This is a genomic window from Streptomyces sp. AC1-42W, assembly GCF_003248355.1.
Classification (GTDB): domain Bacteria; phylum Actinomycetota; class Actinomycetes; order Streptomycetales; family Streptomycetaceae; genus Streptomyces.
Genome location: NZ_QKWY01000002.1, coordinates 3,024,981 through 3,082,651 on the forward strand (window position 1 = coordinate 3,024,981; position 57,671 = coordinate 3,082,651).

Below are 57,671 nucleotides of genomic sequence, written 5' to 3' on the forward strand. Positions count from 1 at the left end.
CAAGCAGCGGCTGCTCGCCTTCGAGAACGGCACCGAACGGAGCGCTCCGGCGCTGTTCTGAGCGGCACGGCGGGGGCCCCGCACACGCCTGCTTGGGTTCAAGGGCCCCTCGCCGTACGGTTCTCCCGCCGGTCAGCCGGTGAAGATCTCCACCGCCGTCCAGATCGCCAGCCCCAGCATGCACAGGCCGCCGATGCGCTGGACGGTCTTGAGCGGTACGCGCTTGGCGATGAACCGGCCCGCCAGCAGCGCCAGCGCGGACACCGACATCAGGGCGGCGGCGGAGCCGATCGCGGTGGACCAGGTGCCGTTGCTCGCCGCCAGGTTGGCGGTCGTGATCTGCGTGAGGTCACCCCACTCGCTGATGAACACCGCCATGAACGCCGTCGAGTACACCGGCCAGAAGCCGGTCACCGTCTTCGGGCCCTCGTCGTCGTCCTCGTCGTCACCGCCGCCGCGCAGCAGCATGAAGGCACCGAAGGCGAAGAGGGAGGCCGAGACGAGCTTGACGATCCAGTCGGGCAGCAGCCCGAGCAGCCCGCCCGCGCCCACCGCGATGGCGACGTGCACGATGAACGCCGAGGAGGTGCCGAACCAGACGTAGAGCGGACGCATGCGCGTGCCCATCGCCAGCGACGCGAACATCGTCTTGTCCGGGAGTTCGGCGAGGAAGATCAGCCCGAAAGCGGTGATGATCGCCAGGGGGTCGAGATGCATTCCGGGTGGCTTTCTGTACGAGCCGGGCCCCGGATCTCCGCGAAGTGCCGCTCGGGCGTTTCGGAGGACCACTCGGCCCGGCATGACGGCACCGCCCACGGGGCGTGGGCGTGTCATACCTGACCGAAGGTCTCGCCCACCCGTGATGATCCCGATCCACGAGCCCGGCCACCGGGAACCCGGGGGTTCCAGTGTGTCGACGACCGGTTTGCGGGGCTACTCCCCTTCGCAGCCGTTCATGTTACCGGAAGAGCGCGAGCGGCCCCGACGCGGTCCAGGAAACCGGCGATCAGCGGGGCGATGTGCGGGAGGTGGTCCTCCAGCGCGAAGTGCCCGGTGTCGAAGAGGCGCAGTTCGGCGTCCGGGAGGTCGCGCAGATAGGCGCGGGCGCCGGGCGCGGGGAAGAACATGTCGTGTGCGCCCCAGACGATCAGCGCCGGCGGGGTGTGCGTCCGCAGCCACTCCTGCCAGCGCGGGTAGAGCGCCAGGTTGGAGTGGTAGTCGAAGGCCAGGTCCAGCTGGGGCGTGGTGCGGCCGGGCAGGTCCAGGAAGTGCTGGTCCAGCGTCCAGCCGTCCGGCGCCACCAGCTCCGGATCGGCCGTCCCGCCCTCGTACTGGCCGCGGGTGGCGGGCAGCGTCAGCAGGGAGCGTACGGTGTCGGCCGCGCCGGGGGTCTCCCGCCGCAGCCCGATGAAGTCGCGGGCCCGCGCGGACAGCCCCTCCTCGTACGCGTTCCCGTTCTGCACCACCAGGCCGGCGATCCACTCCGGGTGTCGGGCGGCGAGCCGGAACCCCACCGGCGCCCCGAAGTCGAACACGTACATCGCGAAGCGCGTCAGCCCGAGGCGCAGCACGAAACCCTCCACGATCTCGGCGAGCCGGTCGAAGGAGTACGTGAACGAGCCGCCGGCGGACGCGGAGAGCGGGGCGTCGCTGTGACCGAAACCCGGATAGTCCGGCGCGATCAGCCGGTAGCGGGCGCCGAGGGTGTCCATCAGCCGGCGGAACTGGTGCGAGGCCGAGGGAAAGCCGTGCAGCAGGAGCAGCGGCGGGGCGTCGTCCGCGCCGTCCACCGGGATCGACTCCCGGAAGAAGATCCGCACGCCGTCGACCTCGATGTGCCGGTGGCGGATCTGCGGAACCGTCTGGATCGCCATGTTCACATGCCTCCTCGATGGAATGACGCATTAGCTCTCCGAGGAGTTCTACGAGGTGGCCCACTAATGTGTCAAGTGAGTGAGTTAGCATTAGTGGCATGACTGGCCCTGAGCCCTTGACCGGCGAACCGCTCGCCCTGGACCTGCTGAACACGCTGCCGTACGCGGCCGGGGGAGAGCCGTACGACCATCTCGCCGACGCCGGGCGCCTGCGGGCCTGGCTGGCCCTGGAGGCGGACCGGCTGCCCCGGGCCGCCGGTGAGCACACGGCGGACGCGGCCGACGCGGCGGCCCTCCGCACCCTGCGGAGCTGTGCGGCGCGCGCCCTGGCCGCCGCCCGCCGGGGGGAGCGGCCCGACGCGGCCGACCTGGACGCCCTGAACGAGGCGCAGCGCGCCGCCCCCGCCGTCCGCTTCGCGGAGTGGGACGGCGCCACCGTGACGGCGGAGCCGCGCCGCTCGGGGCCGCTCGGGACACGGCTCGCCGCGGCGCTCGCCGAAGAAGTGGTCCTGCTGCTCGCGGACCCGGCCGTGCGCAAGGTCAGGAAGTGCGAGGCGGACGACTGCACGATGCTGTTCCTGCCGGCCCACCCCCGGCGCCGCTGGTGCTCGGCCGCACGCTGCGGCAACCGGGCCCGGGTCGCCCGCTACTACGCCCGCCACAAGGAGGACCGCCCCGGCTGAGGGGCGGCCGCCGCATGCGCCGGTGTGCGGTCAGCCCTGGACCTCCGGGGGCCTGGGCTCGTCCTCGCGCAGCAGCTCCTCGCGCGCGGCGGTGCGCGCCTCCGTGCGGTGGCCGCGGGCGATGTAGTCGCGCACGACGAGTTCGACGGCGTCCTGCGGATTGCCGACCCCCGCGAGCACCATCACTTCGACCACGAGTTCCGCATCGAGACTGACCGCTACCTTCGCCATGGCGCGACGGTAGCAGGCACACCTGGACCGCCCGGCCCGAACCCGCAACCCGGCCCGGCCGGGCTCGGGTGCGGCCTGCTCTGCGGCCCGGTCTCAGCCGACCGGGAGGCCGTCCTCCAGCTCCACCGCGCCCGTGCCGGTCTCCAGCGCCCGGAGCGCCGCCCGCACCCGGTGGGCGCGCGCCCCCTTCAGATAGTCGTCGATCTCCGCCGGCTCGACGAGCTTCCACGACAGCAGCTCCGACTCCTGGAGCCGGATCGCCCGCAACCGCTCGTCGTCCAGCACACCCCCGTCGTACACGTACGCCACGATCGGCGGCCGGCCGGTGCCGCGCGCCCAGTCCACGGCCAGCAGCCGGCCCGGCGCGATGTCCAGGCCGATCTCCTCCAGCGACTCGCGCCGCGCACCCTGCCTGGGGCTCTCCCCGTCCGCCGACTCGACCGTCCCGCCGGGCAGAGTCCAGCCCTCGCGGTAGTTCGGCTCGACGAGCAGCACCCGGCCCGCCGCGTCCCGGAAGACGCAGGCGGCACCCACCAGCACTTTGGGAAGACCGGCGATGTACGTGGCGTAGTCAGTAGAGGTCACACCGTCAGCGTAGGCGCAGTTTGATCGATCAGACCATGGGCACGGAGGGGGTGCTGCGGATAGGGTCGGGGCGGCGCGACTGCCTGTTCGAATGCAAAGGGAATCAAGGTGACGGACGGAGCAGTGATGGAGACCGCACGCGTACTCGTCGCGGCGGACAAGTTCAAGGGCTCGCTCACGGCGGTGCAGGTCGCCGAGCGGGTGACGGCCGGGCTTCGGCGCGTCGTCCCCGGAGTACGGGTGGAGACCCTGCCCGTGGCGGACGGCGGCGACGGCACCGTGGCCGCGGCGGTGGCCGCCGGCTTCGAACGCCGCGAGGCGCGCGTCACCGGACCGCTGGGCGACCCCGTCACCGCCGCCTACGCGGTGCGCGGCACCACCGCCGTGGTCGAGATGGCCGAGGCGTCCGGCCTCCAGCATCTGCCCGCCGGGGTCTTCGCCCCGCTCACGGCCACCACGTACGGCTCCGGCGAACTCCTGCTCGCGGCGATCGGGGCAGGCGCCCGGACCATCGTGTTCGGCGTCGGCGGCAGCGCGACCACGGACGGCGGGGCCGGCATGCTCAGCGCCCTCGGCGCCCGCCTCCTCGACGCGGACGGCAAGCCGGTCGGGCCGGGCGGCGGCGGCCTCGCGGACCTCGCCGAGGCGGACCTCTCCGGCCTCGACCCCCGGCTCGCGGGCCTCGACCTGATCCTCGCCAGCGACGTCGACAACCCCCTCACCGGCCCGACCGGCGCCCCCGAGGTCTACGGCCGGCAGAAGGGCGCCACCGAGGACGACATCGCGGTCCTCGACGCGGCCCTCACCCACTACGCCTCCCTCCTCGGCCCCGAGCAGGCGCTGCTCCCCGGCGCCGGGGCGGCCGGCGGCATCGGCTACGGCGCGCTCGTCGCACTCGGCGCGCGGTTCCGGCCCGGGATCGAGGTCATGCTCGACGTCCTCGGCTTCGGGCCGGCGCTGGAGCGGGCGACCTTCGTGATCACGGGCGAGGGCTCCCTGGACGCCCAGACCCTCCACGGCAAGGCCCCGGCGGGCGTCGCGGTGGCGGCCCGCGCGGCCGGCGTGGACGTGGTGGCGGTCTGCGGGCGCCTCGCGCTGACGCCGGAGGCGCTGGCGGGGGCGGGCATCCGCCGTGCGTACGCCCTGACGGAACTGGAGCCGGACCCGGCGGTGTGCATGGCGCAGGCGGGGCCGCTGCTGGAACGCGTGGCGGAATCGATCGCCCGCGACCACCTGGCCTGACGCACCCCCGGCCCGGCGCGACGCACGAGGGCCCGGATGCCGTGCCGGCATCCGGGCCCTCGTGTCGTTCGTACCGTCCGCTACGGCAGCTGCGCCGCGCGTGCCTCGCGGCGATTGCCGCGGAAGGTGTTCACCCGGCGGGCGGTCGCGAAGAGCGGGATGACCGCACCCAGGACCACCTGGAGCGCGCAGCCGGTCTGCAGGAGCAGCTGGCCGCCGGGGGCGTCCAGCGCCCACGCCGCCAGGAACCCCATCGCGGCCACGATCCAGCCGAGCATCGCCACCGCGAGGACACCCCGCGGCTTCGGGTACTCGACCCGGCTGACCATCAGCCACGCCACCCCGATGATCGCGAGCAACGTCGGGACGAAGGGCAGCTCCAGGAGCACGATCGAGATGACCGTGAGCGCTCCGAAGGGGCTCGGCATGCCCTGGAACATGCCGTCCTTCATCGTCACGCAGGAGAACCGCGCGAGTCTGAGCACCACCGCCAGCAGCACCACGATCGCCGCGAGCGCCGAGACCCGCTGGTGCGCGTCGTCCGCGACCATGCCGTACACGAGGACGAAGTACGCCGGGGCGAGCCCGAAGCTGATCAGGTCCGAGAGGTTGTCCAGCTCGGCACCCATCGGCGAGGACCGCAGCTTGCGGGCCACGAGCCCGTCGAAGAGGTCGAACACCGCTGCCATGAGCATGAGGATCACGGCGGTGGCCGCGGAGTGCCGCGCCATGCCGCTCTCGTCGCTGCCCGTCAGATGCGGGATCAGGATGCCCGTGGTGGTGAAGTACACCGCCATGAACCCGCAGGTCGCGTTGCCGAGGGTGAGGGTGTCCGCTATCGACAGCCGCAGCGAGAGCGGCATGTCCTCGGCGTCGTCCTCCGCCTCGGCCTCCGGCACCCAGCCGGTCTGTGTATCCGGATCAATCACGGTCAATGCGAGTCACCCCTGCGGTGGTGGGCTGGCCGACCTCGACCGCCACGTCCACACCTTCCGGAAGGTAGATGTCGACGCGGGAACCGAAGCGGATCAGTCCGATGCGCTCACCCTGCTCAACCTTCGTGCCCTGGGGCACGTAGGGCACGATGCGCCGGGCAACCGCCCCGGCGATCTGGACCATCTCGATGTCGCCCAGCTCGGTGTCGAAGTGCCAGACGACGCGCTCGTTGTTCTCGCTCTCCTTGTTGAAGGCGGGAACGAAGCCACCGGGCACATGCTCCACCGACGTCACCGTGCCGGCCAGCGGCGCCCGGTTGACGTGGACATTCAGCGGGCTCATGAAGATCGCTACGCGAGTACGCCCGTCCTTCCACGGCATGATGCTCTGCACCACGCCGTCGGCCGGTGAGATGATGCGCCCCCTGGAGATCTCGCGCTCCGGGTCCCGGAAGAACCAGAGCATGCCCGCCGCGAGCGCGGTGGTGGGCACGGCCACGGCCGCCCAGCGCCCGGACCGGCGGGCGCGGGTCAGGCTGAGGGCGGCGGTGGCGACGGTCGGCAGGAGCCACGGCGAAGCTCCGCGTGCGATGCGGACCCGGCCGCGTGAGGCAGAGGAATGGCTGTCGGGCATGGATGACCTTCGTAGCGGATGAGGCCGCGCTGGCAACGGGGGACGGCGGCTTTTCTTCCGTCGATGTTATCGGTTGCCAGCCGCAACTGGGCAAGCCGGCAGCCGAGTCGGACGTCTGGAAGACACCGGTTAAGGAGGACAAGGTGTGATCTTCTTCGCGGCCAAATCGCCACGAAAGGGACAATCAACCCTGGAAACGGTACTCCTCGAGGAGCCGGCGCCCGATGATCATTTTCTGGATCTCGGCGGTACCTTCACCGATCAGCAGCATCGGGGCCTCGCGGTAGAGGCGCTCGATCTCGTACTCCTTGGAGAAGCCGTAGCCGCCGTGGATACGGAAGGCGTCCTCGACGACTTCCTTGCAGTACTCGGAGGCGAGGTACTTCGCCATCCCTGCCTCCAGGTCGTTTCGCTCCCCGGAGTCCTTTTTGCGTGCCGCGTTCACCATCATGGCATGAGCGGCCTCGACCTTGGTGGCCATTTCGGCCAGCTTGAACTGGATCGCCTGGTGCTGCGCGATGGGCTTTCCGAAGGTCTGGCGCTGCTGCGCGTAGGAAATGCCCAGTTCGAAGGCACGCTGCGCGACGCCGCAGCCACGGGCCGCCACATTCACCCGGCCCACCTCGACACCGTCCATCATTTGGTAAAAGCCGCGACCGGTGGTGCCGCCGAGAACCCGGTTGGCCGGAATTCGCAGTCCGTCCATGATGAGCTCGGTGGTATCGACCCCCTTGTAGCCCATCTTCTCGATCTTGCCGGGGATCGTCAGTCCCGGGCGCACCTCGCCGAAGCCCGGTTCCTTCTCCACCAGGAACGTCGTCATCGACCTGTGCGGCGCCGTGCCCTCGGGGTGTCCTTCGTCACTCCGGCACAGCACGGCCACCAGCGAGGACGTACCGCCGTTCGTCAGCCACATCTTCTGGCCGTTCAGGACGTACTCCTCGCCGTCCCGGACGGCCTTGGAGCTGATCGCCGACACGTCCGAGCCGAGCGCCGGCTCCGACATCGAGAACGCGCCCCGCACCTCGCCCAGCGCCATCCGGGGCAGGAAGGTGTCCTTCTGCTCCCGGGTGCCGTGCTGCTTGAGCATGTACGCCACGATGAAGTGCGTGTTGATGATCCCCGACACACTCATCCAGCCGCGGGCGATCTCCTCCACGCACAGCGCGTACGTGAGCAGCGACTCGCCCAGACCGCCGTACTCCTCGGGGATCATCAGGCCGAACACGCCGAGTTCCTTCAGCCCCTCGACGATGTCGGCGGGGTACTCGTCGCGGTGTTCCAGCCGGGTCGCGACCGGAATGATCTCCTTGTCGACGAAATCCCTGACCGTGGCGAGGATCTCCTGCTGGACCTCGGTGAGCCCGGCCGTCTGGGCGAGTCGCGTCATGGCTACTTCTCCACGTTCTTCTGCGAGGGCTGGCTGAGCTCCGGGCGGCCGGGCTGTTCCCCGCCCCGCTCCCTGATGTACGTCTCCGTGGGAACCATGACCTTGCGGCGGAACACGCAGACGAGCGTGCCGTCCTGCTTGTAGCCCTTGGTCTCCACGTGGACGATTCCGCGGTCGTTCCTGGACCGTGACGGCGTCTTGTCCAGCACGGTCGTCTCGCCGTAGATCGTGTCGCCGTGGAAGGTCGGCGCCACATGCTTCAGCGACTCGATCTCCAGGTTGGCGATGGCCTTTCCGGAGACGTCCGGCACGGACATGCCGAGCAACAGCGAGTAGATGTAGTTGCCGACGACGACGTTCTTGCCGAAATCCGTCGTGTTCTCCGCATAGTTGCTGTCCATGTGCAGCGGGTGATGATTCATGGTCAGCAGGCAGAAGAGGTGGTCGTCGTATTCGGTGACCGTCTTTCCGGGCCAGTGCTTGTAGACCGCACCGACCTCGAATTCCTCGTAAGTGCGTCCGAACTGCATCTCAGGCCTCCGGGGCTTCGAACTTGGACGTGCGCAGCATGCCGGCGGCCCGGCCCTTGCCCGCGACGACCAGCGCCATCTTGCGGCTCGCCTCGTCGATCATCTCGTCGCCGAGCATCGCCGAACCCTTCTTGCCGCCCTCCTCGGAGGTGCACCAGTCGTAGGCGTCCAGGATCAGTTCGGCGTGGTCGTAGTCCTCCTGGGAGGGCGAGAACACCTCGTTGGCCGCCTCCACCTGGCCGGGGTGCAGCACCCACTTGCCGTCGAAGCCGAGCGCCGCCGCGCGGGCCGCCACCTCGCGGTACGCGTCCACGTCGCGGATCTGGAGGAACGGGCCGTCGATCGCCTGGAGGTCGTGCGTACGGGCCGCCATCAGGATGCGCATCAGGATGTAGTGGTACGCGTCCGCCGGGTAGCCGGGCGGCTGCTGGCCGACGACCAGGGTCTTCATGTTGATCGACGCCATGAAGTCGGCCGGGCCGAAGATCAGCGTCTCCAGCCGGGGCGAGGCCGCGCCGATCTCGTCGATGTTGACGAGGCCCTTGGCGTTCTCGATCTGCGCCTCGATGCCGATCCGGCCGACCTCGAAGCCCATCGTCTTCTCGATCTGGGTCAGCAGCAGGTCCAGCGCGACCACCTGCTGGGCGTCCTGGACCTTCGGCAGCATGACGCAGTCGAGGTTCTGTCCCGCGCCCTCGACGACCGTGACGACGTCGCGGTACGTCCAGTGCGTCGTCCAGTCGTTGACCCGGACCACGCGGGTCTTGCCCGTCCAGTCGCCGTTGTTCAGCGCGTCCACGATGTGGTGGCGGGCGCCCTCCTTGGCGAGCGGCGCGCAGGCGTCCTCCAGGTCCAGGAACACCTGGTCGGCCGGGAGGCCCTGGGCCTTCTCCAGGAAACGGGGGTTGCTTCCCGGCACCGCGAGACAGGAGCGGCGCGGGCGCAGGCGGGAGGTGCCGTCCCGGAGGGACGCCTCTTGAGGGCGGTGGTGGGCGACGGGCGGGCGGTTAACGGGGGTGGTCATGCGGGGACCTCCAGAGGGTCGAGCTTGTTCGCTTTCCGGATCTCGTCGACGATACGGCCGATGATCTCCGTGATACCGAAGTCCTTCGGGGTGAACACGGCCGCGACACCCGTCCTGATCAGGGCGTCGGCGTCGGCCGGGGGGATGATGCCGCCGGCGATGACCGGGATGTCCCCGGCCCCGGTGCGGCGCAGCCGGACCAGTACGTCCGGCACCAGTTCGGCGTGCGAGCCGGACAGGATGGACAGGCCGACGCAGTGCACGTCCTCGGCGACGGCGGCCGCGACGATCTGTTCGGGCGTCAGGCGGATGCCCTGGTAGACGACCTCGAAGCCGGCGTCCCGCGCGCGCACCGCGATCTGCTCGGCGCCGTTGGAGTGCCCGTCCAGGCCGGGCTTGCCCACGAGCAGCCGCAGCCGCCCGACGCCCAGGTCCGCGGCGGTCCGCGCCGCCTTCTCGCGTACGAGGGCGAGCGGCGAGCCCTCCTCGGCGGTCACCGCGACCGGGGCGGACGACACCCCGGTCGGCGCCCGGAACTCGCCGAAGACATCGCGCAGCGCCCAGGACCACTCGCCGGTGGTCACCCCGGCGCGGGCGCACTCGACGGTCGCCGCCATCAGGTTCTCGGTGCCGGCGGCGGCCTTCTTCAGCGCGGCCAGCGCCTCGTCGGCGCGGGCCGCGTCGCGGTTGTCGCGCCACTCGTCGAGCGCGGCCACCACCCTGGCCTCGTTGGCCGGGTCGACGGTCATGATCGCCCCGTCGAGGTCGGCGGTGAGCGGGCTTGGCTCGGTCGTGCCGTGGATGTTGACCCCGACGATCTTCTCCTCGCCGGCCTCGATCCGGGCCCGCCGCGCGGCGTGCGAGGCGACCAGCTCGGACTTGAGGTAGCCGGACTCGACGGCCGCCATCGCGCCGCCCATCGCCTCGATCCGGTCCATCTCGGCCAGCGATTCGGCGACCAGCTCGTCCACCTTGGCCTCGACGACGTGCGAACCGGCGAAGATGTCCTCGTACTCCAGCAGGTCGCTCTCGTGCGCCAGGACCTGCTGGATGCGCAGCGACCACTGCTGGTCCCAGGGCCGGGGGAGCCCCAGCGCCTCGTTCCAGGCGGGCAGCTGCACGGCACGCGCGCGGGCGTCCTTGGAGAGGGTCACGGCCAGCATCTCCAGGACGATGCGCTGGACGTTGTTCTCCGGCTGCGCCTCGGTCAGGCCCAGCGAGTTGACCTGGACGCCGTAGCGGAACCGGCGCTGCTTGGCGTCGGTGATGCCGTAGCGCTCGCGGGTGACGCGGTCCCAGATGCGGCCGAAGGCACGCATCTTGCACATCTCCTCGATGAAGCGGACGCCCGCGTTCACGAAGAACGAGATCCGCGCGACGACGGCCCCGAACTTCTCCTCGGGCACCTGCCCGGAGTCGCGTACGGCGTCGAGCACGGCGATGGCCGTGGACATCGCGTACGCGATCTCCTGGACCGGGGTGGCCCCGGCCTCCTGGAGGTGGTAGCTGCAGATGTTGATCGGGTTCCACTTGGGGATGCGGCCGACCGTGTACGTGATCATGTCGGTGGTCAGCCGCAGCGAGGGCCCCGGCGGGAAGACGTGCGTCCCGCGCGAGAGGTACTCCTTGACGATGTCGTTCTGCGTGGTGCCCTGGAGCGTGCCCGGGTCGGCGCCCTGCTCCTCCGCGACGACCTGGTAGAGCGCCAGCAGCCACATGGCGGTGGCGTTGATCGTCATGGAGGTGTTCATCTGCTCCAGGGGGATGCCCTGGAACAGCCGGCGCATGTCGCCGAGGTGCGAGACGGGCACCCCGACCCGGCCGACCTCGCCGCGCGCGAGCACGTGGTCGGGGTCGTAGCCGGTCTGGGTGGGCAGGTCGAAGGCGACCGAGAGGCCGGTCTGACCCTTGGCGAGGTTGCGCCGGTACAGCTCGTTGGACGCCTCGGCGGTGGAGTGGCCCGCGTACGTCCGCATGAGCCACGGGCGGTCCTTCTGACGTTCGCTCATCTCTGAACCTCAGACGTTCCGGCTGTGGCTGACGGTCCGCTCCGCCGGCGCGTCACGGAACAGGTTGATCGCGTCCAGGTGCCTCTCGCGCATCTCGTGGTCGCGCACGCCCAGGCCCTCGCGCGGGGCCAGCGCCAGGACGCCGACCTTGCCCTGGTGGCGGTTGCGGTGCACGTCGTACGCGGCCTGGCCGGTCTCCTCCAGCGAGTAGACCTTGGAGAGCGTCGGGTGGATCTTGCCCTTGGCGACCAGACGGTTGGCCTCCCACGCCTCGCGGTAGTTGGCGAAGTGGGAGCCGATGATGCGCTTGAGCGACATCCACAGGTAGCGGTTGTCGTACTCGTGCTGGTAGCCCGAGGTCGAGGCGCAGGTGACGATCGTGCCCCCCTTGCGGGTCACGTAGACGCTCGCGCCGAACGTCTCGCGGCCCGGGTGCTCGAAGACGATGTCGACGTCCTCGCCGCCGGTCAGCTCGCGGATGCGCTTGCCGAACCGCTTCCACTCGCGCGGGTCCTGGTTGTGCTCGTCCTGCCAGAACCGGTAGCCCTCGGCGTTGCGGTCGATGATCGCCTCGGCGCCCATCCGCCGGCAGATCTCCGCCTTCTGCTCGCTGGAGACGACACAGATCGGGTTGGCGCCGCCGGCCAGCGCGAACTGCGTGGCGTACGAGCCCAGGCCGCCGCTCGCGCCCCAGATCAGCACGTTGTCGCCCTGCTTCATACCGGCGCCGTTGCGCGAGACGAGTTGGCGGTACGCGGTGGAGTTGACCAGGCCGGGAGCCGCGGCCTCCTCCCAGCTGAGGTGGTCCGGCTTCGGCATCAGCTGGTTGGACTTGACGAGCGCGATCTCGGCGAGACCGCCGAAGTTGGTCTCGAAGCCCCAGATGCGCTGCTCCGGGTCGAGCATCGTGTCGTTGTGGCCGTCCGAGGACTCCAGCTCGACGGAGAGGCAGTGCGCGACGACCTCGTCACCGGGCTTCCAGGCGTTGACGCCGGGGCCGGTGCGCAGCACGACGCCCGCCAGGTCGGAGCCGATGACGTGGTACGGCAGGTCGTGGCGCCTGGTCAGCTCGCTGACCCGGCCGTAGCGCTCCAGGAAGCCGAACGTGGCGACCGGCTCGAAGATGGAGGTCCAGACGGAGTTGTAGTTCACCGAGCTGGCCATCACCGCGACCAACGCCTCGCCGGGGCCGAGTTCCGGCACCGGCACCTCCTCGACGTGGAGGGACTTGCGCGGGTCCTTGTCCCGGCTCTCGACGCCGGCGAACATCTCGGCCTCGTCCTTGTGCACGGTGACCGCGCGGTACGACTCCGGGATCGGCAGCGCGGCGAAGTCGGCGGTGGTGGCCGCGGCGGAGCCGCTCTGCGCTTCGGTCTGCGACTGGATCGCGTCCAGGATTTCCTTCACGGGTGCCTCCGGCGGATGGGATCCCCTGCTCGGCTGCTGGGCCGAGAGTTCGGGGAAGCGTTGAGGGAACGCTGAGGGGCCCTGGGAACAGGGGGAACGGGTCTGGAGGTGTGCCGTCGGTTCGGCGGGGTGGAGCTCGGCTGTCTGCTCGGTGGAGCAGGAAGGGTCGCCTGGTGACGCAGGCGCCGGGCGCGCAGGCACGTGGCTTGCGGGGACAGCCGGCGTACGTGAGATCCCAGCACGCCGGCCGCCCGGATGCCCTCAACGTATGGCACTGCGTGACAGCTGGCAAGGCACTCGGTGCCAGTAATTTCCCTCAATTGTCAGTCGACTGCTACGCATGAGCAACGCGGGGGATGCTATGGGTGAGTTCGCCCCGGAAAGGGCATGCCGATTTGCCCGGATGACACATGATCGTTCATCCGGGCGACCCGGCTGTCCGGGGTGGGGAGCCCCGGCTCAGCGGTCCTTGAGTGCCTGCTGGATGGTGCGCATCACTTCGTCCAGCGGCGCGTCCGTGCGCGCCACGGCGACCAGCACCTCGCCCCGGGTCTGTGCCGAGGCGGCCGGCTGGGCGGCCCGGTCCTCCTTGGCCGTGCGGCCCGCGCCGATGCCGGTGCCGAAGGTGTCGCGCACGATGGCGAAGGCCTGGTCGAGCTGTGCCTCCACATCGCCCTGCCCGTCCGCCCGCAGCCAGCGGCGCAGCACATGGTTGTGCGCGGTGACGACGGCGGACGCGGCGACCTCGGCCAGCAGTGGGTCGTCGTTGCCGGGCTGGTGGTCGCGCTCGTCGAAGTGGCCCAGGAGGTAGCGCGTGAACAGCCGCTCGTAGCGGGCCACCGAGGCGATCTCCGCCTGGCGCAGGGTGGGCACCTCGCGGGTCAGCTTGTAGCGGGCGACGGAGACCGCGGGCTTGGCCGCGTACATCCGCATGACTTCCTTGATGCCCCGGCACACCGTGTCGAGCGGGTGCTCGTGCGCCGGGGCGGCGTTCAGGACCGCCTCGGCCCGTACCAGGGTGTCGTCGTGGTCCGGGAAGATCGCCTCCTCCTTCGACCGGAAGTGCCGGAAGAAGGTCCGCCGGGCCACGCCCGCCGCCCCAGCGATCTCGTCGACCGTGGTGGCCTCGTAGCCCTTCGTGGCGAAGAGTTCCATCGCCGCGGCGGCCAGCTCGCGGCGCATTTTGAGTCGCTGGGCCGCGGCTCGGGTGCCTGCGGCACTTTCCGGGACGTCGGGCGCGGCGGACACACGGGAGGACCTGGCGGGCTGGGACATGGTGTGAACGTACTGCATCGGCGCGGGGGAGCGCGCCTGCGGGGGCGGGCCGCCCGGAGGCCCGAGCAGCCCGCCCCAGCCGGCCCCCGCGTCAGCGCCGGGCATATTCGCGGAAGCCGCGCCCCGTCTTGCGGCCGAGGCAGCCGGCGGCCACCAGGTGCTCAAGGAGCGGGGCGGGCGCCAGGCCGGGATCGCGGAACTCGCCGTGCAGCACCTTCTCGATGGCGAGCGAGACATCCAGGCCGACCACGTCGAGCAGCTCGAACGGGCCCATCGGGTAGCCGCCGCCCAGCTTCATCGCGGCGTCGATGTCGTCCAGCGAGGCGTAGTGCTCCTCGACCATCTTGATGGCGTTGTTGAGGTACGGGAACAGCAGCGCGTTCACGATGAAGCCGGCCCGGTCCCCGCAGTCCACCGGGTGCTTGCGCACCTTCAGGCACACCTCGTGGACCGTGGCGTGCACATCGTCGGCGGTGAGCACCGTGCGCACGACCTCGACCAGCTTCATCGCGGGCGCCGGGTTGAAGAAGTGCATCCCGACGACGTCCTCGGGCCGCCCGGTCGCCCGCGCGATCGCCACCACCGGCAGCGAGGAGGTCGTCGTCGCCAGCACCGCGCCCGGCCGGCACACCTTGTCGAGCGCGGCGAACAGCTGCCGCTTGACCGCCAGGTCCTCGGCGACCGCCTCCACGGCCAGGTCCACCCCGGCGAACGCGTCCAGCGAGCCGGCCGGGGTGATCCGGGCCAGCGTCTCGTCCCGCGCCTCCGGCGTCAGCCGGCCCTTGCCCACCGACCGGTCCAGCGACTTGGCGATCCGGGCCTTGGCCAGGTCCGCCTTCTCCTCGCCGCGCGCGGCGAGCACCACGTCGTACCCCGCCTTGGCGAAGACCTCCGCGATGCCGGAGGCCATCGTCCCGGAGCCGGCGACGCCCACCGAACGGACCGGGCGCCCGGCGGCCTCCCCGCCGCGCGGGGCGGGCGTCAGCGCGTCCGGCACCACGGTCTGGCTGCCCGGCTCCGCGTAGGTGTAGAAGCCGCGGCCCGCCTTGCGCCCGGTCAGCCCGGCCGCGCCGAGCTGGCCCAGGACGGGCGCGGGGGCGTGCAGCCGGTCGTGCGAGGCGGCGTACATCGCCTCCAGGACCGTACGGGCCGTGTCGATGCCGATCAGGTCCAGCAGGGCCAGCGGCCCCATCGGCAGACCGCAGCCCAGCCTCATCGCCGCGTCGATGTCCTCGCGGGTGGCGTAGTTCGCCTCGTACATCGCGGCGGCCTGGTTGAGGTAGCCGAACAGCAGGCCGTCGGCGACGAATCCGGGCCGGTCGCCGACCGCGACCGGCTCCTTGCCCAGGGCGCGGGCCAGCTCCGTGACCGCCTCCACGGCGGGCGGCGCGGTCAGCACCGAGGAGACCACCTCGACCAGCTTCATCGCGGGCGCCGGGTTGAAGAAGTGCAGCCCCAGCACCCGTTCCGGGCGCTGCGACTCGGCCGCCAGCCGGGTCACCGACAGCGCGTTGGTGCCGGTCGCCAGGATCGCGGTGGGCGAGACGATCGCGTCCAGCTCCCGGAAGACCCGCTGCTTGATCTCGTACGACTCCGGCACGACCTCGATGACCAGCTCCGCGTCGGCGGCGGCCCGGAGTTCGGAGAAGGTACGGAAGCGGGCGAGGGTGTCGCGCCGCTCCCGCTCGGTGAGCCGGCCGCGCTCCACGGCGCGTGCGGTGGACGCCTCCAGCGAGGCGACGGCCCGGCGGGCGGCCGCGTCGTCGACGTCGATGCCGACGACCTCGCGGCCCGAGCGGGCCAGGACCTCGGCGATGCCGGTGCCCATCGTGCCGAGGCCGACGACGGCAATGGTGGAGAGAGGGGTGTCCATCAGGGGACTCCAGGGATGAGTGACGACTGAGGGGAGCGCACGGCGCGCGGGCGAGGGAAGGGCCGATGGGCCCGGCCGGCGCACGGCGTACGGGAGTTGCCTGTCGTGGTGCTCGGCACCGGGCATGATCCACGCACGGAACCGGAAGGAACCGTGCGTGATACGCACAGGACCGGAAGGAACCGGGCGTGATCCACGCACGGGACCGGAAAATGGCGACGGACCCTGTCCCGGGGTCGCGTCTCGCGAAGCTGCCGAACCGACAAGACTCCGGGTGGCTGCGTCACCAGGCCACCGGAGCCGGCGGGAGAATGTCCCGCTCACCTGAGCTTAACCGGCGGGTAACGAGCGCGCCAGCCCTCGTCAGTTGTGGTCCCCCTCACACGAAACCGCCCTCCCAGTACGCAGAGTGCCCGCCTGTACGCTGAACGTCATGGACGAGGAGTTGCGGTCACTGGCCCACCGATCGGCCGAGGAGGCCGCGGCGGCGGGGGAGTCGGCGGACCACCGCGCCCTGCTCGCCGCCGACGACCCCGAGGCGCTGGCGCTGGTCCTCGTCGAGCGCGAACGCCCGCTCTGGGCCCGTGAACTCGCCGCCTTCCGGCTGGGCTGCGCCGGGGACCGCCGCGCCTTCGAGACCCTGGTCCTCCTCCTCAACCACCGCGACCCCGAACGCTGCGTCAGCGCCGCCCACGCCCTCGCCCGCCTCGGCGACCCGCGCACCCCGCGCGCGGCGGCGGCCCTCGCCACCAACCCCCTGCGCACCGCCTACGCCCTCCACCCGGTCCGCCTCCTCGCGGCCCTGCGCGCCCCCGAATCCGCCCCCGCCCTGGCCGCGACGCTGACCCGGCTGCTCGGCCCGGACGAACCGCACTGGCGCGTGGCGCTCGCCTGCGTGGAGGGCCTGGGCGGCCTCGGTGACCCGGCCGCCCGCCCGGCCCTGGAGGCGGCCCTGCCGCACCCCCGGCTCGGCGCGGCGGCGAGCGAGGCGCTGGGGCGGCTGCGGGCGGAGTGAGCGGCCCGCCGGGACCCGGTGTGTTTACGATGTAAACGGCGTGAACTCCGCGAGGTCGCGGCGCCCCTCGTGTACGCTTCCACGAGGCGCCGACCCCCTCGCATCTCCGGGCAGCACGGCGGCCACCATGGGGAGGCGCGGTCCCGGGCGGAACCGCGTGGGAGCGTGCGGAGGAGAACCGGTGGAGCAGGACACGGGCGAGGGCGCCGCCGCCGGCATGGACGTCTTCGGCGTGCACCGCGCGCTGATCGAGGACTACCACTCCTTCACCAAGGGCGGCACGGTCATCCGCGACGAGCGCGTCAGCGCCTTCGTGGAACGCGACCTGGCGGCCAAGTCGCAGTGGCCCGACCCCTGGCTCTCCCTGAACCCCTTCTTCGAGAGCGGCGGCACCGTCCTCGAACTGGCCGGACAGGGCGTGCTGCACGCCGAGTGCGCCCGGATCTTCCAGGCGAACAAGACCCCCGGCGGCACGGACTGCGACGGCCGCCCGCTCACCCTCCACCGCCACCAGCGCGAAGCCGTCGAGGTCGCCCGCTCCGGCGCCTCGTACGTCCTGACCACCGGCACCGGCTCCGGCAAGTCCCTCGCCTACATCGTCCCGATCGTCGACCGGGTCCTGCGCGCCCGCGAAGCCGCCGGGCCGCAGGCCGGCAAGCGGGTCCGGGCGATCATCGTCTACCCCATGAACGCCCTCGCCAACAGCCAGCTCAAGGAGCTGGAGAAGTACCTGCGCGACGGCTACGGCACCGGCCGGGAACCCGTCACCTTCGCCCGCTACACCGGCCAGGAGGACGACGCCCGCCGCAAGGAGATCCGCGACGATCCGCCGGACATCCTCCTCACCAACTACGTGATGCTGGAGCTGATGCTGACCCGGCCGGCGGACCGGGCCCACCTCATCGCCATGGCCCGCGGGCTCGACTTCCTCGTCCTGGACGAGCTGCACACCTACCGGGGCCGCCAGGGCGCCGACGTCGCCCTGCTCGTCCGCCGGGTGCGCGAAGCCTGCCGGGCCACCGAACTCCAGTGCGTCGGCACCTCGGCGACCATGTCGACCGAAGGCGGCCCCGAGGACCGGAAGAAGGTCGTCGCGGAGGTCGCCGCCACCCTCTTCGGCACCCCGGTCCGCCCCGAACACGTCATCGACGAAACCCTGGTACGCGCCACCGGACCGGCACCCGCCGCCGTCCCGGCCGAACGCCTCACCGCCCCCGCCGCCCCGCACACCTACACCGAACTCGTCCGCGACCCGCTCGCCCGCTGGATCGAGACCCGCTTCGGCCTCGCCACCGACGAGGGGACCGGCCGCCTCGTCCGGCAGCGCCCCGCGAAGATCGAGGACGCCGCGGAGGAACTCGCCGCCGAGTCCGGCGTGGACCCGGGCAGCTGCGCCGACGCCATCCGGGCCACCCTGGAAAGCGGCTCCCGAGCCCGCCACCCCGTCACCGAACGCCCCCTGTTCGCGTTCCGGCTGCACCAGTTCCTCGCCAAGGGCGACACCGTACACGTCACCCTGGAGGACAAGGAGACCCGCCACCTCACCCGCTCCTACCAGGTCGAGCAGCCCGGCAGCGGCGGCAAACCGCTGATGCCCCTCGCCTTCTGCCGCGAGTGCGGCCAGGAGTACCTGACCGTCTGGCGCGACGAGCAGGACGGCGACGTACGGTACGCGGCGCGCCGCGACACCGCCGCGAGCGGCGGACGCCGGGGCGACGGCTACCTCTACATCGACCCCGACCGCCCCTGGCCGGCCGACCCCCGACAGGCCGTCGCGGACCGCCGGCTGCCCGAGTCCTGGCTGGAGACCGACGACCGGGGCCAGGAGACCGTCCGCAGGAACTACCGCGACCGGCTGCCGCGCGCCGTCCGGGTCGACGCCCACGGCTTCGAGGGCCGGGGCGACCTGGAGGCGGCGTTCATCCCGTCCCCGTTCCTCTTCTGCCCGCACTGCCAGGTCGCCTACGAGCAGACCCGCGGCCGGGACTTCGCCAAGCTCGCCACCCTCGACCAGGAGGGCCGCTCGTCGGCGGCCTCGCTCATCTCGGCCTCCGTCGTCCGCTCCCTCGAAGCGGTGCCGGAGAACGCGCTCGACAAGGAGGCGCGCAAGCTCCTCGCCTTCGTCGACAACCGCCAGGACGCCTCCCTCCAGGCCGGCCACTTCAACGACTTCGTCCAGATCACCCAGCTGCGCGGCGCCCTCCACCGGGCCGCCCTGGACGCCGGCGAGGACGGACTGCGGCACGAGGAACTGGCCTCCGCCGTGGCCGGCGCGCTCGGCCTCGCCCCGGCCGACTACACCGGCGAGAGCGAACTCCCGCCGGGGCTCGCCCGCAACGCCGCCCGCACCCTGCGCGACGTGATCGCCTTCCGGCTCTACCTCGACCTGGAACGCGGCTGGCGCATCACCATGCCCAACCTCGAACAGACCGGGCTCCTGGAGATCGGCTACGAGGACCTCGACTGGATCGCCGGCAAGCAGGACCGCTGGACGCACACCCACGCCGCCCTGCGCGACGCGGACGCGGCCCTGCGCGCCGAGATCATGAAGGCCCTCCTCGACGAGATGCGCCGCGCCCTCGCCATCGACGTCTCCTACTTCCGCGACGACTTCGACACCCTGCGCCGGGCGAGCGAGGAACGGCTCGTCCACCCGTGGGTGCTCTCCGCCGCGGACAGGGCCGTGGTCGGCACCGCCTACCCCGGCCCCTCCCGCCCCGGCCTGGACCGCAGCGCGCTGTTCCTTTCGGCCGCCGGCCGGTTCGGCAAGTACCTCCGGCGCACCGACCGGGCCTTCCGCGACCTGCCCAAGGACGACCTCCAGCTCGTCGTCGCGAACCTGCTCACGGTGCTCGAACGGACCGGCCTGGTGAACGAGGTCACCGCGACCCCGCAGCGCGGCGGCCCCCGCTTCGGCCGGCCGGCCGGCCCCGCCGCGACCGGCTACCGGGTCGCCGCCCAGTCCCTCATCTGGCGCGCGGGCACGGGGGAGCGCGGCGCCCCGGACCCGCTGACCCGTACGTACCGCAACGGCGACGGGCCCCGCGTGAACACCTTCTTCCGCGACCTCTACCGCGACGCGGCGGGCGACCTCGCCGGACTGTACGCCCGCGAACACACGGCCCAGGTCTCCCCCGAGGAGCGCGAGAGGCGCGAGGAGGCGTTCCGCAGGGCGGAGCTGAAACTGCTCTACTGCTCGCCCACGATGGAACTCGGCGTCGACATCTCCTCGCTCAACGCCGTGCTCCTGCGGAACGTGCCGCCCACCCCCGCCAACTACGCGCAGCGCTCCGGACGGGCGGGCCGCAGCGGCAGCCCCGCCCTCGTCACCACGTACTGCGCCACCGGCAACAGCCACGACCAGTACTACTTCCACCGCTCCGCACGCATGGTCGCCGGCGCCGTCGCCCCGCCCCGGCTGGACCTCGCCAACGAGGACCTGGTCCTCTCCCACCTCCAGAGCATCTGGCTCGCGGAGACCGGGCTGAAACTGGGCCGCGCCCTCCCCGAAGTCCTCGACGTCTCGTACGCGCGCACCGGCGACCGCCCCGCCCCCGCCCTGGAACTGCGGCCGCGCGTCCTCGCCGACTCGCTCGACGCCGGAGCCCGGCACCGTACGGTCGAAGCCGCCCTGCGCGTCCTCGCCCCGCTGCTCCCGCAGTTCGCCGAAACCACCTGGTGGTACGACGACTGGATCGAGGACCGTGTCCGCACCGCGCCCGAGCGCTTCGACCGCGCCTTCGACCGCTGGCGCCTGCTGTTCCGGGCCGCGCTCGACGACCAGTACATCCAGAACAAGCGCCGCCTCGACTACAGCCTCACCGAGGGCGAGCGCATCCGCGCCAATACCCGCCGCCGCGAGGCCGAGACCCAGCTCAACCTCCTGATGAACGAGAGCGCGGACAGCAAGTCCGTCCTCTCCGACTTCAACCCCTACCGCTACCTGGCCTCCGAGGGCTTCCTGCCCGGCTACTCCTTCCCGCGCCTCCCGCTGGCCGCCTACATCCCGAAGCCCGGCGGCCGGGGCGACGGCGACTACCTCCAGCGCCCCCGCTTCCTCGCCATCCGCGAATTCGGACCCGGCGCGCTCATCTACCACGAGGGCGCCCGCTACCAGGTCACCCGCGTCCAGATCCCCCCGGACGCCTCCGGCGACCTCGCCACCACCGAGGCACGGCGCTGCGCCGGCTGCGGCTACCACCACGACCCGGCCCTGCGCGCCGACCGCTGCGAGATGTGCGGCGAACCGCTGGGCGCCGCCACGTACGGCCTGCTCCAGCTGCACACCGTGTACACCACCCGCCGCGAGCGCATCTCGTCCGACGAGGAGGAGCGCCGCCGGGCCGGCTTCCGCCTGGAGACCTCCTACCGCTTCCAGGACCACGGCACCCGCCGGGGCCGCCTCGACGCGACCGTGCGCGACGCCGCGGGGGAGCGGTTCGCCGAGCTGGCCTACGGCGACTCGGCGACCGTCCGCGTCACCAACACCGGGCGGGTACGCGCCCGCGAGGACGACCCCGCCGGCTACTGGCTGGACCTCGCGGACGGCCGCTGGATGAACGACCGCGACGCCGCCGACGCCTCCGGGGACTCGGCCGAGATGCCGGTCGTCGACGGCGACGGCAACGAGAAGCGCGGCAAGAAGCGCGTCATCCCCTACGTCGAGGACCGCCGCAACATCGTCGTCCTCACCCTGGACGAACCCCTGCCCGAAGCCGTCGCGCTCTCCGTCATGTACGCCCTGGAACGCGGCATCGAGGCGGCGTTCGAGCTGGAGGACTCCGAACTGGGCGGCGAACTCCTGCCGCCCGACGACGGCCCCCGCGGCCGCATCCTCTTCACCGAGGCGGCGGAGGGCGGCGCGGGCGTCCTGCGCCGCCTCCAGGCCGAACCCGACGCCCTGGCCAGGGCCGCCCGCAGAGCGCTGGAGATCTGCCACTTCGACCGGGACGGCAACGACCTCGGCGGCCCGCACGAATCCCGCGCCTGCGCCCGGGGCTGCTATGAATGCCTGCTCACCTACGGCAACCAGCTCGACCACGCCGCCCTGGACCGCCACGCCGCGCGCGGCCCGCTCCTGCGCCTCGCCTCCGCCACGGCCGGGCGCCGGGACCGGGGCGAATCCCGGACGGAACGGTTCGAACGCCTGCTGGAAGCGCGGCCCCCCGCCGAGAGCGCCCCCGCCGACCGCGCCACCGCAGAGGGCGCCCCCGACCTCCTGGACTGGCTCCGGGCCCAGGGGCTGCGCCTCCCCGACGACGCCGACACCCTGATCACCGAGGCGAACGCCCGCGCCGACTACGTCTACCGGCTGCCCGACGTCAACGTCGCCGTATTCGTCGACCTGCCCGGCACGCCGCCCACGGGACTGCGCGACGAGGACGCCGAGGAACGCCTCTACGACGCCCGCTGGGACGTCATCCGCTTCCCGCACGACGCCGACTGGGCCGCCATCGCCGCAGCCCACCCCAGCTACTTCGGAACCGCGGCCGACTGACCGCACACCACGAGGACTCGAACACCCACATGGCACTCACATACTCCGCCGGTTCCCTGGTGACGGCCCGCGGCCGCGAATGGGTCGTGCTCCCCGAGAGCGACCCCGACATGCTCGTCCTGCGCCCGCTCGGCGGCTCCGACGACGACATCGCCGCCGTCTTCCCCGCCTTCGAGGACGTCAGGGGCGCCGCGTTCGCCGCCCCCGAACCCTCCGACCTCGGCGACCAGCGCGCCGCCGGCCTGCTGCGCACCGCCCTGCGCATCGGCTTCCGCTCCGGCGCGGGACCCTTCCGCTCGCTCGCCGGCATCGCGGTCGAACCCCGCGCCTACCAGCTCGTCCCGCTCCTCATGGCGCTGCGCCTGCCGACCGTCCGCATGCTCATCTCCGACGACGTCGGCATCGGCAAGACCGTCGAGGCGGGCCTCATCGCGAGCGAACTCCTCGCCCGGGGCGAGGCGACCGGCCTCGCCGTCCTCTGCTCACCCGCCCTCGCCGAACAGTGGCAGAGCGAACTGCGCACCAAGTTCGGCATCGACGCCGAACTCGTCCTCGCCTCCACCGTCTCCCGCCTGGAACGCGGCCTGGACCTGGGCCAGTCCCTCTTCGACAAGTACTCGCACGTCGTCGTCTCCACCGACTTCATCAAGTCCACCCGCCACCGCGACGACTTCGTCCGGCACTGCCCCGACCTCGTCGTCGTGGACGAGGCCCACACCTGCGTCACCGCCGACGACACACCCGCCGCCGGCCAGAACCAGCTCCGCCACGAACTGCTCCGCCGGATCTCCGCCGACCAGGACCGCCACCTGCTGCTGGTCACCGCCACCCCGCACAGCGGCAAGGAGTCCGCCTTCCGCAACCTGCTCGGGCTCGTCCGGCCCGAACTGGCCACCGCCGACCTGGACTCCGAGACCGGCCGCAAGCTCCTCGCCCAGCACTTCGTCGCGCGCAAACGGGCCGACGTACGCCAGTACCTCACGACCGACGACGGCCTCGCGGACGACACCCTGGCCGAACGCACGGCCTTCCCCTCGGACCGCTCCTTCAAGGACGAGACGTACAAGCTGTCCCCGTCCTACCGCGCCCTCCTCGACGACGCCATCGCCTACGCGGGCGCACGCGTGGAGGAGGCCGGCACCCGGGGCAGGCGCGAGGCCCGCATCGCCTGGTGGTCCGCCATCGCCCTGCTGCGCTCCCTGGTCTCCTCGCCGCGTGCCGCCGCCCAGACCCTCACCACCCGCTCCGCCGCCGCCATCGCCGCCTCCGCCGAGGAGGCCGACACGCTCGGCGCCCCCCTCACCTCCGACGCCGCCGACAGCGACGCCCTGGAGGGCCGGGACGTCGCCCCCGGCGCCGGCACCGCCGACCACGCGGGCGCACGCCTGGGCGAACTGGCGGCGCGCGCCGCAAAGCTGGAGGGGACGGACAGCGACCTCAAGCTCAAGGCACTGGTCAGGCACCTCAAGGCGCTGCTCGCCGACGGATACCACCCGATCGTCTTCTGCCGCTACATCCCCACCGCCGAGTACGTCGCCGAGCACCTCGGCGCCGCCCTCGGCCGCAAGACCGTCGTCCGCGCCGTCACCGGCACCCTCTCGCCCCAGCAGCGCATCCAGCGCATCGAGGAACTGGCGGCGGAGGCCGGCGACGACCCCGCGGCCCGACGCGTCCTCGTCGCCACCGACTGCCTCTCCGAAGGCGTCAACCTCCAGCACCACTTCGACGCCGTCGTCCACTACGACCTCGCCTGGAACCCCACCCGGCACGACCAGCGCGAGGGCCGCGTCGACCGCTACGGCCAGCGACGCGACCAGGTCCGCGTCATCACCCTGTACGGCGAGGACAACGGCATCGACGGCAAGGTCCTCGACGTCCTCATCAAGAAGCACCGCCAGATCAAGAAGGACCTCGGCATCTCCGTCTCCGTCCCCGACGAGACCTCGGCCGGGGTCACCGACGCCATCGTCGAATGGCTGCTGATGCGCGGCCACCGGGGCGAGCAGGACGGACTCTTCGCCGCCGAGGAGGTCATGGACACCAGGGCCGCCCAGCTGGAGCAGGACTGGAACTCGGCCGCCGACCGCGAGAAGGCGTCCCGCTCCCGGTTCGCCCAGCGCTCCATCCACCCCGAGGAGGTCGCCCGCGAGGTCGCCGCGATCCGCGCGTCCCTCGGCGGCTCGGGCGAGATCCGCGCCTTCGTACGCGAGGCCCTGAACGCCCTGGGCGGCGTCCTTCGCCCCGGCCCCGGCGGCGACTTCACCGCCCAGGTGGGCGGCGCCCCCGCCGGACTGCGGGACGCCCTCGCCCCTGTCGTCGGCGCGGAGACCGTCGAGCACGACCGCCCGATCCCCTTCCGCACCGACCCCGCCGTCGCGCGCGGCGAGGCGGCCCTCGTGCGCACCGACCCGGTCGTCGGCGCCCTGGCCGCCCATGTGCTCGACGCCGCCCTGGACCCGGCCGCCGCGGGCCGCCGCCCGGCCCGCCGCTGCGGCGTCGTCACCACCGACGCCGTCACCACCCGGACGACCCTGCTCCTGGTGCGCTACCGCTTCCACCTCACGCTGCCCTCCCGAGGCGGCGCGAAGCAACTCGTCGCGGAGGACGCCCGGCTGCTCGCCTTCCGGGGCGCCCCGAAGAACGCCCAGTGGCTGAGCCCGGACGAGGCCACCGCCCTGCTCGACGCCACGGCCACCGCCAACACCGACCCGCACTTCGGCGAACGCACCATGACCCGCATCCTGGAGCAGCTCCCCGGCACGGCCGCCCACCTGGAGGCGTACGGCGACGAACTCGCCGCCGAACTCGACGCCTCCCACCGCCGGGTGCGCGGCGCCTCCGGCGAGATCGTGCGCGGCCTGACGGTCACGGCCCAGCGGCCCGCCGACATCCTCGGCGCCTATGTGTACCTCCCCGACACCGCCGCCACCCCCGCTTCCGCCTCTGCCCCCGCCGCTGGAGGGTCCGCCTGATGTCCGCCACCACCCGCAATCAGGTCTTCTCGGCGGTCCAGACCGTGGGCGCGCTCCTCCCGGCCGACATGCTGGCCCGCATCAGCGAGGGCAAGGACACCCCCGGCAGCCGGCCCGCCGACTACGCGCTGCCCTCCTCCCGCTCCGTCCGCGACGAGGCCGAACGCAGCTGGGAGTACCTGCGACCGCTCTGGCGCGAACTGCGCAAAAGCCTCCCCGAGGACCCGGACACCGGCGCCCCCGCCGCCGACCCGACCGGCCTGGCGGCCGCCGAATGGCTCGCCCCGCTCTGGCGCGAACTCGGCTTCGGCCCACTCACCCCGGTCGGCCCGGACGGCATCACCGCCGACTCCGACAGCGGCAGAACCTTCCCGGTCTCCCACCGCTGGGGCCACGCCCTGATTCACCAGACGGCCTGGAACGCGGGACTGGACCGGCGGCCGGGCGGCGCCGGCACCGTCCCGCCGCAGTCGATGCTCCAGGAATGCCTCAACCGCACCGACCGCCATCTGTGGGGCGTCCTCACCAACGGCCGCCAGGTCCGGCTGCTGCGCGACTCCAGCGCGCTGGCGACCGCCTCCTACGTCGAGTTCGACCTCGAAGCGATCTTCGACGGCGAACTCTTCAGCGAGTTCGTCCTGCTGTACCGGCTGCTGCACGTCAGCCGCTTCGCCGTGGCACCCGACGCGCCCGCCACGGGCTGCTGGCTGGAGAAGTGGCGCACCGAGGCCATCGCCTCCGGAACCCGCGCCCTGGACCAGCTCCGCAAGGGCGTCCAGGAGGCCGTCACCACCCTGGGCACAGGCTTCCTGCGCCACCCCGCCAACACCGCACTGCGCGAGAACGTCGACGCCGAGGCCCTGCACAACGCCCTGCTGCGCCTGGTCTACCGCCTCCTCTTCGTCTTCGTGGCCGAGGACCGGGACGCGCTGCTGCGGCCGGACGCCGGCGAGCGGGAGCGGTCCCGCTACGCGGCGTACTTCTCCTCCGCCCGGCTGCGCGGCCACGCCCGCAGGCGCCGGGGCACCGCCCACGGCGACCTGTACGAGGCGCTGTGCATCGTGCTGCGCGCCCTCGGCGATGTGGACGGCCGCCCGGAGCTGGGGCTCCCCGGGCTCGGCGGGATCTTCGACGACACGGAGGCCGACGCCCCGCTGCACGGCCTGTCCCTGTCCAACGAGTACCTGCTCACCGCCGTACGGCACCTCTCGCAGGTCCGGGACGCGGGCGCGCGGCGCCGGCGCACGGTGGACTACCGGCACCTGGACGCCGAGGAGCTGGGCTCCATCTACGAGTCCCTGCTCGAACTGGTCCCCCGGCACAGCGCCGTGGACCGCACCTTCGCCCTGGTCGAGCTGGCCGGCAACACCCGCAAGACCACCGGCTCGTACTACACCCCGTCCTCGCTCATCGAGTGCCTGCTCGACACCGGTCTCGACCCGGTCCTCGACGACGCGGTCGCGCGCGGCGAACGGGCCGCCGCCGAGGCCGGCGAGCCCGACCCCGCCGACGCGATCGTGCGCGAGCTGCTGTCCCTGACCGTGTGCGACCCGGCGTGCGGCTCCGGCCACTTCCTCGTGGCGGCGGCGCGCCGCATCGCCAAGCGGGTCGCCGCCGTACAGGAACGGAACCCGGAGCCGACGCTCGGAGCCGTCCGGCACGCGCTGCACGAGGTCGTCGCCCGCTGCGTCTACGGCGTGGACCTCAACCCGATGGCGGTGGAGCTGGCCAAGGTGTCGCTCTGGCTGGAGGCCCTGGAGCCGGGCAAGCCGCTGGGCTTCCTGGACGCGCACGTGAAGCACGGCAACGCGCTGATCGGCGCCACCCCGTCGCTGCTGCGCGGCGGGATTCCGGACGAGGCGTTCAAACCGATCGAGGGCGACGACAAGAAGTACGCCAAGGCGCTCGAAAGGCAGAACCGGGCCGAACGCGGCGGCCAGCACGGCCTGTTCGACCTGATGGGCGGGGGCGACGACACCAACGAGGCGTTCGCCCTGGGGCTGCGCCGCATCACCGACACCGCCCCCGGCACCCTCGCCGAGGTGCACGGGCAGGAGGCCGCCTACCGGGACTTCGCGGCCTCCGCCGCGTATGTACGCGCCCTGCGCGTGGCCGACGCCTGGTGCGCCGCGTTCATGTGGCGCAAGGCGGCGGACGCCCCGCCGCCGGTCACCGAGGAGGTCTTCCGCCTCCTCCAGGACCCGGCGTCGGACACCGTGCCCCGGACCACGCACGCGGAGATCACCCGGCTGCGGCACCGCTACCGGTTCTTCCACTGGCACCTGGAGTTCCCCGAGGTCTTCACCGTCCGCGACACCGGCGACGACGACGCGGCCACGGGATGGGCCGGCGGCTTCGACTGCGTCCTGGGCAACCCGCCGTGGGAGCGGATCAAGCTCCAGGAGCAGGAGTTCTTCGCCCAGCGCGACATGGAGATCGCCGCGGCCAAGACCGCCGCCGCCCGCAAGCGCCTGATCGCCGCGCTGAAGCAGGACCCGGACGGCGCCGGACTCCACGCCGAGTTCGAGGTCGCCAAGCGCAAGGCGGAGGGCGACAGCCACTTCCTGCGCAACGCCGGCCGCTACCCGCTGACCGGCCGGGGCGACATCAACACGTACGCCGTCTTCGCCGAGACCGGCCGCATGCTCACCGGGCCGCGCGGCCGCATGGGCATGATCGTGCCCACCGGCATCGCCACCGACGCCACCACCCAGTTCTTCTTCCGCGACCTGGTCGTCACGGGCTCGCTGGCCGCCCTCTACGACTTCGAGAACGCGGCACCTGTCTTCCCCGACGTGCACCGCTCGTTCAAGTTCAGCCTGCTGTCGCTCACCGGCCGGGGGCTGAGCGAACGCGCCGCCCGGTTCGCCTTCTTCCTCCGCGACCCGGCCGAACTCGCCGACGCCGGCAAGGTGTTCGCCCTGACACCGGAGGAGATCACCCTCCTCAACCCCAACACCGGCACCTGCCCCGTCTTCCGCTCCCGCCGGGACGCCGAGATCACCCTCGGCATCTACGAACGGGTCCCCGTCCTCATCGACGAGGGCGACCCGGACGGCAACCCCTGGGGCGTCACCTTCGGAACGATGTTCCACATGTCCAACGACTCGCATCTCTTCCGGACCCGCGAGGAGTTGACGGCCGAGGGCTTCCAGCCCGCGGGCAACGCCTTCGTCGGCGCGGGCCGGCTCATGCTGCCGCTGTACGAGGCCAAGATGGTCGACGCCTACAACCACCGTGCGGCGGACGTGGTCAAGAGCGCGACCGCCGTGAAGCGCCAGAACCAGCCCGCCTACCTCAGCGACGAGGACCGGGCCTCCGCATTCCGGCTCGCCGTGCCGGGGAGCTGGGTGGACCGGGCCGAGACCCCGTCCGACGCCCCGCCCGGCCGGCTCGCCTTCCTCCGTATCAGCAGCCCCACCAACCAGCGCACCATGATCTCCGCGATCCTGCCGCCCGCCGCCATCGGCGACTCCGTCTTCCTGCTGCGCACCGGATCGTCACAGGACAGCGCCGTCCTGGCCGCCCACTTCAACTCCTTCGTCTACGACTACGTCACGCGCCAGAAGGTCGCCGGTCTCAACCTCAACTTCTTCTACATCCGCCAGCTCCCCGTGCTGCCCCCCGCCACGGCGCGCCGCCACGCCGACTTCCTGGTCCCGCGCGTCCTGGAACTCACCTACACCGCCCACGACATGAGCCCCTTCGCCCACGACCTGGGCGACACCGGCGCCCCCTTCCGCTGGGACCAGGACCGCCGCCGGCAGATCCGCGCCGAACTCGACGCGTTCTTCTTCCACCTCTACGGCATCGGCCGCGACGACATCGCCTACATCATGGACACCTTCCCCATCGTCCGGCGCAAGGACGAGGCCCGGTACGGCGACTACCGCACCAGGGACCTGATCCTCACCGCCTACGACGCCATGACCCCCCTCACCCCAGCCACCCCCTACACCTCCCCCCTCACCCCACCCCCCGGCCACGGCCCCCGCCACCCCTAGGGGGCCGGGGGGCGGAGGGTGCCGGTGGTGAGGCCGGTGCGGGCCAGGGTTGTGGTGCGTTCGCTGAGGCGGGCGAGCTGGGCCACGGCCTGTTCGAACTCGGTCAGGGCGCGGAACGCGGAGCCGTAGCGGCGCTGTTCCTCGACCGCCATCTGCGGGATGCGGGCACCGCGCGTGTCCAGGCGGAACGTGCCGCTCGCGCTGGTGGAGCGGCGGTTGTTCGCGGCGCCGCGCAGGAAGCCGTTGATGTAGTCGGTGTCCAGCTGGTCGCTGGTGGACACCACCGCGCCCTCCGTCGTCTCGACCAGCCCGGCGCGCGCCAGCTCCGCGAGGCCGACCGTCGCCCGCTCCTGGAAGGACTCCGCCGTACCTTCGAGGAGCGGCGGCAGCAGGGTGTCCAGGAGCCGTTCCAGCCGTTCCTTGATCTCGGCGCGGGTGGCGGCGTACTGGGCGGTGAAGTCCGTGTGCCGGGCGGAGATGTACGCGGCCGGGCTGAGGTCCACGGTGTCGTCGAGCAGGTCGATCCGGGCGACCGGCGCCGTCTGGTCGTCCGCCGCCTCGAAGGGGCCGTCCGGCGCGTTCGCGCTCAGGTCGGTCATCCGTACGTGGTCCGCGGTGTCCTCCGGTCCCGCGGGGCGCCGCAGGAGCCAGAGGTGCACGGGCAGGGCGTGGGTCGCGGCCATGCCGGGCGGCAGCGCGACGACCTCCGTGAGCATGCCCCGGCGCACGATCTCGGCCCGGATGCGGCGCCCCGCCTTGCGGTAGGCCACCGACGCGGGCATGACGACGACCACCCGGCCGCCCGGCGCGGTGTGGCGGTAGCAGTGCTGGAGCCAGGCCAGCTCGCTCTCCGCCCGCGACGGCACCCCGAACTCCCAGCGCGGGTCCAGCAGCAGCTCCTCCCGGCCCCAGTCGGCCGCGCCGGCCGGCGGCTCGCACACCACCAGGTCCGCCCGCAGCTCCGGCAGCGCGTCGGCGCGGAGCGAGTCCCCGGCGCGCACGGTGACCCCGGCCGGACCCGTCACCTCGGCGCGCAGCTCCGCGTAGCGGGCGCGCGCCGGATCGAGCTCCTGGCCGGCGAGGGACCGGGCGCCGGGGCGGAAGGCGAACAGCAGCGAGCCGGTCCCGCACGCCGGGTCGTACACCGTGCGCCCGGGGACGTCCGGCCCGGCGAAGTGCCGCACGGCCCGGACGAGGTGCGGGGACGTGATGCCGTCGGAGCCGGCCCGCCCCGACGACTCGGCGAAGCGCGCCGTGAGACCGGCGAGGAGCTCGGCGGGCGAGCGGTCCGCCGCCAGCTCATCGACCAGCGGGCGCAGCGCCGCGTCCCCGGGCTCCTCCCGGCGCGCGAGGAGGCGCGCCACGGCGGTGAGTCCGCCGATCATGTCGTCGCCGTGGTCGGTGCGCAGCTGCTGCCACAGGCGCACCTCGGCGGACATCTCCTGCCCCTTGCGCTGGGCGTCCAGCCAGGCGCGTACCTCCGCGAGGTCGAACAGGGGGCTGCTGGTGCTGTCGGTGGCCGGGGCGGGGAAGTCGGCGTAGCGGCGGCGCCAGTTGGACACGGCGGCGCGGGTGACGCCTGCCAGGCGGGCGATCTCGGCGGCGGTGACGAGGGGATCGGCGTGGGGGCGTCCGGCGTCGGCCTTCATACCGTCACCGTACACGGGCGGTTTTCCGGCGCATGTGGATGCCGCGTTGGCGATGTAAACGAACTGTGTGCGGCGGCCGGGCCCGGTGTGCGCGCGGGGGCGCGCACGAACCGGTCGTGCGCGCCCCCGCGGGGGTCTCACCGGGTCAGCCGTGGAAGCCCAGCAGGCCGTGCAGCGTGCTGCCGCGGTCCGGGCGGGCGGCCGGGCGGGCCGCCTTGTCGGCCTCCGGCTCCGGGTCGGGGAGCTTCGGGCAGACCGCGTCCGCGTCGCCCCGGCCGGCGCGCGGCAGGGTGCCGTCGGCGAGGTAGTCCACCAGGTAGCGGTCCAGGCAGTCGTTGCCGCTCAGGGTGATCCCGTGGTTGCCGCCGCCCTGCTCGACGACCAGGCGGGAGCCGCGCAGCTTGCGGTGCAGGGTGACGCCGCCCTCGTACGGGGTGGCCGCGTCGTCGGTGGCCTGGAACAGCAGGGCCGGGGGCAGCTCGTGGTTGGAGACGCGCACCGGGTTCAGCGGCGCTACCGGCCAGTCGGCGCACGGCGCGTTGTACCAGGTGTTGCCCCACGCCATGAACGGCGCCTTCGCGTGCACCCGCCAGGTGTCGTTGCGCCAGATGTTCCAGATGCGCGGCCAGGAGGCGTCCCGGCACTGCACGGCCGAGTAGACCGAGTACCCGTTGTCGCCGTCCGCGTCCACCGCCGCGAACCGTTCGAACGCGGCGACGAGCGGCTTCTCGTCCGCGTCGTTCACATAGGCGGCGAACGCCTCCGCCAGCGCCGGCCAGTAACCGTTGTAGTAGCCGCCGGGCAGGAACGTGTCGTCCAGTTCGCCGGCCCCGACCTTGTCGCCCGCCGGGCGCTTCTTCACCGTGTTCCGCATCCGGTACCAGGCGGCCTCGACCGCGGCCGGGTCGGTGCCCAGGTGGTAGGTGGCGTCGTACTTCGCGACCCAGGCGGCGAACGCCTTGTGCCGGGTGTCGAACGCGTAGTCCTGGGCGAGGTTGTCGTCGTACCAGACGCCGTCCGGGTCCACGTTGGAGTCGAGGACCAGGCGCCGCACCCGCTCCGGGAAGAGCTTGGCGTACACCGCGCCGAGGTAGGTGCCGTAGGAGTACCCGAAGTAGTTCAGCTGCCGGGCGCCGGTCGCGCGCCGGATCACGTCCAGGTCCTTGGCCGCGCTCACCGTGTCCATGTACGGGAGCAGGTCCGGGTACTTCTCGCCGCAGGCGGCCGCGAAGTCACGGGCCCGGTTGCGGTTGATCCGCTCGCCGCCGAGGGACTGCGGCACCGGGTCGGGCCGTACGGGGTCGAAGTACCCCGGCAGGCAGTCCAGGGCCGGCCGGCTCTTCCCGACGCCGCGCGGGTCGAAACCGATCACGTCGTACTGGGCGGCGACCTTCTCCGGCAGCGAGGCGGCGACGAAGGGGGCCATCGACAGGCCGCTGCCGCCGGGGCCGCCCGGATTCACCAGCAGCGGGCCCTGGAAGGTCTTGGCGGTGTGCGGCACCCGGGTCAGGGCGAGGGTGATTCGGCGGCCCGCCGGGTCGTCGTGGTCGAGCGGGGCGCGCACCGTGCCGCACTGGAGCGTCGGGGACGACGCCGTCCCGCAGTCCTTCCAGGTGATCGGCGCGGCGCGGGGTGTGGCGGTGGTGTCCGCGGCGGCCGGGGCGGCGGTCACCAGACCGGCGACCGTCGCCCCGACGGCGAACAGCAAGACTGGACGGTTCGTCATATGGCCTCCCGATACGGGGGAACACGGCTGCGCGGGACGCAGCCCCCGCCGCATGTTCCCCGTATTCGGCGCCGGGAGGGCCCGTTGTGCGGAGAGATAACCCGTTTGCGCGCGGTGTGCGCGGGCGGGTGCTCACAGGAGGGTCAGCTGGGTGGGCTCGGAGTCGTCGAGAACAGGATCGAGAACGGGTTGGCGTGGTCGCGCAGGGCGCTCAGGATGCCGGACATCAGCCGGTAGCGGCCCTCAGCCCGTTGGACACTGGCGACCCCTGCCTCTGACGTGCGAATCTTGGCCCATGAGCACCCCAACCGAAGACACCAGCACCCTGATCGACCTGGTGTGCCGCAAGAGCCAAGCCGTGAAGTCGAAGACCGGGCGCCGGGAAATCTCCGTCAGTGCACAGGAAGCACGGGGGAGACGTACAGCGGCTGAGCTGGGTCTCACCGTGCGGCACGTCTGGCGGGAAGTCGGCAGCGCTAGCCGGTTCCGCCGAAGCAAGAAGGTGGCCCAGCAAGACCTAGCGTTGCAGGCGCTTGAGAAAGGCGAGATTGGTGCCCTTTGGGTATTTCGCCTTGACCGGTGGACGCGGCGTGGGGCAGGAGCAATCCTCAGCATTGTTGAGCCGCAGGACGGACGGCCCCGGCGTTTGCTGGTGGACAACTGCGACGCGAAAAACCCTGGAATCGGGCTGGATTCTGCTAACCCGCGCGACCGCTCGGAATTGATTCGTCATGCCGAGGATGCCCGGGAAGAGACGGAAATTCTTAGTGAGCGTGTGCGGAACGCGAAGACGTTTCAGCGCGACAACGGAGAATGGCTTAACGGCGTGGCCCCCTATGGTCTCAGAATCGTCATGGTCACGACTGGGGACGAAGACGGGGAACAGATCGAAGAGCGCAAGTTGGAGCGTGACACCGAAACATCCGCTGGAATCCCCGGCGAGCCGACAGTGACCAAGCTGGAAATTGCTCGATGGGTTACATACGAAGCTCCTGTTTCCGGGCACGCCAAACGGAAAATCTCCCGGATGCTCAACGATCGTGGCGTTCCGTCGCCGACCGGTGGCACATGGGCTTTTAGTACGGTTGCCAACATGATTGATAACCCTGCCTATGCGGGCTGGCAGGTAACCGGGCGCGAAGACGGAAAGTCCAGGCGGATGCTGTACCGAAATGCAGCTGGTGAGCGAGTCAGTGTTATGGTGGGACCGTCAGTGTTGACCGAAGTCGAGTACAACGCAGCTCAGGCAGCATCCAGGGGAACCGGTCCTGCCATTGATAAAGAATCATGGCGGGCACGTCATGTTCTCACGGATCTCCTTGAATGTGCCGGGTGCGGGTCCTCCGCTACGTGGCGTGGGAAAGGGTATTGTTGCTGGCGCCCGGGTGCGGGGGGAGTGTGTCCGGCCCCGGCGTACGTGGCGCAGAAAGGTGCTGAGGAATACGTCTACATGCGCTGGTCTTCTCGACTAGCAGCGGCTGAGCCCCATGACCGCTTGCTGGCGATTGTGGCGGAGCGCTGGCAAGCCCGACAAGACCCTCAGGCGTCAGAAGATGAAGCAGCCGCGAGGGCGGCTTTGGCAGACGCAGAAGCAGCCCTCAGCCGTCTGTGGAAAGACCGGCGCGCTGGACTCTACGACGGCCCCTCAGAGCGATTCTTTGCCCCGGCGCTGACTGAGGCCAATGAGGCAGTCCTAGACGCACAGAAGACCGTTGAGGAAACGCGCGGACGCGAAGGCGTTGATATTTCGTTCCTTCTCGACACGTCGTATCAACGCGAAGCCTGGGACGATGCAGACGACGCGCTTAAGCGAGACCTTTTGCGGCTCGCTATTCGGCGCATCCGGGTTAAAAAGGCAGACTATCGGGGGCAGGCATTCACTGGCGACGCACGCATGGAAATTATCTGGCATGACGACGAAGGCGTCTATAATATGTCGTCGGTCAAATGACCGAATCACGCCGTATCGGGGACGCGTGGCTCCGCAACGTAGATGAAGGCGCAGATGAGGAGAGCGAAGAGAGTGGGCACCAGGAATATCAAGCATCGTTGAATAGAATCGACCGCTTGGCTGGCGTACTTACGCTTGATACTAACGCTTTCGCGGCCGTTTCCGGAACCTTTCTGAATGACGACGGCACGAGATCGTGCCGGGGCCTTCTGGGTAGACGGAGGAGATCTCTGCCGCCACCTGTACTGGAGCGCCATTGACGCGTTGGCGCACCTTATTGTGAGCCCCGCTCCTGCTGCCTCTACTAGGCAGTCGGTGCGGGGCTCTCTGTGTTTCTGATAGCTGGCGAGTTACGCCAGGGCATCGATAGAAGATGTGATGAGCGCGCGGGCATTCGCGCCGTAGGCAGCAACGTCTTTCAGATTCCCAAACGCCTTGAGGTACAGCGCTACGTCACTCGGCTGGGTTTCCTTGATGGCCGCTGTCAGAGTTTCCACGTGGACGCGCCTACGGTCAAAGATGGTGAACGTTTCCAGCGGCCATGCTGCCCGGGGCGCCGTAAACGGAATGATGCCCAGCGAGACAGACGGAAGTGCCATCACGGACAACAGGTGCCCTAGCTGTGCGGCCATCACTTCCGCGCTGCCGACTCGGTACTTCAAGACTGATTCCTCAACCAGGACAGCGAATCGGTGGTCACCCTCCCGGATGACGTGTGATCGATTCATTCGCGCTGTCACGGCGTCTGACACGTCGTTCGGCGTCCCCCGGAACTCTGCAATTGAAGTCAGCAACGCAGTGGCATATCCGGGTGTTTGGAAGAAGCCGGGCACCACGTTGGAGCAGTACACATGGAATTGCTGCGTCTGCTCGTAGAGGGGTACGCCCGACTCTTGTAGCTGCCTCAGGCCCGTTCGCTGTAGCCGCTTCCACTGGACGTACATGGAATCAGCCTGACGATTGGCGGCAATCAAGTCGTCGGCTTGCTCCGGGACTCCGCACGCCGTGCACCAGGCCCTTATGTCAGCGTCGCTGGGCGGTGTCTTGATGTTCTCGATCCGTGATGACTTTGACTCGCTCCACCCGCACCGGACAGCCAACTCACGTCCCGTGATTCCTGCGTCAAGCCTCATTTCCCGCAACCGACTGGCTACGGCTTCCCTGGCCTCTTGGGCTTTGGGCGAAGGGGATGACATGAGTTGGCTGTCCGGTTGCTCTTAGATCTTGTATTCGCTGTGCGGGATGGCTCGCTGCCAGACCTCTTCGAACGCCCGGCCACAGAGTGCCAACGTGTCGGCGTTCCTGCTGAGTTCGTCCGTGACGTGGCTGCCGTCCCCGGCGAAGTGGTGGAGGCGGATCAGGTTGCCGTCGAACAGCCAGAAGTCATTGGCGGGCACCAGGAAGCCCGTTGCCTGACTCCGGGGCAGCCAGCGCACATCTTCGCCGGCTGTGATGTTGGCGTGCGTGGCGTAGTGCTCCCAGCGGATGTATTCGCTGACCGGCTTTGACACGATGCGGGCACGACGAACGGCGACCCCACGGGCTACGGCGTCCGCAATCGTCTGGTGGAACGGATGCCACCAGGATTCACGGTCGTCCCAGTCGACGCGTTCGCCGCGCTGCCATGCCTCTAGCCGGGGGTTCGTCCCGTAGTCGTCCCGCGCTTCGAAGTGGACGGCAGATTCACGGGTGTTGGCCAGTAGCTCACTGAACGGCGGAACGCTCGACGGCATCGCACGCTTCCCTGATCATCGGCACCATGCGCGCCGGAATCCTGATGACTTCTTCGCTGTCCGGGATTCCTCCCTTGGCCGGGCTGGTCGCCTCACAGGCCGCACGAAGCTCAGGGCTGCCCTTCCAGCCCTGCAATACCAGTTCCCCCGCTTCTTCGTCAGCCCACACGGTCGGGCAGTGCTCAAGGTCGGTGTTCGGGTCGATGCCGACGAACCGTAGCGCCATGACGGCCTCTCTCCGTTTGCGGTTGCCTGAACTTGCATGGCAATCCTGCCAGTTCACTGTGAGCAGTCAAGACGGCCTGCAACGAATCAGCGTGCAAGTCGGTGCAAGTTTGTGGAGCGGGGCGCGTGGCCGGTCGTTGACTGCTCATCAGTCGGCAGGGCACGGATGAGGGGACGGCGGAAGATGGCCAGCAAGACGCAGCAGGACGAGACCACGGACGCCAGTGGGTGGGAGTACACGACCTACGCGCCGAAGGACGAGACGTGCCCGGCCTGCATGAAGCCGATTGGTCCCCTGGAGCGTGTCCGGCGGGGGTCGCTGGAAAGGCAGTCGGGCGCCCCGGTTGTGATCTACCGGCACCTTGGAAAGTGCCCGTCGTGACACGCGCTACCTACCGGTTCCGCGAGCACACGCTGACCCCGGACACCGGCCCCGAGTCCGACCCGTGGCAGTCCGCCATGGAGTGCAAGGGGTGCGGGCGGTGCAGCGAGAAAAGCGAGAGCGCCGAGGACGGCACCGCGTGGGCCGCTGAACATCTCAAGGCCAACCCCGGTCACCTCACGTATCGGGAGGTCATCACGCGCCCTTACCGGTTCGATCCGGGGGAGTGGCTGTGACGACTGGTTCCCGCTAAGTTCCCGGCTCCGTTCGCTGTCGGCAGCGTGCGGGGCGCGGGGCATGTTCCCGCCCCTTTCGTGCTGTCGCCGATTCAGCGCGATCGGGGCGGGCTCCACAACACCGAAGAAGGGAAGTACGCATCATGACCGGACGCCCCGAGTTCGATTTCGTCACGACGGCCGCGTGCCGTGACGCACGCGTGAACAACTGCCCCCAGGTCGCCACCAACGTCCCCGGCGTCGTCGCCTTGCGCGACAGCAACCGGCCGGACATCGTCGTCACGTACACGGCTGCCGAGTGGGCCGACCTGACGGCCGCCATCAAGGGCGGAGAGTTCGACCTGAGCGCCTGAGAGAAGGTCCCGTGAGCCGGTGTCCGCGCTGTGCCGACGAGTGCCCCAGTGACCCCGAGAACGGGTTGCCGTGGTGCGCGCGGTGCGGGGCGTTCTTCGGGCTCTCGTTGCCCGCCTGCCGGGGACTGTGGTGGTCACGCGACGCTGCTACTCGTCAGCCGGTCCGGCGGCGTGAACACTGAGCGGGACGGCTCCCCAGAGGCCCCGTCTGTGCGCTTCCCCGTAGCGCAGGGGCGGGGCCTTTTGCCTGGTCAGCTGCCTCTACTGGCATTGTGCAACCGCCCTCCGCCCGCTGGTAGCGGTCCACGTTGGTGCCCATCGCGATGTGCGCGCCGCGTCGTCACGGCGTCGGCGGCGAAGAGCGCACCCGTACCGCCCGCGGGGCGGTCGGCGCGGTCTTCGGCCAGATTGTCCCAGCGCATGGATGCCTCCTCGGTAGTTCCGGACCGAGAATAGAACACTTGTTCCCATGATCGTTTTTTCCTCTTCGTCCCGGACTCCGTCCGGGGCCGGATTTTGTGCCCGCCCCCCGAGGTGGTTGGCTCAGCACACCCCCGAACAACCGAGTGCTGGAGGAACAGCCATGGCGCAGGTCGAGGCCACGACGGAGCGGATCATCGCGGCGGACGCGGAGGCGGTGTTCGACGCCCTGGCCGACTACAAGGACGTCCGCGGCACCGTGCTGCCCGCCCACTTCAGCGAGTACGAGGTGCGCGAGGGCGGCGACGGCGAGGGCACCCTCGTCCACTGGAAGCTCCAGGCCACCAGCAAGCGGGTCCGCGACTGCCTGCTCGACGTCACCGAGCCGACCGACGGGCAGCTCGTGGAGAAGGACCGCAACTCCTCGATGGTCACCACCTGGGTCGTCACCCCGGCCGGCGAGGGCCGCTCCAAGGCCGTCGTCACGACCGTGTGGAACGGCGCCGGGGGCATCGGCGGCTTCTTCGAGCGGACCTTCGCGCCCAAGGGCCTCGCCCGCATCTACGACGAACTGCTCCAGAACCTCGCCGCCAAGGTCGAGAACTGACGCCGTGACCGGGCGTGCGGGCCGGTCCCGCCCGCACGCCCGGCCTCACCGGTTCGGGTGGTCTTTCGCGGCGTGGTGGTTGTGCGCCGTACTACCTCCGACCGGGGGATACGCCCCCTGAGTGCGCCGCCGGCGCCCCCCTTCGCGTTTGCCCTCACTTGTCGCACGATGCGAGAAATGTGCGGCAGCGCGACGAGGGGAGCGGGACGTGGTGGGTGGGATCACACTGCTGGAGGACGAACCGGGGGGACCGGGGGCCGCCGACGAGGCGTCCGGGGCCGCCCCGCCACCCTCCCCGCCGCCGCCCGCCGCGCGCGAGACCGCCCCGGGGGGCGCGGCCGCGACGGACCCGCGCCGCGTCCGGCTGATCTTCGTCGGGCTGATGCTCACGCTCCTGCTCGCGGCGCTCGACCAGATGATCGTGGCCACCGCCCTGCCGAAGATCGTCGGCGAGCTGCACGGCCTGGAGAAGATGTCCTGGGCGGTCACCGCCTATCTGCTGGCCTCCACGATCGGACTGCCGGTCTACGGAAAGCTCGGCGACCTCTTCGGGCGCAAGGGCGTCTTCCAGTTCGCCATCGTCGTCTTCGTCGTCGGCTCCGCACTGGCCGGCTGGTCCCGCACGATGGACCAGCTGATCGCCTTCCGGGCACTCCAGGGCGTCGGCGGCGGCGGGCTGATGATCGGCGTGCAGGCGATCATCGCGGACGTGGTCCCGCCCCGCGAGCGCGGCCGGTTCATGGGCCTCATCGGCGCCGCCTTCGGCCTCGCCTCGGTGGCGGGACCGCTGCTCGGCGGCTTCTTCACCGACCACGCCTCCTGGCGCTGGTGCTTCTACATCAATGTGCCGTTCGGCCTGGTCACCCTCGCGGTGATCACCGTCGTCCTCAAACTGCCCAGGCCCACCGTGCGGCCCCGGCTCGACATCCTCGGCGCCGCGCTGCTGGCCGCCGCCTCCACCTGCCTCGTCCTGCTGACCAGCTGGGGCGGCACGGAGTACGCCTGGGGCTCGGGCACCATCCTGGGACTGGGCGCCGGAGCCGCCGGAACGACTCTGCTGTTCGTGCTCGTCGAGCGGCGCGCGGCGGAACCGGTCATCCCGCTCCGGCTGTTCCGGGACTCCGTCTTCAACGTCACCGCCCTGGTCGGCGCGGTCGTCGGCGTGGCCCTGTTCGGCGCGGCCAGCTATCTGCCGACCTTCCTCCAGATGGTCGACGGCGCCACCGCCACCGAGTCCGGGCTGCTGATGCTCCCCATGATGGGCGGCATCGTCGGCGCCTCCGTCGTCTCCGGCCAGCTCATCTCCCGTACCGGGCGCTACCGCGTCCACCCGATCGCGGGCAGCGCGGTCTCCGCGGTGGGCATGTGGCTGCTGTCCCGGCTGGAGACCGACACCGGACGCCTCGAATACAGCGTGGCGCAGGCGGTCCTCGGCCTCGGCATCGGGCTGGTCATGCCGGTGCTCGTCCTCGCCGTGCAGAACTCCGTGCGCCCCGCCGACCTGGGCACCGCCACCAGCGCCAACAACTACTTCCGGCAGATCGGCGGCAGCGTCGGCGCCGCCGTCTTCGGCACCCTGTTCGCCGGACGGCTGGCCGACGCGCTCGCTGTACGGCTGCCCTCCGGCGCGGACCTGCCCGACCCGGAGTCGATCACCCCGCAACTGGTGCACGCGATGGACCCCGCGCTGCGGGACGCCTACATCCAGGCGTACGCCGACGCGATGCCCCGGATCTTCCTGTACCTCGTGCCGGTCCTCGTGCTCGGCCTCTTCTTCGCCTTCTTCCTCAAGGAGAAACCGCTGGTGTCCCACAGCCCGGAAACCACCGCAGCACTCGCCCCCGCCGCGGGCCCCGAGACCACCGCCGAAACCGCCCCCATCCCCGCCGCCCGCACCGACCACGCCGCCGGCTACCTCTCCGGCGTCCCGGTCTCCGGCAGCGTCCAGCACTCCGACGGTACGAAGGTGCCGCGCGCCGCCCTCACCCTCATCGACGTCCAGGGCCGGCAGATCGGCCGGGGCGCCAGCGGCGAGGAGGGCCGGTACGCGCTCAGCGTGCCGGGCGCCGGATCGTACGTCCTGATCGCCGCGGCCGGCGGCCACCAGCCCCAGGCCGTCAGCGTCACCGTGGGCGAACGCCCCGTCGAACTCGACGTGGTCCTCGGCGGCGCGGGCCGGCTCGCCGGGGCCGTCCTGACGGCGGACGGCGCGCCCGTGCGGGACGCGGCCGTCACCCTCACCGACGTACGCGGCGAGGTCGTCGCCTCGACCCGCAGCGGCCGCGAGGGCGGCTATGTGATCACCGAACTGGTCGCCGGCGAGTACACCCTCGCCGCGTCCGCCCCGGCGTTCCGGCCCGCCGCGCTCCCGGTCAGCGTGCAGGCGGCCAGGGAGACCCGGCAGGACATCGAGCTGGCCGGCGGCGCCGTGCTGCGCGGCATCGTACGGGCCGGCGGCGGGCGGCCCGTCGAGGACGCCCGCGTCACCCTGCTCGACGCGGCCGGCAACGTCGTCGACACCGTCACCACCGGCCCGGACGGCGCCTTCCGGTTCGTCGACCTCTCCACCGGCGAGTACACCGTGATCGCGGCCGGCTACCCGCCCGTCGCCACCGTCCTCCAGGTCGCCGGCGGCGGCCGCACCGAGCGGGACCTCCAGCTCGGACACGAAGACTGAACACCCCCGAAGCGAAGCGGCGTTGCGCCCCCCGACGCGCGGGGCGCACCACCCCTTCGGGGGATTGGGCCGATAACCGGCGGACGCCGGTCGCGGCCCCGTACCGTGGAGTCACGCGCCGCGGAACGTCGCGGTGAGGAAGGAGCCTCCCCCTCATGGACCTCGGTGTGCCGCCGCAGAGGACACCACAGCCGCGTGACGGCGCGGCGGGCCGGGTACCGCTCGCCGTGGTCGTCGTCGACACGGAGGGCCGTGTCTCGCACTGGTCGACCGGTGCGCGCAAGCTCTTCGGCGTCGCCCGCGAGGACGCGGTCGGCTGCCCGGCGGGCGAACTGCTGCCGGTCTCCGGCGTGTTGGCCGCGTACGGCCCCCTTCCCGCGCCGGACGAGGAGTACGGCCCCGCGCTCGACAGTTCCCTCAGCGGGGACTTCGCCTACCCGGCGGCCGGCCGGGCCCGCGCCGACCGGCCCGGCAGCGAACGCACCGATGTGCTCTGGTGGGCCTATCCGCTCGTCGGACCCGGCCCGGAACGGCTGCTGGTGCTCGCCGCCGACCACGCCCAGCTGCGCGGCACGGACGACGCGGGCCACCCGCGAGCCCGTACGGTCACGCCCGGATTCGCCCGGCACACCGACTTCCCCGGCTACCCGGAACTCTCCGCCCGGCTGCCGGAGATCCTGCCGAACATGAGCGTCCAGGAGGCCACCCGGATCGTCGCCCAGGTCCTCGAACTCGGCTACCCGGTCCTGGAGTTCAGCCACCACGAGCGCATCCCGGTCACCCCGGACTGGGGCGTGCCCAAGCGGGCCGGCGCCCTGCCCGTACCGCAGGACCCGCAGCGGGCCGACGGGACGGCGGCCCCGCGCACCGCGCCCCGGCCCGAGCTGGACCTCGAATACGCGGCGGTCCGCGAACGGCTGGAGTTCCTCAACGAGGTCAGCGGCCGCATCGGCACCTCGCTCGACCTCGAACGCACCATCCGCGAGGTCACCAGCGCCGCCGTCCCCCGCTTCACCGACTTCGCGGGTACGCATCTGCGCGCCGCCGTCCTCGCCGGCGAGGGCTTCCCCGACGGACCGCCCGACGTCACCACCATCTGGCACCGCGTCTGGGTCGAGCACAACGACGAACCGGGCCGCTGGGACGACACCGTGCCGGTGGGCGAGTCCATCGCCTTCCCCGAGCACACCCCGTTCTTCCAGTGCATGGTCACCGGCGAACCCGTCATTGTGCCCTACGTCAGCGAGGAGCTGAGCAACCGGATCTCCGGCGAGTTCGAGAAGCGGGACCTGCGCCCGCTGATCACCCACCGCTCGCTGCTCATCGTGCCGCTCAAGGCCCGCGACGTGGTCCTCGGCTTCATGGTCCTGATGCGCCGCCCCGGCCGCGAGCAGTTCGACGACATGGACCGCACCACCGGCGCCGAACTCGCCGCCCGCGCCGGGCTCGTCCTGGACAACGCCCGCATGTACACCTACCAGGAGAACGTCGCCGACACGCTCCAGGACAGCATGCTGCCCACCGTCGAACCGCGCATGGCCGGCTGCGACATCGCCACCCGCTATCTGCCCGGCACCCGCCTCGGCCGGATCGGCGGCGACTGGTTCGACTCCGTGAAGCTGCCCGGCTCGCGCACCGCGCTGGTCGTCGGCGACGTGATGGGCCACGGCCTCAACTCGGCGGCGATGATGGGCCAGCTGCGGACCGCCGTGCTGACCATGGCCACCATGGAGCTGCCGCCCGCCCAGCTCCTGCGCAACCTCGACGACCTCGCGCAGCGCCTCGGCGAGCAGTACCTCGCGACCTGCCTGTACGCGGTCTACGACCCGATCGCGGGCGAGGTGCAGATCGCCAACGCCGGTCACATCCCGCCCGTGCTGGTCCGCGCGGAGGACGGCCGCGCCGAACTCCTCGACCTGCCGACCGGGGCGCCCATCGGCGTCGGCGGCGTCGCCTTCGAGACCGCCACCGTACGGGTGCGCCCCGGCGACCGGCTGATCCTGTGCACGGACGGCCTGGTCGAGGTGCGCGGCCAGGACATCGGCGCCGGGATCGCCGCGCTCTGCGCCTCCGCCGCCCATCCCGCCGCCTCGATGGACGACGCCTGCGACACCATCATCCGCGCCCTGAACCCCACCGGGGGCCGCAAGGACGACGTCGCCCTGCTGATGGCCCGGCTCAACGGCATCGCGGACGAGGACGTCGCCGAGTGGCAGCTCGCCCTCGACCCGCGCGAGGTCTCCCGCGCCCGCCGCCTGGTGCGCGGCAAGCTGCTCGACTGGGAGCTGCCGGACGCCGTGGAGGCGGCCGAACTGATGGTCAGCGAGCTGGTGACCAACGCCTTCAAGCACAGCCGCAGCCATCACATCGGCCTCCGGCTGGTCCGCACCGACGCGCTGCTGTGCGAGGTCAGCGACGACGAGCCCGCCCCCGCCTCCCTCCTCGGCGTCACCGAGAACGACGAGGGCGGCCGGGGACTCGTCCTGGTGAGCAGCCTCGCCCGCGAGTGGGGCACCAGCGGCACCGCGCGCGGCAAGACCGTCTGGTTCGAACTGGCCCTGCCCCGCGACCCGCGCGGACTGCGGCGCCGGCCCAACAGCCGCTGACGAAAGGGAGATCGCCCCTCATTTCGGTCCCGCACCCTTGCCCCGGAGCCCCTTTGGGCAGTAGTCCCTGGCTGAGCAGATCAGGCAGGCACGACGGGACTCGGGAGTACGCATGGGTGTGTCACAGCAATACCGCGAGGCGTGGGAGGGCTACTGGGCGGCCACGTCCGACGAGCCGGGCGAGGCGATCTGGGACGCCGTCGCGGACCTGAGCGCCGTCCCGCACAGCAGGCTGCTCCTGCCGTACGCGGACACCGCGCTGCCCGTCGTGGACCTCGGCTGCGGCAGCGGTACACAGACCCGCCACCTCGCCACGCTCTTCCCCCGCGCGATCGGGGTGGACCTCTCGTACGCGGCGGTCGAGCACGCCCGCAAGGCGGACACCGGGCAGGTCGCCGAGTTCGAACGGCTCGACCTCACCGACTCCGACGCCGTGCGCGCCCTGCACGAGCGGATCGGCGACACCAATGTGTACATGCGGGCGGTGATCCACCAGAGCGACCCCGAGGCACGTCCGGCCGTCGCCGCCGCCGTGGCCACCCTGCTGGGCGAACGCGGCCGGGCCTTCGTCGTCGAGCTGACCCCCGCCTCCAAGGACGTGCTGCGACGCGCCTCCCAGGGGCCGGACGGGCCGGGGCCGAAGCTGCGCCGGGTCCTCGAACACGGGCTCAAGCCGGCGAGCGCCACCGAGCAGGAGGTGCCCGAGCTGCTGAAGGCGGCCGGGCTCACCACGCTGGACAGTGGCGAAACGGTCCTGCCGCAGACGGAGAACCTGCCGGACGGCACCCGGATCGACCTGCCGGCGAGGTGGTTCGTCCTGACCGCGGGCTGACCGGGAGGAGGCGGGGGAGGGGCGGGCCCGGCATCGCGGCAACGCCCCTCCCGGCCCGGGCATCGGGGAACCGCCCCCCCGGCCCCAGGGCATCCCTCAGCCCCCGCCCTCCGCCGCGTCGCCCTCCTCCCGCAGCAGCGCCATCAGCGCCCGAGCCCCCGGACTCATCGCCCGCGCCTCCGGGAGCACCACCGAACTCTCGTAGTACGGCACCTCCGCCCCGCACCCTGCCCCGCACGCCTCACCCGCCCCGTCGAGCCGCACCACCGCCAGCCCGCGCGCCTCCGGCTTGCGCGAGAAGTGGTGCGGGACGAGCGCGATCCCCAGCCGCTCCCGGACCAGCTCCAGCAGGCTGTGTACGTCGGTCACCTCCAGGGCCACCGTGCGCCGCACCCCCGCCGCCGCGAACGCCGCGTCGGCCGCCCGGCGCGGCCCGAAGTCCGGGTGGAAGTCGATGAACGGCTCACCGGCCGGCTCCGCCCACCCCGCCCGGTCCGCCGCCGCCAGCCGGTGGTCCGGCGCACACAGCAGCACCAGGGGCTCGCGGGCCAGCGGCACCAGCTCCCCGCGCCGGCCCGCCCGGTCCACCGTCGCGGCGAAGGCGATGTCCAGCCGGCCGCCCGCCACCCCGTCCACCAGCCGCGCCGTGCCCTCCTGGCGCAGCCGGATGTCCATGTGCGGGTGCGCGCGGTGGAAGGCGGCCAGCAGCCGGGGCAGCCGCAGCCCGGCCACGCACTGCTCCACCCCCACCGACAGGGTGCCGCGCAGCAGCCCCCGTACCGCGTCCACCGCCTCCTTCGCGGCCCGCACCCCGGCCAGGGTCCGTTCGGCCTCGACCAGCAGGGCGCGCCCCGCCTCGGTCAGCCGTACGCTGCGCGTGGTCCGGCTGAACAGCGGTGTCCGCAGCTCCTGCTCCAGCGCCCGCACGGAGGCGGAGAGACCCGACTGCGAGACGGCGACCCGCTCCGCCGCCCGGGTGAAATGCCGTTCCTCGGCAACGGCCACGAAATGTTCCAGCTGGCGCAACTCCATGATTGAGAACTCTAGGGACTGAATCCAAGCGGAATCTCCTGTTGGACCGCTGGATCGAAGTGAGCGAGCCTGGGAGCGGCGCCCGTACCCCCGTCCGGGCGAATCCGGAACGTCTCTCCCCGTGGAGCCCCGCATGTACATCCCGTCCGCCGACCGCTACGACCACATGCCCTACCGGCGCACCGGGCGCAGCGGCCTCAAGCTGCCCGCGCTCTCGCTCGGCCTGTGGCACAACTTCGGCGGGGACCGGACACCGCAGCGGCAGGGCGAGATCCTGCGCCGCGCCTTCGACCTGGGCATCACCCACTTCGACCTGGCCAACAACTACGGCCCGCCGCCCGGCTCCGCCGAGACCGCGATGGGCCGGGCGCTCGCCACGGACTTCGCCGCCCACCGGGACGAGATCGTCGTCTCCACCAAGGCCGGCTACCTCATGTGGGACGGCCCGTACGGCGAGTGGGGCTCGCGCAAGAACCTGCTGGCCTCGCTGGACCGGAGCCTGACCCGGCTCGGCCTGGACTACGTCGACATCTTCTACTCGCACCGGCCCGACCCCGAGACCCCGCTCGAAGAGACCATGGGCGCGCTCGACGCGGCGGTGCGCCAGGGCAAGGCGCTCTACGTCGGCGTCTCCAACTACTCACCCGAGCAGACCCGCGAGGCCGCCCGCATCCTCAAGGACCTGGGCACCCCGCTCCTCATCCACCAGCCGCGCTACTCGATGCTCGACCGCCGGCCGGAGGAGGGGCTGCTCACCGCCCTGGACGAGCTGGGCATCGGCTCCATCGCCTACTCGCCGCTGGAGCAGGGCATCCTCACCGACCGCTACCTCGACGGCATCCCGGAGGACTCCCGGGCCGCCGGCAACAGCCCGTTCCTGTCGGCCGAAGCGGTCACGCCGGACCTGCTGTCCCGGCTGCGCGAGCTGAACGGACTCGCCGCCGCGCGCGGCCAGTCGCTCGCCCAGCTGGCGCTGGCCTGGGTGCTGCGCGGCGGCCGCGTCACCTCCGCGGTGGTCGGCGCGAGCAGCGTCGCCCAGCTGGAGAACAACGTCGCCGCCGTCGGCAACCTGGACTTCGACGACAGCGAACTCGCCCGGATCGAGAAGGTCCTGAAGGGCGCCCGGCGCGGCTGACACCCCGCCGCACCGGCTGCCGCGGGACGCCACTGGACTGGACCTGTGGCGTCCTCGGCAGCCCTGGCCCGCGCGTTCCCCGGCGCGTACCGTGTGGCCGCATGAAGATCCTCGTCAGCGCCGACATGGAAGGCGCCACCGGCGTGACCTGGCCGGCGGACGTGCTGCCCGGCACCCCGCAGTGGGAGCGGTGCCGCTCCCTGTTCACCTCCGACGTCAACGCCGCCGCCCTCGGCTTCTACGACGGGGGAGCGGACGAGGTGCTGATCAACGAGGCCCACTGGTCCATGCGCAACCTGCTCCTCGAACGCATGGACGAGCGCGTCCAGATGCTCACCGGCAAGCACAAGTCGCTCAGCATGGTCGAGGGCATCCAGCACGGCGACGTGGACGCCATCGCCTTCGTCGGCTACCACACCGGAGCCGGTACAGAGGGCGTCCTCGCCCACACCTACCTCGCCAACTCCATCACCGGCGTCTGGCTGAACGGCGTACGCGCCAGTGAGGGCCTGCTCAACGCCCATGTCGCCGCCGAGTACGGCGTGCCCGTCGTCCTGGTCACCGGGGACGACCTGACCTGCGCCGACGCCCAGGGGTACGCCCCCGACGCGCAGAAGGTCGCCGTCAAGGACCATGTGTCGCGGTACGCGGCCGTCTGCCGCACCCCCGCCCGGACCGCCGCCGACATCCGGGCCGCCGCCGCCCGCGCCGTCCCGCTGGCCGGCCGGTACACCCCGGTCGAGGCCGGGCCGTTCACCGTGGAGCTGGAGTTCGACGCCGAACACCTCGGCGCGGCGGCCACCGTCGTCCCCGGCGTCGCCCCGAGCGGCGAGAGGCGGGTCTCCTACACCAGCGCGACGATGTACGAAGGTATCCGCACGTTCAAAGCGGTGACGACTATCGTCTCGTCCGCCGTGGAGGAGCAGTATGGCTGAGCCGGCCGCCCCCCAGGACTCCGTCGACGCCCTCGCGCTCGACGAAGCGGTGACGTTCACCTCCGAACTGATCCGCATCGACACCACCAACCGGGGCGACGGCGAGTGCCGCGAACGCCCCGCCGCCGAGTACACCGCCGAACGGCTCGCCGCCACCGGCCTGGAACCCGCGCTCCTGGAACGCACCCCCGGCCGCACCAACGTCGTCGCCCGCATCCCCGGCACCGACCCGGCCGCCCCCGCGCTCCTGGTCCACGGCCACCTGGACGTGGTGCCCGCCGAGGCCGCCGACTGGACCGTGCACCCCTTCTCCGGCGAGGTGCGCGACGGCATCGTATGGGGGCGCGGCGCCATCGACATGAAGAACATGGACGCGATGGTCCTGGCCGTCGTCCGCTACTGGGCCCGCGCCGGCATCCGCCCCCGCCGCGACATCGTCATCGCCTACACCGCCGACGAGGAGGCCAGCGCCGACGACGGCTCCGCCTTCCTCGCCGACCGGCACGCCGGCCTCTTCGACAGCTGCACCGAAGGCATCAGCGAGTCCGGCGCCTTCACCTTCCACGCCGCGCCCAACCTGCCGCTCTACCCCATCGCGGCCGGCGAACGCGGCACCGCATGGCTCAGGCTCACCGCGCGCGGCACCGCAGGCCACGGCTCCAAGGTCAACCGGGCCAACGCCGTCACCGCGCTCGCCGCGGCCGTGGCCCGGATCGGCGCCCACGAATGGCCCGTCCGCCTCACCCCCACCGTCCGCGCCGCGCTCACCGAGATCGCCGCGCTCCACGGCATCCACCCCGACCTCGACGCCCCCGGCTTCGACGTCGACGAACTCCTCGGCAAGCTGGGCCCGGCCGCCGCCCTCGTCGCACCCACCGTCCGCAACAGCTCCAACCCGACGATGCTGGAAGCCGGTTACAAGGTCAACGTCATCCCGGGCCGGGCCACCGCCCACATCGACGGCCGGACCGTCCCCGGCGGCGACGACGAGTTCCGCGCCACCCTGGACCGGCTCACCGGCCCCGCCGTCGACTGGGAGTTCCACCACCGCGAGGTCGCCCTCCAGGCCTCCGTCGACTCACCCACGTACGCCAAGCTCCGCGCCGCCGTCGAACGCTTCGCCCCGGACGGGCACGTCGTGCCGTACTGCATGTCCGGCGGCACCGACGCCAAGCAGTTCTCCCGGCTCGGCATCACCGGCTACGGCTTCTCGCCGCTGAAACTGCCCGCCGGCTTCGACTACCAGGCCCTCTTCCACGGCGTGGACGAACGTGTCCCCGTGGACGCGCTGCACTTCGGCGTCCGGGTCCTGGACCACTATCTGCGTACCGCCTGAACCACCTCCGGGGGAGACCGACACCCATGCCGACGACACAGCCCTACGGCAGCTGGCCCTCACCGATCGACGCCGCGCTCGCCGCCTCCCACGACGGCCGCCCCGAATACGCGGGCGCGGTCGGCGACGAACTGTGGTGGACCGCGCCGCGCCCCGCCGAGGCCGGCCGGCGCACCCTCGTCCGCCGCGAGGAGGACGGCACCACCACCGAACTGCCCGCCCCCTGGAACGTGCGCAGCCGCGTCATCGAGTACGGCGGACAGCCCTGGGCCGGCACCGAACGCGCCGAGGGCGGCCCCCTGATCGTCTTCGTCCACTTCGACGACCAGCGGCTGTACGCCTACGAGCCCGACGGCGACCGCGACCCCTGGCCGCTCACCCCGGTGTCCGGCGTCGGCGGCGGACTGCGCTGGGCCGACCCGCGCCCGCACCCCGGCCGGGGCCCGGCGGGCGAGGTCTGGTGCGTCCTGGAGGAGTTCACCGGCGACGCGCCCGGCGCCGTGCGCCGCGTCCCGGCCGCCGTACCGCTCGACGGATCGGCGGCCGGCGACCGCTCCGCCGTCCGCGAACTCACCGCCGAACGCCACCGGTTCGTCACCGCCCCCGAACTCTCCGTGGACGGCCGCCGCGCCGCCTGGATCGGCTGGGACCACCCCCGTATGCCCTGGGACGGCACCGACGTCCTCCTCGCGTCCGTCGCGGACGACGGCACCTTCCACGACGTACGCACCGTGGCCGGCGGCCCCGAGGAGTCCGTGCCGCAGATCCAGTGGACCGGCGACGGCCGGCTGCTGCTGGCGAGCGACCGCAGCGGCTGGTGGAACCTCCACCGGCTCGACCCCGACAGCGGCGTGAGCGAGGAACTCTGCCCCCGCCGGGAGGAGTTCGCCGGACCGCTGTGGAAGATCGGGCTCGTCTGGTTCCGCGCCCTGGACAACGGGCTCGTCGCCACCCTCCACGGCACCGGCACCACCACGCTCGGCATCCTCGACCCGGAGACCGGCGAACTCGTGGACATCGCGGGCCCCTGGACCGAGTGGGTGCCGACGCTCACCGTGCGCGGGACCAGGGTCACCGGCGTCGCCGCGAGCCCGCACAGCGGCTACGAGATCGTCGAACTGGACACCGCGACCGGCCACACCCGGATCATCGGCGCCCCGCACGAGGACGCCGTCGACCCGGCCTACTACCCCGAGCCCGTCCTGCGCACCTTCACCGGACCCGGCGGCCGGGAGATCCACGCCCAGATCTACCCGCCGCGCAACCCCGCCCGCACCGGCCCCGACGGTGAACGGCCGCCCTACGTGGTCTGGGCGCACGGCGGGCCCACCGGCCACGCCGCGCTCGTCCTGGACCTGGAGATCGCCTACTTCACCTCGCGCGGCATCGGCGTCGCCGAGGTCAACTACGGCGGCTCCGCCGGATACGGCCGCGCCTACCGCGACCGGCTGCGCGAGCAGTGGGGCGTCGTGGACGTGGAGGACTGCGCCGCCGTCGCCGGGGCGCTCGCCGCCGAGGGCACCGCCGCCCCGGACCGGCTCGCCGTCCGGGGCGGCAGCGCCGGCGGCTGGACCAGCGCCGCATCCCTGACCGGCACCGACGTCTACGCCTGCGGCACGATCCTCTACCCCGTCCTCGACCTGACCGGCTGGGGCACCGACGAGACCCACGACTTCGAGTCCCACTACCTGGAATCCCTCGTCGGCCCCCTGGCCGAGGTCCCCGAGCGCTACCGGGAACGCTCCCCGGTCGGCCGCACCGACCGGCTCACCGTGCCGTTCCTGCTGCTCCAGGGCGAGGACGACCCCATCTGCCCGCCCGTGCAGTGCGAGCGCTTCCTCGCCGCCGTCGAGGGCCGGGGCATCCCGCACGCGTACCGCACCTACCCCGGCGAGGGCCACGGCTTCCGCCGCGCGAGTACCATGATCGACGCGTTGGAGTCCGAACTCTCGCTGTACGCGCAGGTGTTCGCCTTCGACCGGCCGGACGTGCCCGCCCTGGAGCTGGAGCGGTGATCCTCGGGGGTGTCTGGCAAACCCCCGCGGCGTCGCGGCGTCTGGCACGCACGCTCGCGGCGTTGCCGAAAAGTCCTGGTAGCTCCGCTACAAGGACTCTCCGGCGCCTTGCGATCGCACGCACCAGACGCCGCTCCTTCCTCCACGGGGGTTTGCCAGACACCCCCCTGACCCCACTGACCCGCCCCGCTCGGCTGCGGCCGGGGGCGCGGGTCGCCGTGGTGTCGCCGAGCGGGCCCGTCCCCGCCGAGCGGCTGGCGGCCGGTCTGGACATCCTGCGCGGCTGGGGCCTCGACCCCGTGCCGATGCCGCACGCGCTCGACGCGCACCGCGACCTCGACTACCTCGCCGGGCAGGACGAGGCCCGCGCCCGCGACCTCCAGGACGCCTGGTGCGACCCGTCCGTGGCCGCGGTGATCTGCGCACGCGGCGGCTACGGCGCGCACCGCATGGTCGACCTGGTGGACTGGGCGGCGATGCGCGCGGCCGGCCCCAAGGTGTTCGTCGGCTACAGCGACATCACCGTGCTGCACGAGGCGTTCGCCCTGCGGACCGGGACCGCGACCCTGCACGGGCCCTTGGTGGGCGCCGAGACCTTCCTCAAGGACCCGCGCACCCAGGAGTCGCTGCGCGCCACCCTGTTCGCACCCGAGACCGTGCGCACCCTGGGCCTGGAGGAGGCGCGGGCACTCGTGCCGGGCCGGGCGCGCGGCATCACGTACGGCGGCTGCGTCAGCCTGCTCGCCGCCGACCTGGGCACCCCGCACGGCCGTACCTCCGGCCGGGGCGGGCTGCTGGTCGTCGAGGACACCACCGAGGACCCGTACCGCCTCGACCGCATCCTCACCCAACTGCTGCGGTCCGGAGCGCTGGACGGCGTCGCCGGGATCGCCTGCGGCTCCTGGGCGGGATGCGGGCCGTACGAGAAGGTGCGCGCGGTGCTCGCCGACCGGCTCGGGCCGCTGGGCGTCCCGGTCGTCGAGGAACTGGGCTTCGGGCACGGCCCGACCGGGCTGACGATCCCGCTCGGCGTCCCGGCCGTGCTGGACGCCCCGGCCGACGGCGGCCCCGCCACCCTCACGCTCGACGTGCCCGCACTGCGCTGACCAGCCCCTTCCCCCGCCCCGTCACCCGAACGGCCGAACATCTACGGCCTCGGGGACGGGCCCGGCGCCATCCTGGAGCCCCTGGGCGACGGCCCCTCCGGGCCGGGAAAGGGGCTGCTCATGAGCCCGAAGGACGTATCGAGCAGCGGGAAGGGCGGCAGCGGGGCCTTCACTCCGGGCCGCATCCTCGTTCTCGTGGTCGCGGTCCTGTCGATCGTGTTCATCGCCGAGAACACCAAGGACGTCGAGGTCCGCCTCATCGTGCCATTGGTGACGGCCCCGCTCTACGTGTGGCTGGTCGTGATGTTCGTCGCGGGCATGGCCTGCGGCGCGTACGTCTTCCGCAGGCGCGCCAAGTAGCACCGCGCCGCTCGACGCCGACTACCCGACCAGGCGCCGCGCCGCCTCCGCGATGTGCGTGCGGGAGATCCCCGCCGCGTCGAGCAGTTCCGCCGTGGTGCCGGACCCGGGCAGGTTGCTCCCCGAGAGGTGGACGAAGCCCGGGTGGCTGCCGGACTCCGCGAGCGACGACAGCACCGCCTCGCCGATCCCGCCCTCCGGGTGGTGGTCCTCCACCACGACCAGGGCCCCGGTCTCCCGGGCCGCGAGAGCCAGCGCGTCGGCGTCCACCGGCTTCACCGAGTACAGGTCGATGACACGGGCCGCCACGCCCCGCTCGGCCAGCAGGTCGGCGGCGGCCAGGCACTCGTGGAGCGTGACCCCCGCACCGACCAGGGTGACCCGGTCGTCGTCGCCGCGGCGCAGCGTCTTGGAGCCGCCCACCGGGAACGTCTCCCCGCTCCTGTACAGCACCGGGTAGGCGCCGCGCGTGGTGCGCAGGTACGAGATGCCGTCGATGTCGGCCATCGCCACCGTCAGGGCCGCCGCCGAGGTGGCGTCGCTCGGGTAGAGCACCGTCGAGCCGCGCACCGCGCGCATCATCGCCAGGTCCTCGACGCCCATCTGCGAGGGGCCGTCCGCACCGATCTCCACCCCGCTGTGGGTGCCGCACAGGGCCATCGTGATGTCGGATACGGCGGCCATCCGGATGAAGTCGTGCGCGCGGGTCAGGAACGCGGCGAAGGTGGTGGCGTACGGGCGGTAGCCACGCACCGCCATGCCCACCGCCTCGGCGACCATCTGCTGCTCGGCGATGTACGTCTGGAAGAACCGGTCCGGGTACGCCTTGCCGAAGTCCTCCGAGTGCGTGGAGTTGCCCACCTCCGCGTCCAGGGCGACGACCTCCGGCCGGACCCCGAGCGCGACCAGCGCCTTCCCGAAGGCGACGCGGGTGGCGACCGCCTCGCCCTTCTCGAAGCGCGGCAGCTCCACGGTGCCACCGCCGCGCGCGGGGGCGGGCGCGGCCTGCGGCGGCCGGGGCCCGGTCACCCGCAGATCGCGGACGCCGCCCAGCTCCCCGACCGCGCGGGCGGCCAGGTCCTCGGGCAGCGGCTTGCCGTGCCAGCCCTCCTTGTCGGCGACCTCGCTCACCCCGCGCCCCTTGACGGTCCTCGCCACGATCACGGTGGGGGCGCTGCCGTCCGCCGCGGTCGTCAGGGCCCGGTCCACAGCGGTCAGGTTGTGGCCGTCCACGACGAGGGCGCGGCAGCCGAACGCCTCCGCGCGGCGGGCGTAGGTGCCGGTGTCCCACTCCAGCTCGGTGGGGCCGGACTGCCCGAGCCGGTTGACGTCGATGATCGCGGTGAAGTTGCCGAGCCCGTGCTGCCCGGCCTTGTCCAGGGCCTCCCACACGGACCCCTCGGCCATCTCGCTGTCGCCGCACAGCACCCACACCCGGTACGGCTGCTTCTCCAGGTCCCGCCCGGCGAGCGCGATGCCCACGCCGTACGCGATGCCCTGGCCCAGCGAGCCGGTCGCCACGTCCACCCAGGGCAGCTCGGGCGTGGGGTGGCCCTGGAGCCGGTGGCCGAAGCGGCGGTACGTCGTCATCAGCTCCTCGTCGCCGATGGCGCCGGCCGCCTTGAACATGGCGTAGAGCAGCGGCGAGGCATGGCCCTTGGAGAAGATCAGGTGGTCGCCGGCCGGATTGTCGGGGGCGTCCCAGTCGTAGCGCAGGTGGCGGGTCATGAGGACGGCCATCAGATCGGCCGCGGACAGGCTGGAGGTGGGATGCCCGGAGCCGGCCGATGTGCTGGCGCGCACCGAGTCCACCCGTAGCTGCTGGGCGAGCTCGAAGACCTCGGAGAGGTCGCTGTCGGGGCCGAGCGCGGTGGTCTGTTCGGTGGTCATGGGGCCGGACCTTTCGTACGGAGTCGGACGACGGAACGGGTTCCCGAATCCGCCGGTTCCCTCACCTTCCGGACGCAGGTTGCCTCTTTTGCGCAGTACGGCTCCGCCGGCCGGTGACCGCGCACCGGCCGGCGGAGCCGCCCGTCAGAAGTCGGCCGCGCTGCCCCGGACGGCGCACGAGCGGCTGTTCTCCCAGCCCCAGCCGTCGCCGTCCGGGTCCGATGAGGCGCTCGCGCAGTACGGGTAGCCGTTGGGCGCGGTACCGCCGGTGTTGCCGCCGGTGTCCGGCGCGCTGCCCCGGACGACGCAGGACCGGCTGTTCTCCCAGCCCCAGCCGTCCCCGTCCGGGTCGGACGAGGCGCTCGCGCAGTACGGGTAGCCGTTCGGTGCCGTGCCGGTGTCGCCGCCGCCCTCGTTGCCACCCGGACCGTCGCCGTAGACGGTGGCCCGCACGGACGTGGCGGCGATGCCGTCGTCGCCGTGGAACAGCCGCTCGCCCCAGGCGGTCAGCGCGTTCGGGTCGAAGCCGCTGACCAGGTCCAGATATTCGACGCCGCTGCCGTTGCCGCTCCACGACCAGCCGAGGTAGCCCAGCCGGAGGGACCGCGCGGTCGCCATGATGGCGTCCTCGTCGGGGTTGCCGTCGCTGTGCTCGTTCCCGAACTCGCCGACGACGATGGGCAGTCGGTTGTTCACGAAGTGGTTCAGGTAGTCGCGCACCTCGGCGGCCGTGTCGTAGACCCCGTACATGTGGATGGAGAAGACGGTGTTCCGGTCGGGGTCGGCGGCGAAGACCGACGCGGCGTTGTCCCGCATCGTGCCGGACCAGTCCTGGCCCCAGTTGGGCGCGTCCACCATCAGGGCGTGCCGCAGACCGGCGGCGCGGAGCTTGCCGATGGCGTTCTTCGTCGCCGAAGTCCACTGCGTGTAGCCGGAGTTGCCGAAGGGCTCGTTGCCGATGTTGACGACGACGTAGTCCTCCTGGCCCACCAGCGCGCTCTTGACGCCGATCCAGTAGTCCGCCGCCCTGTCCAGCGAGGTGGCGGCGGAGTCCTCGCCGTAGCCGGTGGTGTCGTGCACCTCCAGGACGCAGATGACCTCGGCCGCCTTGCAGCGGGCGATGAGCGAGGAGACCTCGGACGTACTGGTCCTCGTCCAGCGGTCGCCGCTGCCGAGGACGACGCGCACGGTGTTGGCGCCCTTGGCGGCGATGTCGGCGATGGCGTCCGTCTGTTCCGGGTACCAGGCGTGGGCGTGGTTGACGCCGCGCATCACGAACTCGCTGCCGTTCGCCTCGTACAGCCGCCCGTCGCTGACATGGAGGCCCGTTCCGGCGGTGGTGGCCGCCTGGGCCGCCGCGGCGGGGCCCAGGAGGGACAACGGGGCGGCCGTCATCCCGGTGGCCAGCGCGGTCACGGTGGCGAGCAGGGCGCTGCGGGGTGGTCTCTTCATGGCTCTCCTCAAAGGGGTGAGAGGCGCCCGCTCCGGTGGGACAACGTTGTCAACCGTGGTGGGGCGCGACTGACGGCGGAGCGGGCTGCGGGGATGCCGGGATCGAATGCCCGACAGGGGACCGGGCCGCGGTGCGATTTTCCGCCCCGGCCCGTTGTCGCCCTCATATGAGGCCCTGAATGTTCCAGCCATGTCAATAGATGTGTCGCCCGCTCTTCGCGTCCCGTCAGTGCGCACCAGTGAATTCACTGCCGCTTTTCTTCGTGGCACATCACTAAACTTTTACTGAACTAAACCGGACGACTAGACAACGTTGTCACGGGGCGGCAGAGTACGGCTGGGGAGCGATGCGCGCTCTCCCTGGAAGGGCGGAACACGATGGTGTACGGAGCACTTGACATCGGCGGGACGAAGATCGCCGGAGCGCTCGTCGACGAGGACGGCCAGGTGGTCGTACGGGCACAGCGCGCCACCCCGGCGCGACGGCCGGCCGGGGAACTGGCCGCCGCCGTCACGGCCGTGCAGGACGAACTGGCGGCGCATCCGGCGTGGGCGGACCTCAGCTGCTTCGGCATAGCGAGCGCGGGCCCGGTGGACGCAGTCGCCGGCACGGTGAGTCCGGTCAACATCCCGGCCTGGCGCGGCTTTCCGCTGGTCGAGCTGGTGCGTACGCATCCGGCGACGCCGGCGGGCATCCGGCCCGTGCTCGTCGGGGACGCGGTGGCGATGACCGCCGCCGAACACTGGCGCGGCGCGGCGCGCGGCGTCGCCAACGCCCTGTGCATGGTGGTCTCCACCGGGGTGGGTGGCGGGCTCGTCCTGGACGGCCGGGTGCACGGGGGCCGCACGGGCAACGCCGGTCACATCGGCCACATCACGGTGGACCTCGACGGGCCGCTCTGCCCCTGCGGCGCGCCCGGCTGCGTGGAGACCCGTGCCAGCGGCACCGCCATCGCCGCCCACGCCCGCGCCCTCGGCTGGACCGCCCCGCCGGGCGTGCGGCCCGACGCCGCCGCGGTCGCCGGCGCGGCCGGGAACGGCGACGCGCGGGCGCGGGCCGCCTTCGACCGCGCCGCACGGGCCCTGGCCGCCGCGATCGCCGCCACGACGGCCCTCGTCGAACTGGACCGCGTGGTCATCGGCGGCGGGGTGGCCCAGGCGGGGGAGACCCTGTTCGCGCCCCTGCGCCACCACCTGGCGCGCTACGCGGTCCTGGACTTCGTCCGCGGCGTACCGGTGGTGCCGGCCGCGCTGGCCCTGGACGCGGGCCTCATCGGCGCGGCGGCGACGGCGTCCGCCGACAGGGGCGCGGGAGCGGGACACGCACCGGCGCTTCTGCCCTGACCGGCCCCGTACCCGCCCCGCCGTGCGGGCAGCGCGCCCGCCGGCCTCGTAAGGAACTCCTCATGGAACCACTCGTCAACACCGTCCGCTCCTACCCCTGGGGCTCCCTCACCGCCCTGCCCCGGTTCCTGGGCGCCGAGCCCGACGGGCGCCCGCAGGCCGAGTTGTGGATGGGCGCCCATCCGGGCGCCCCCTCGCTGGTCCGGCGCGGCGCCGGACTCCGGCCGCTGGACGCCGTGATCGGGGCCGACCCGGCCGCCGAGCTGGGCGAGGCCGCGCTGCGCCGGTTCGGGGCACGGCTGCCCTTCCTGCTCAAGGTGCTCGCGGCCGGCGCGCCGCTCTCCCTCCAGGTGCACCCGGACCCGGCGCAGGCGGCGGCCGGCTTCCGGGCCGAGAACGCCGCCGGCATCCCGCTGGACGCCCCGCACCGCAGCTATCGCGACGACAACCACAAGCAGGAAATGGTCGTCGCGCTGGGCGAGTTCGAGG

At 71.9% G+C, this 57,671-nt stretch carries 44 protein-coding genes (2 of these 44 cut by a window edge); 23 read left to right on the forward strand and 21 right to left on the reverse strand.

Annotation, left to right across the window (positions count from 1 at the left end):
* Positions 1–61: the 3' portion of a methylated-DNA--[protein]-cysteine S-methyltransferase gene (locus DNK56_RS31375; protein WP_111339141.1), read on the forward strand. The gene continues 440 nt to the left of window position 1, outside the view; the window shows 61 of its 501 coding nt (coding positions 441–501); its start codon lies off the left edge, out of view; the stop codon is at positions 59–61.
* A gap of 71 nt (positions 62–132) precedes the next feature.
* On the opposite strand, the gene DNK56_RS31380 is transcribed toward DNK56_RS31375, so the two are convergent.
* Both DNK56_RS31380 and DNK56_RS31385 read right to left on the reverse strand, forming a co-directional pair.
* On the reverse strand, positions 133–717 hold the full coding sequence (locus DNK56_RS31380) for a TMEM165/GDT1 family protein (RefSeq protein ID WP_111339142.1): 585 nt from the start codon (positions 715–717) through the stop codon (positions 133–135).
* Positions 718–953: 236 nt separating this feature from the next.
* Positions 954–1,874 (reverse strand): alpha/beta fold hydrolase, encoded by a 921-nt coding sequence (locus tag DNK56_RS31385; protein WP_111339143.1) that lies wholly within the window; start codon positions 1,872–1,874, stop codon positions 954–956.
* Positions 1,875–1,972: 98 nt separating this feature from the next.
* On the opposite strand from DNK56_RS31385, the gene DNK56_RS31390 reads away from it, so the two are divergent.
* The gene (locus DNK56_RS31390) at positions 1,973–2,557 is read left to right on the forward strand and encodes a CGNR zinc finger domain-containing protein (protein ID WP_111339144.1); all 585 of its coding nucleotides are present in this window, start codon (positions 1,973–1,975) and stop codon (positions 2,555–2,557) included.
* Between the two features lie 30 nt (positions 2,558–2,587).
* Here DNK56_RS31390 and DNK56_RS31395 read toward each other — a convergent pair whose 3' ends face one another.
* Positions 2,588–2,788 carry a DUF2191 domain-containing protein gene (locus DNK56_RS31395; RefSeq protein WP_111339145.1) on the reverse strand — a complete coding sequence of 67 codons (201 nt, stop codon included), beginning with the start codon at positions 2,786–2,788 and terminating at the stop codon, positions 2,588–2,590.
* Between the two features lie 93 nt (positions 2,789–2,881).
* Entirely contained in the window at positions 2,882–3,373 is a 492-nt protein-coding gene (locus DNK56_RS31400; protein ID WP_111339146.1) for an NUDIX domain-containing protein, read from the reverse strand.
* A 126-nt stretch (positions 3,374–3,499) separates the two neighbouring features.
* Between DNK56_RS31400 and DNK56_RS31405 the strand changes: the two genes are divergently transcribed.
* Positions 3,500–4,615, forward strand: a complete 1,116-nt coding sequence (locus DNK56_RS31405) for a glycerate kinase (protein WP_111339147.1) — start codon at positions 3,500–3,502, stop codon at positions 4,613–4,615.
* 80 nt (positions 4,616–4,695) lie between these two features.
* Here DNK56_RS31405 and pssA read toward each other — a convergent pair whose 3' ends face one another.
* Positions 4,696–5,550, reverse strand: a complete 855-nt coding sequence (gene pssA, locus DNK56_RS31410) for a CDP-diacylglycerol--serine O-phosphatidyltransferase (RefSeq protein WP_241990146.1) — start codon at positions 5,548–5,550, stop codon at positions 4,696–4,698.
* A complete protein-coding gene (locus tag DNK56_RS31415; RefSeq protein ID WP_111339148.1) occupies positions 5,537–6,184 on the reverse strand; it encodes a phosphatidylserine decarboxylase in 648 nt (215 codons plus the stop codon). Before DNK56_RS31415 ends, pssA begins: the two co-directional genes overlap by 14 nt.
* Positions 6,185–6,186: 2 nt before the next feature.
* On the opposite strand from DNK56_RS31415, the gene DNK56_RS35120 reads away from it, so the two are divergent.
* Entirely contained in the window at positions 6,187–6,333 is a 147-nt protein-coding gene (locus tag DNK56_RS35120) for a hypothetical protein (RefSeq protein ID WP_158558456.1), read from the forward strand.
* 35 nt (positions 6,334–6,368) lie between these two features.
* On the opposite strand, the gene DNK56_RS31420 is transcribed toward DNK56_RS35120, so the two are convergent.
* From DNK56_RS31420 to DNK56_RS31450, 7 genes are all read right to left on the reverse strand, one after another.
* Entirely contained in the window at positions 6,369–7,574 is a 1,206-nt protein-coding gene (locus DNK56_RS31420; RefSeq protein ID WP_111339149.1) for an acyl-CoA dehydrogenase family protein, read from the reverse strand.
* Positions 7,575–7,576: 2 nt separating this feature from the next.
* Entirely contained in the window at positions 7,577–8,104 is a 528-nt protein-coding gene (locus DNK56_RS31425) for a MaoC family dehydratase (protein ID WP_111339150.1), read from the reverse strand.
* 1 nt (position 8,105) lies between these two features.
* The gene (locus tag DNK56_RS31430; RefSeq protein WP_111339151.1) at positions 8,106–9,128 is read right to left on the reverse strand and encodes an HpcH/HpaI aldolase/citrate lyase family protein; all 1,023 of its coding nucleotides are present in this window, start codon (positions 9,126–9,128) and stop codon (positions 8,106–8,108) included.
* A complete protein-coding gene (locus tag DNK56_RS31435; RefSeq protein ID WP_111339152.1) occupies positions 9,125–11,137 on the reverse strand; it encodes a protein meaA in 2,013 nt (670 codons plus the stop codon). Before DNK56_RS31435 ends, DNK56_RS31430 begins: the two co-directional genes overlap by 4 nt.
* A 9-nt stretch (positions 11,138–11,146) precedes the next feature.
* The gene (ccrA, locus tag DNK56_RS31440) at positions 11,147–12,544 is read right to left on the reverse strand and encodes a crotonyl-CoA carboxylase/reductase (protein ID WP_111339153.1); all 1,398 of its coding nucleotides are present in this window, start codon (positions 12,542–12,544) and stop codon (positions 11,147–11,149) included.
* A gap of 459 nt (positions 12,545–13,003) precedes the next feature.
* Positions 13,004–13,819, reverse strand: a complete 816-nt coding sequence (locus DNK56_RS31445) for a TetR family transcriptional regulator (RefSeq protein ID WP_111339702.1) — start codon at positions 13,817–13,819, stop codon at positions 13,004–13,006.
* A gap of 91 nt (positions 13,820–13,910) precedes the next feature.
* Positions 13,911–15,692, reverse strand: a complete 1,782-nt coding sequence (locus DNK56_RS31450) for a 3-hydroxyacyl-CoA dehydrogenase family protein (protein WP_111339154.1) — start codon at positions 15,690–15,692, stop codon at positions 13,911–13,913.
* 433 nt (positions 15,693–16,125) lie between these two features.
* Between DNK56_RS31450 and DNK56_RS31455 the strand changes: the two genes are divergently transcribed.
* From DNK56_RS31455 to DNK56_RS31470, 4 genes are all read left to right on the forward strand, one after another.
* Positions 16,126–16,707 (forward strand): HEAT repeat domain-containing protein, encoded by a 582-nt coding sequence (locus DNK56_RS31455; RefSeq protein WP_111339703.1) that lies wholly within the window; start codon positions 16,126–16,128, stop codon positions 16,705–16,707.
* A 217-nt stretch (positions 16,708–16,924) separates the two neighbouring features.
* The gene (locus DNK56_RS31460) at positions 16,925–22,204 is read left to right on the forward strand and encodes a DEAD/DEAH box helicase (RefSeq protein WP_111339704.1); all 5,280 of its coding nucleotides are present in this window, start codon (positions 16,925–16,927) and stop codon (positions 22,202–22,204) included.
* Positions 22,205–22,233: 29 nt separating this feature from the next.
* Entirely contained in the window at positions 22,234–25,176 is a 2,943-nt protein-coding gene (locus DNK56_RS31465) for a DEAD/DEAH box helicase (RefSeq protein WP_111339155.1), read from the forward strand.
* The gene (locus DNK56_RS31470; protein WP_111339156.1) at positions 25,176–29,180 is read left to right on the forward strand and encodes an Eco57I restriction-modification methylase domain-containing protein; all 4,005 of its coding nucleotides are present in this window, start codon (positions 25,176–25,178) and stop codon (positions 29,178–29,180) included. The genes DNK56_RS31465 and DNK56_RS31470 overlap by 1 nt, the downstream gene beginning before the upstream one ends.
* Here the strand turns inward: DNK56_RS31470 and DNK56_RS31475 are convergent.
* Together DNK56_RS31475 and DNK56_RS31480 are read right to left on the reverse strand one after the other, a co-directional pair.
* Positions 29,177–30,829 (reverse strand): N-6 DNA methylase, encoded by a 1,653-nt coding sequence (locus DNK56_RS31475; protein ID WP_111339705.1) that lies wholly within the window; start codon positions 30,827–30,829, stop codon positions 29,177–29,179. The two genes, DNK56_RS31470 and DNK56_RS31475, sit on opposite strands and share 4 nt — an antisense overlap.
* Before the next feature lie 145 nt (positions 30,830–30,974).
* Positions 30,975–32,555: an alpha/beta hydrolase gene (locus tag DNK56_RS31480; protein ID WP_111339157.1), complete on the reverse strand. Its 1,581-nt coding sequence runs from the start codon at positions 32,553–32,555 to the stop codon at positions 30,975–30,977.
* Between the two features lie 295 nt (positions 32,556–32,850).
* Here DNK56_RS31480 and DNK56_RS31485 point away from each other — a divergent pair, with 295 nt between their 5' ends.
* Complete coding sequence (locus tag DNK56_RS31485) at positions 32,851–34,506, forward strand: recombinase family protein (protein WP_111339158.1); 1,656 nt, start codon at positions 32,851–32,853, stop codon at positions 34,504–34,506.
* Between the two features lie 350 nt (positions 34,507–34,856).
* On the opposite strand, the gene DNK56_RS31490 is transcribed toward DNK56_RS31485, so the two are convergent.
* Genes DNK56_RS31490 through DNK56_RS31500 form a run of 3 tightly spaced genes read right to left on the reverse strand, consistent with a single transcriptional unit; the run spans position 34,857 to position 36,465 of the window.
* Positions 34,857–35,702 carry a helix-turn-helix domain-containing protein gene (locus DNK56_RS31490; protein ID WP_111339159.1) on the reverse strand — a complete coding sequence of 282 codons (846 nt, stop codon included), beginning with the start codon at positions 35,700–35,702 and terminating at the stop codon, positions 34,857–34,859.
* Between the two features lie 21 nt (positions 35,703–35,723).
* The gene (locus tag DNK56_RS31495; protein ID WP_111339160.1) at positions 35,724–36,239 is read right to left on the reverse strand and encodes a DUF6879 family protein; all 516 of its coding nucleotides are present in this window, start codon (positions 36,237–36,239) and stop codon (positions 35,724–35,726) included.
* Positions 36,211–36,465, reverse strand: coding sequence for a hypothetical protein (locus DNK56_RS31500; RefSeq protein ID WP_111339161.1), 255 nt, complete (start codon positions 36,463–36,465; stop codon positions 36,211–36,213). Before DNK56_RS31500 ends, DNK56_RS31495 begins: the two co-directional genes overlap by 29 nt.
* A gap of 377 nt (positions 36,466–36,842) precedes the next feature.
* Between DNK56_RS31500 and DNK56_RS31510 the strand changes: the two genes are divergently transcribed.
* The 6 genes from DNK56_RS31510 to DNK56_RS31535 all read left to right on the forward strand — a co-directional run bounded on the left by DNK56_RS31510 (position 36,843) and on the right by DNK56_RS31535 (position 44,577).
* A complete protein-coding gene (locus tag DNK56_RS31510) occupies positions 36,843–37,082 on the forward strand; it encodes a DUF7848 domain-containing protein (RefSeq protein ID WP_111339163.1) in 240 nt (79 codons plus the stop codon).
* Between the two features lie 143 nt (positions 37,083–37,225).
* Complete coding sequence (locus tag DNK56_RS31515) at positions 37,226–37,435, forward strand: DUF397 domain-containing protein (protein WP_111339164.1); 210 nt, start codon at positions 37,226–37,228, stop codon at positions 37,433–37,435.
* Positions 37,436–38,018: 583 nt separating this feature from the next.
* Positions 38,019–38,462, forward strand: coding sequence for an SRPBCC family protein (locus tag DNK56_RS31520; protein ID WP_111339165.1), 444 nt, complete (start codon positions 38,019–38,021; stop codon positions 38,460–38,462).
* Between the two features lie 208 nt (positions 38,463–38,670).
* Positions 38,671–41,139 (forward strand): MFS transporter, encoded by a 2,469-nt coding sequence (locus DNK56_RS31525; protein ID WP_111339166.1) that lies wholly within the window; start codon positions 38,671–38,673, stop codon positions 41,137–41,139.
* A gap of 155 nt (positions 41,140–41,294) precedes the next feature.
* Entirely contained in the window at positions 41,295–43,745 is a 2,451-nt protein-coding gene (locus tag DNK56_RS31530) for an ATP-binding SpoIIE family protein phosphatase (protein ID WP_111339167.1), read from the forward strand.
* Between the two features lie 112 nt (positions 43,746–43,857).
* On the forward strand, positions 43,858–44,577 hold the full coding sequence (locus DNK56_RS31535) for a class I SAM-dependent methyltransferase (protein ID WP_111339168.1): 720 nt from the start codon (positions 43,858–43,860) through the stop codon (positions 44,575–44,577).
* A 96-nt stretch (positions 44,578–44,673) separates the two neighbouring features.
* On the opposite strand, the gene DNK56_RS31540 is transcribed toward DNK56_RS31535, so the two are convergent.
* A complete protein-coding gene (locus tag DNK56_RS31540) occupies positions 44,674–45,609 on the reverse strand; it encodes a LysR family transcriptional regulator (RefSeq protein ID WP_111339169.1) in 936 nt (311 codons plus the stop codon).
* Between the two features lie 133 nt (positions 45,610–45,742).
* Between DNK56_RS31540 and DNK56_RS31545 the strand changes: the two genes are divergently transcribed.
* The 6 genes from DNK56_RS31545 (at position 45,743) to DNK56_RS31570 (ending at position 52,496) form a co-directional block, all read left to right on the forward strand.
* Complete coding sequence (locus tag DNK56_RS31545; RefSeq protein WP_111339170.1) at positions 45,743–46,744, forward strand: aldo/keto reductase; 1,002 nt, start codon at positions 45,743–45,745, stop codon at positions 46,742–46,744.
* Positions 46,745–46,845: 101 nt separating this feature from the next.
* On the forward strand, positions 46,846–47,679 hold the full coding sequence (locus tag DNK56_RS31550) for a M55 family metallopeptidase (RefSeq protein WP_111339171.1): 834 nt from the start codon (positions 46,846–46,848) through the stop codon (positions 47,677–47,679).
* The gene (locus DNK56_RS31555; protein ID WP_111339172.1) at positions 47,672–49,015 is read left to right on the forward strand and encodes a M20/M25/M40 family metallo-hydrolase; all 1,344 of its coding nucleotides are present in this window, start codon (positions 47,672–47,674) and stop codon (positions 49,013–49,015) included. Before DNK56_RS31550 ends, DNK56_RS31555 begins: the two co-directional genes overlap by 8 nt.
* A gap of 26 nt (positions 49,016–49,041) precedes the next feature.
* Complete coding sequence (locus tag DNK56_RS31560) at positions 49,042–51,030, forward strand: S9 family peptidase (protein ID WP_111339173.1); 1,989 nt, start codon at positions 49,042–49,044, stop codon at positions 51,028–51,030.
* A gap of 152 nt (positions 51,031–51,182) precedes the next feature.
* Positions 51,183–52,136: a S66 peptidase family protein gene (locus DNK56_RS31565; RefSeq protein ID WP_241990147.1), complete on the forward strand. Its 954-nt coding sequence runs from the start codon at positions 51,183–51,185 to the stop codon at positions 52,134–52,136.
* Positions 52,137–52,256: 120 nt separating this feature from the next.
* On the forward strand, positions 52,257–52,496 hold the full coding sequence (locus DNK56_RS31570; protein WP_111339174.1) for a DUF1049 domain-containing protein: 240 nt from the start codon (positions 52,257–52,259) through the stop codon (positions 52,494–52,496).
* 21 nt (positions 52,497–52,517) lie between these two features.
* Here DNK56_RS31570 and DNK56_RS31575 read toward each other — a convergent pair whose 3' ends face one another.
* Positions 52,518–54,386: a transketolase gene (locus tag DNK56_RS31575; protein ID WP_111339175.1), complete on the reverse strand. Its 1,869-nt coding sequence runs from the start codon at positions 54,384–54,386 to the stop codon at positions 52,518–52,520.
* A gap of 144 nt (positions 54,387–54,530) precedes the next feature.
* Positions 54,531–55,838, reverse strand: coding sequence for a cellulase family glycosylhydrolase (locus DNK56_RS31580; RefSeq protein WP_199563564.1), 1,308 nt, complete (start codon positions 55,836–55,838; stop codon positions 54,531–54,533).
* Positions 55,839–56,216: 378 nt separating this feature from the next.
* Between DNK56_RS31580 and DNK56_RS31585 the strand changes: the two genes are divergently transcribed.
* Together DNK56_RS31585 and manA are read left to right on the forward strand one after the other, a co-directional pair.
* On the forward strand, positions 56,217–57,182 hold the full coding sequence (locus DNK56_RS31585) for an ROK family protein (RefSeq protein ID WP_111339176.1): 966 nt from the start codon (positions 56,217–56,219) through the stop codon (positions 57,180–57,182).
* 62 nt (positions 57,183–57,244) lie between these two features.
* Positions 57,245–57,671 carry the beginning of a mannose-6-phosphate isomerase, class I gene (gene manA / locus DNK56_RS31590; RefSeq protein WP_111339177.1) on the forward strand. The gene runs 779 nt beyond the window's last position, so only the first 427 of its 1,206 coding nucleotides appear in the window; its start codon is at positions 57,245–57,247; its stop codon lies off the right edge, out of view.

Bases quoted from the DNA above. Each gene is read 5' to 3' on its own strand.
- DNK56_RS31380 (WP_111339142.1), bottom strand. From the start codon at position 717: ATGCATCTCGACCCCCTGGCGATCATCACCGCTTTCGGGCTGATCTTC.
- DNK56_RS31480 (WP_111339157.1), bottom strand. From the start codon at position 32,555: ATGACGAACCGTCCAGTCTTGCTGTTCGCCGTCGGGGCGACGGTCGCC.
- DNK56_RS31515 (WP_111339164.1), top strand. From the start codon at position 37,226: ATGACCGGACGCCCCGAGTTCGATTTCGTCACGACGGCCGCGTGCCGT.
- DNK56_RS31430 (WP_111339151.1), bottom strand. From the start codon at position 9,128: ATGACCACCCCCGTTAACCGCCCGCCCGTCGCCCACCACCGCCCTCAA.
- DNK56_RS31570 (WP_111339174.1), top strand. From the start codon at position 52,257: ATGAGCCCGAAGGACGTATCGAGCAGCGGGAAGGGCGGCAGCGGGGCC.
- DNK56_RS31485 (WP_111339158.1), top strand. From the start codon at position 32,851: ATGAGCACCCCAACCGAAGACACCAGCACCCTGATCGACCTGGTGTGC.
- DNK56_RS31460 (WP_111339704.1), top strand. From the start codon at position 16,925: ATGGACGTCTTCGGCGTGCACCGCGCGCTGATCGAGGACTACCACTCC.
- DNK56_RS31445 (WP_111339702.1), bottom strand. From the start codon at position 13,819: ATGTCCCAGCCCGCCAGGTCCTCCCGTGTGTCCGCCGCGCCCGACGTC.
- DNK56_RS31415 (WP_111339148.1), bottom strand. From the start codon at position 6,184: ATGCCCGACAGCCATTCCTCTGCCTCACGCGGCCGGGTCCGCATCGCA.
- DNK56_RS31435 (WP_111339152.1), bottom strand. From the start codon at position 11,137: ATGAGCGAACGTCAGAAGGACCGCCCGTGGCTCATGCGGACGTACGCG.
- DNK56_RS31500 (WP_111339161.1), bottom strand. From the start codon at position 36,465: ATGGCGCTACGGTTCGTCGGCATCGACCCGAACACCGACCTTGAGCAC.
- DNK56_RS31420 (WP_111339149.1), bottom strand. From the start codon at position 7,574: ATGACGCGACTCGCCCAGACGGCCGGGCTCACCGAGGTCCAGCAGGAG.
- DNK56_RS31530 (WP_111339167.1), top strand. From the start codon at position 41,295: ATGGACCTCGGTGTGCCGCCGCAGAGGACACCACAGCCGCGTGACGGC.
- DNK56_RS31450 (WP_111339154.1), bottom strand. From the start codon at position 15,692: ATGGACACCCCTCTCTCCACCATTGCCGTCGTCGGCCTCGGCACGATG.
- DNK56_RS31545 (WP_111339170.1), top strand. From the start codon at position 45,743: ATGTACATCCCGTCCGCCGACCGCTACGACCACATGCCCTACCGGCGC.
- DNK56_RS31390 (WP_111339144.1), top strand. From the start codon at position 1,973: ATGACTGGCCCTGAGCCCTTGACCGGCGAACCGCTCGCCCTGGACCTG.
- DNK56_RS31495 (WP_111339160.1), bottom strand. From the start codon at position 36,239: ATGCCGTCGAGCGTTCCGCCGTTCAGTGAGCTACTGGCCAACACCCGT.
- DNK56_RS31395 (WP_111339145.1), bottom strand. From the start codon at position 2,788: ATGGCGAAGGTAGCGGTCAGTCTCGATGCGGAACTCGTGGTCGAAGTG.
- DNK56_RS31560 (WP_111339173.1), top strand. From the start codon at position 49,042: ATGCCGACGACACAGCCCTACGGCAGCTGGCCCTCACCGATCGACGCC.
- DNK56_RS31425 (WP_111339150.1), bottom strand. From the start codon at position 8,104: ATGCAGTTCGGACGCACTTACGAGGAATTCGAGGTCGGTGCGGTCTAC.
- DNK56_RS31490 (WP_111339159.1), bottom strand. From the start codon at position 35,702: ATGTCATCCCCTTCGCCCAAAGCCCAAGAGGCCAGGGAAGCCGTAGCC.
- DNK56_RS31465 (WP_111339155.1), top strand. From the start codon at position 22,234: ATGGCACTCACATACTCCGCCGGTTCCCTGGTGACGGCCCGCGGCCGC.
- DNK56_RS31535 (WP_111339168.1), top strand. From the start codon at position 43,858: ATGGGTGTGTCACAGCAATACCGCGAGGCGTGGGAGGGCTACTGGGCG.
- DNK56_RS31470 (WP_111339156.1), top strand. From the start codon at position 25,176: ATGTCCGCCACCACCCGCAATCAGGTCTTCTCGGCGGTCCAGACCGTG.
- DNK56_RS31575 (WP_111339175.1), bottom strand. From the start codon at position 54,386: ATGACCACCGAACAGACCACCGCGCTCGGCCCCGACAGCGACCTCTCC.
- DNK56_RS31540 (WP_111339169.1), bottom strand. From the start codon at position 45,609: ATGGAGTTGCGCCAGCTGGAACATTTCGTGGCCGTTGCCGAGGAACGG.
- DNK56_RS31550 (WP_111339171.1), top strand. From the start codon at position 46,846: ATGAAGATCCTCGTCAGCGCCGACATGGAAGGCGCCACCGGCGTGACC.
- DNK56_RS31475 (WP_111339705.1), bottom strand. From the start codon at position 30,829: ATGAAGGCCGACGCCGGACGCCCCCACGCCGATCCCCTCGTCACCGCC.
- DNK56_RS31385 (WP_111339143.1), bottom strand. From the start codon at position 1,874: ATGGCGATCCAGACGGTTCCGCAGATCCGCCACCGGCACATCGAGGTC.
- DNK56_RS31405 (WP_111339147.1), top strand. From the start codon at position 3,500: ATGGAGACCGCACGCGTACTCGTCGCGGCGGACAAGTTCAAGGGCTCG.
- DNK56_RS31555 (WP_111339172.1), top strand. From the start codon at position 47,672: ATGGCTGAGCCGGCCGCCCCCCAGGACTCCGTCGACGCCCTCGCGCTC.
- DNK56_RS31580 (WP_199563564.1), bottom strand. From the start codon at position 55,838: ATGAAGAGACCACCCCGCAGCGCCCTGCTCGCCACCGTGACCGCGCTG.
- DNK56_RS31585 (WP_111339176.1), top strand. From the start codon at position 56,217: ATGGTGTACGGAGCACTTGACATCGGCGGGACGAAGATCGCCGGAGCG.
- DNK56_RS31455 (WP_111339703.1), top strand. From the start codon at position 16,126: ATGGACGAGGAGTTGCGGTCACTGGCCCACCGATCGGCCGAGGAGGCC.
- DNK56_RS31520 (WP_111339165.1), top strand. From the start codon at position 38,019: ATGGCGCAGGTCGAGGCCACGACGGAGCGGATCATCGCGGCGGACGCG.
- DNK56_RS35120 (WP_158558456.1), top strand. From the start codon at position 6,187: ATGACCTTCGTAGCGGATGAGGCCGCGCTGGCAACGGGGGACGGCGGC.